The sequence below is a fragment of the Actinosynnema sp. NPDC004786 genome (assembly GCF_053601135.1).
Genome location: NZ_JBSGBG010000051.1, coordinates 1 through 57,671, shown reverse-complemented (window position 1 = coordinate 57,671; position 57,671 = coordinate 1). Strand labels below are relative to the sequence as shown.

The following is a 57,671-nucleotide window of genomic DNA, read 5'->3' as shown; positions in this document are numbered from 1 at the left end:
CGACCGCCGAGTTCTCGGACGTTCCGCTGGACCCCGACGGCGTGCCGCACGGGCAGCCCGTGCTCGACCGCCTCGTCGCGCTGCTCGACCTGGAGCGCATCGAGGAGGACATCTTCCGCGGTGTGTCGCCCGCCGAATCACCCGTCCGGGTGTTCGGCGGGCAGGTCGCGGGTCAGGCCCTGGTCGCGGCCGGCCGCACCGTCCCGCCCGAGCGCCGGGTGCACTCGCTGCACTCGTACTTCATCCGCGGCGGTGACCCGAGCGTCCCGATCGTGTACGAGGTGGACCGCGTGCGTGACGGGCGGTCCTTCACCACCCGTCGCGTGGTGGCCATCCAGCACGGCAAGGCGATCTTCACCCTGTCGGCGTCGTTCCAGCTCGACGAGCCGGGCTTGGACCACCAGGAGCCGATGCCGTCCGTGCCGCCGCCGACCTCGCTGCCCACCTACGCCGAGTCCGCGGCCGGGTACCTGGAGAAGGTCGGCATGGCCCGGCTGCCCCGGCCGATCGACATCCGGTACGTGACCGAGCCGCCGTGGCGGGCCCGCGAGGACGGGCCGGGCGAGGCGCGCAGCCAGGTGTGGATGAGGGCGGACGGCAAGCTGCCCGACGACGACCTGCTGCACGTGTGCGTGCTGGCCTACGCGTCGGACATGACGTTGCTGGACTCGGTCCTGGTCCGGCACGGCGTGTACTGGGGCACGGACAAGGTGCTCGGCGCGAGCCTGGACCACGCGATGTGGTTCCACCGCCGGTTCCGGGCCGACGAGTGGTTCCTCTACGACTGCGCGTCGCCGTCGGCGTCGGGGGCGCGCGGCCTCGCGACGGGCCGCTTCTACAGCCACGACGGGCAACTGGTGGCTACCGTGGTGCAGGAGGGCCTGCTCCGGGTCCTGTAATCGATCGGCTACGTTGTGCGACGACGGAGCGCGTCACGGGAGGTGGGTCGCGATGAGCGCAATGCCCTGGCCTGACCACTTGCTCACGCTGGAGGAGTGGGACGCGCTGCCGGAAGACGAGTTGCACCACGTCGAGCTGGTCGAAGGAGCCTTGCTCGTGTCGCCGAAACCGGCACTCAAGCACCAACTGGCCGCGAAGCGGTTGGGCACCTGGCTCGATGACCAGCTACCCCGCGAGGTGGTGGCGGTGCCCGAGGTGGATGTCGTCATCAACCCGGTCCCCCCGCTCACGATGCGTGCGCCGGACATGATCGTCATCCCGACCGAGCGCGCCTTGGAGTACCCGAAGCGCGTCGATCCCGACGACGTCCTGCTGGCGATCGAGATCGTGTCGCCGGGGACGAAGCGCATGGACCGCGTGCTCAAGCCGATCGAGTACGCCGAGGTCGGTATCCCGCACTACTGGCTCGTGGAAATCGACGACCCGGTGACGCTCACCGCCTTCACGCTGGTCGACGGCTACTACGAGCGCGTGGCCGGCGGTACCGGGAAGGTCGAGGTGCCGAGCCCCTTCCCGGTCGCCTTCGATCTTGAGGCGCTGCTCAGCCGCTAAGCGTTCAGCGCGTCCCACAGCGCTCGGACGTGGTGCTCGCGGGTGGCTTCCGCGCCGATCGCGACGCGGATCGCGAACCGGCCGTGCACGACGGTGTGGGTGACGAAGGCGCTGCCCTCGGCGTTGACGCGGTCCATCGCGGCGCGGGTGGCGGCGTCGCCGTCGCGGTGGGCGAGGGTGACCAGGGACAGCGAGCGCGGGACGACCAGCTCCCAGTCGTCGGACGCCTCGACCCACGATTCGAGCAGCGTGGCCAGCTCCACGTGGCCGCGCAGGTGCTCCCGCACCCCTTCCAGGCCGTACCAGCGCAGCACCGACCACAGCTTCAACGCCCGGAAGCGGCGGCCCAGGGGGATCTGCCAGTCGCGGTAGTCGGTGACCGCGCCCGACTCGGTCGCCGTGTTGCGCAGGTACTCCGGGAGGATGGTGAGGGCGTCCACCAGCACGTCCGGGTGGGCCGTCCAGAACAGGGACAGGTCGAACGCGGTCAGCATCCACTTGTGCGCGTTCGCGGTGAACGAGTCGGCCAGCTCCACGCCGTCGAACAGGCCGCGGAACTCCGGGCACAGGGCGGCGGGGCCGGCCCAGGCGGCGTCCACGTGCAGCCAGATGCCGTGCTCGGCGCACAGCGCGGCGATCTCGCGGACCGGGTCCACCGCGCCCGTGCCGGTCGTGCCGACGGTCGCGCACACCATGACCGGCCGCCGCCCGGCCTCGACGTCGGCCCGGATGTGCGAGGCCAGCTCGTCCACGCGCAGGGCGAGGCGGGAGTCCACCCCGATGGCGCGCACGGCGTGCTCCCCGAGCCCGGCCATGCGCGCGGCCCGTTCGAGGGACGAGTGGGTCTGCGAGGACACGTACACCGTCTCGGCGCCGTCCACCCCGGACTGCCGCCACTTGCCGCCCGACGCGCGATGCAGGGCGGCGAGCGTGGCGACCAGCGCCGCCGACGACGCGGTGTCCTGGATGACGCCGCCGCCCACGAACGACGACGGCAGGCCCATCGCCCCGACCAGCTCGTCCATCAGGTGCTGCTCGACCTCGGTCGCGGCGGGCGAGGTGGACCACAGCATGCCCTGCACGCCCAGGCCCGACGAGAGCAGGTCGCCCAGCACCGACGGCAGGGACGCGTTGGCCGGGAAGTAGGCGAAGAACCCCGGATGCTGCCAGTGCGTGGTGCCGGGCAGCACGACCCGGTCGAGGTCGGCGAGCAGGCCGTCGAACCCCTCGCCCCGCTCGGGCAGCCCGGCGAGCTGTGACCGGACCCAACCCGGCTCGACCGGCGACCTGACGGGGAGGCCCTCGACGCGCGAGCGGTAGTCGGCGATCCAGTCGATCACCTCGTGGCCGATCCGGCGGAACTCGTCTGGGTCCATGCGCGGCAATCTATACGCGCCGCCTGCGGTGGATGGGGCGCCGGTCGTCGGGCGGTGTGAGCGCGCGGGTCTCGACCCGCTCCAGCACCACCGAGCTGGTCAGGTTCCGCACCTCCGCGCGCGAGGCGATCTTGTCCATCAGGAACGCCTGGAGGTGGGTGCTGTCCGCCACGGCGATGTGCACGAGGAAGTCCGCCTGGCCGCTGACGTGGAACAACGACCGGGTCTCCGGCTGCGCCATCACGAACCGCCGGAACGCGGCCACCACCGGCCTGGTGTGCGGGCGGACGTTGACGGACACGACGGCCTCCAGCGGCAGGCCCGTGGTGCGGGGGTCGACCACCGCGTGGAACCCCGTGATCACGCCCAGTTCACGCAGCCGACGGACGCGGTGCAGGCACGTCGACGGCGCGATGCCGACCCGCTCGGCCAGGCTCCGGTTGGGCAGCGTCGCGTCGTTCTGCAACGCCTCCAGGATCAGCCAGTCGACCGAATCCAGTTCGGCTGTCTCGCTCACAACCGAACACGGTAGTCGTCCGGTGGCACGCACCCGAACTCGTGGCCGAGGATGCCGCCGTGCACATCGCCTGGACCTCCTTCCTGCTCGCCCTGGTCGTCATCACCGTCGTGCCCGGCCCGGACTTCGTGCTGGTCACCGGCAACGCGGTGCGCGGCGTGCGGTACGGCGCGGTGACCGCCGCGGGCGTGGTGACCGGGCTGCTGGTGCACGCCGCGCTGGCCACCGCCGGGTTGTCCGCGCTGGTCGCGGCGGCCCCGGCGGCGTTGCTGGCGGTCAAGGCGGTGGGCGCGCTGTACCTGGCGTACCTGGGCGTGACGACGTTGCGGGCGGCGCGGGCGGGCGGACCGGTCGCCGGCGCGGCCAAGTCGGGCCGGTCGCTGTTCCTGCGCGGCGTGCTGTGCGACCTGCTCAACCCCAAGGTGATGCTGCTGTTCCTCAGCCTCGTCCCGCAGGCCATGGACCCGGCCGCGCCGCCGCTGCCGCAGGCCGCGCTGCTGTCGGCGGTGGCGGTGGGCGTCTTCGCGTGCTTCTGGGCCGTGGTGGTGCCGTTGGCGGGGCGGCTCGCGGCGCTGCTCGCGCGGCCCCGGGTCCGGCCGGTGTTCGAGCGGCTGTGCGGCGCCGCGTTGATCGGCATGGCGGCTTCCGTGCTCGCCGCCTGATTCTCGTTATCGTGTGGCCGTCCGATCGTCTCCGGTGGGTAAGCCCGACTCGGCCGAGGGGAGCGGTATGCGCACACCAGGGGACGTCGCGGCGGTGACCGCCGCGCAGCGGGGCGAGCCCGGCGCGTTGGACGCGCTGGTGGCGGCCTACCTGCCGCTGGTCTACAACGTGGTCGGCCACGCGCTGTCCGGCCACCCGGACACCGACGACGTGGTGCAGGAGACCATGCTCCGCGCGCTCAACGGGCTGGCGGGGCTCCGCCGACCCGAGGCGTTCCGGTCGTGGTTGCTGGCCATCGCGATGAACCAGGTCCGCGACCACCACCGCGGCCGGCCGCCGCTGGCCGACGCGGAACCGGCCGACCTCGCCGACCCGGGCGCGGACTTCGCCGACCTCGCCATCACGCGGTTGCGGCTCACCGGTCAGCGCCGGGAGGTCGTCGCGGCCACGCGGTGGATCGGCGACGACGAGCGCGAGCTGCTGTCGCTGTGGTGGATGGAGCAGGTCGGCCGGATCACCCGCGCCGAGCTGGCGGAGGCGCTCGACCTCACCCCGCAGCACGCTGCCGTGCGGGTGCAGCGGATGAAGGCGCAGCTCGAAGGCGCGCGGGTGGTCGTGCGCGTGCTCGCCGGACCCCGTTGCGGTGACCTGGCCGCGGTGCTCGCGGGCTGGGACGGGCGGCCCGGTGCGTTGTGGCGCAAGCGGATCGTGCGGCACGCGCGGGAGTGCGCCCGGTGCGTGCGCGGGTTCGACGACCTCGCCGCCGTGGACGGCCTGCTGACCCGGATCCCGCTCGTGCCGCTGCCCGCCGGGTTCGACCTGGCCTCGGCCAAGCCCCTGGTCGCGGTGGCGGAGAAGGGGTTCGGCGTGCGGGAGGTCTGGGCGCACGCCGCGACGAAGCCGCTGGTCGCGGCGGCGGTCGTCGCGGCGGTGGCGGGCGCGGTCGTGCTGCTGCCCGTCGGCCGGGCCCCGGTGCCGGCGGCCGCCCCGGTGACGGTCACGACGACGCGGGCCCCGTCGACCGCGGTGCCCACGAGCACGACGGTTCCCACCACCACGACCACGACGGCCCCCGCGACCGTTCCGGTCACGACCCCGCCGGCCGCTCCGGTCGTCCAGCCGGTGGCGAAATCGCTGAAGAAGGGGGTCGCCACCTGGCACTTCGACGGCGTGACGCAGGCGCTGTCGGACGTCGGCGCGGGGTGGTTCTACAACTGGGCGACCACGCCGCAGGACGTGCGGCCGCCCGCCGGGGTCGAGTACGTGCCGATGATCTGGGGCGCGAAGACCGTGACGCCGGAGAACCTCGCGGCGGTGCGGGGCCAGGGCACGACGCTGCTGGGCTTCAACGAACCGGACCTCGCCGAGCAGTCGAACATGAGCGTGGAGCAGGCGCTGGACCTGTGGCCGCGGTTGCAGGCGACGGGGATGCGGTTGGGCAGCCCGGCGGTGGCGCACAGCGGTGACCAGGCGGGCGGCTGGCTCGACCGCTTCCTGGCCGGTGCGCGGGAGCGGGGGTTGCGGGTCGACTTCATCGCGCTGCACTGGTACGGCTCGGACTTCGGGCCGGCGGCGGTCGGGCACCTGAAGAGCTACCTGGACGCGGTGCACGCGCGGTACGGCCTGCCGATCTGGCTGACCGAGTTCTCGTTGATCGACTTCTCGGGCGGCGGCGTGCGGTACCCGAACGCGCAGGAGCTGGCGGACTTCGCCGGGGCGTCGTCGCGGATGTTGGAAGGTCTGGCGCACGTGGAGCGCTACGCGTGGTTCGCGCTCCCCGCCGACAAGCCGGGCACGGGGTTGTACCTGCCCGGGGGAACGCCGAACCGGGCGGGCGAGGCGTACCGCGCCACCACCGGTTAGGCGAGCGCCCGTCGCCGGTCGTGCGGCGACGGGCGCTCCGCGGTACCGGCCCGCCGTTGGTCGAGCAGCGGCGGGCCGGGTGCGCGACGTGGCGGGGTCGGTCAGGCGACGGTCCACTTCTGGTTCGCCGCGCCCGTGCACGTCCAGATCTGGAGCCTGGTGCCGTCCGCGCTGTTGTTGCCGGTGACGTCCACGCACTTGCCGGTCGCCGGGTTCACCAGGTCGCGGCCCGAGGTGTAGGTCCACTGCTGGTTCGCGCCGCCCGCGCAGCTCCACAGCTGCAACTGCGTGCCGTCGGCGGTGCCCCGGTCCTTGATGTCGAGGCACTTGCCCAGCGCGCGCACCGTGCCGTCACCCGGCCGCGACCACTGCTGCGCCGCGGTGCCGTTGCACGTGTAGAGCTGCACGGCGGCGCCGTCCGCGCTGCTCGCGCCCGCGACGTCGATGCACTTCCCGGCCAGGCCGGTGATCGCGCCGCCGCCACCGGGGTTGCCGGAACCGGGCGTGCCCTGCCAGGTGAACGTCGCCGAGGTGCGGGCGGGCAGGGTGTAGGTGAACGACTGGTTGCCCCAGTTGACCCGGATCGACTGCGCCGACGTGCCGCCGTTGTGCGCGATCAGGGCCTTGGAGCCGTCCGGGTTGCGGTAGGCCACGTTCTGCACCGTGCCGTTGGCCGTCGAGTCGATCCGGTACGCGCCCGGCTTGACGAACTTCGTCAGGTGACCGGTCGTGTAGTACTCGATGGTGTAGTCGACCTGGCCGGCCCGGGAGCCGCCCTCCTGCACGGTGATCAGGCCGGTGCACGTGCCGCAGCCGCCGTTGTGGGGCCCCATGTCCTGGTTGAGCGCGAGGCTCCACTTGACCAGGCTGGAGCTCCAGTTGCGGGCGTAGTTGACGATGTCGGCCATGTCCTCGTTGTGCTGGTTGGCGATCCACGTGCCGCCGGAGTGCTCGGTGCTGAACTGCTTCACGTTCGGGTACTGGTTGCGCACCTGCGTGCCGACGGCGGGGTCGCCGAAGTAGCCGTGCCACGCGATGCCGCCGAACAGCGGGTCGTTGCGCACGCCCGCGTCGTTGAGCACGCCGGAGCCGAAGTTGGCGTAGTCGCCGTAGTTCCAGTCGTGCACCAGCACCTTGGTGGTGATGCCCGCCGCGCGGAACGCCGGGTACAGGTTGTTCTTGGTGAACTCGACCAGGCCGGACGGGTTCCAGCTCATGCCGGGGTAGTTCATCGCGGTCGGGTTGGACGCCTGGCAGCAGTTGGGCTCGTTCTGCACCGACACGTAGTCGACCGGGATGCCCGCCGCCTGGTAGCTCTGCACGTACTTGACGAAGTACTGGGCGTACATGGGGGCGTACTCCCACTTGAGCCAGCCCATCTGGTCCATGCGGCCGTTGTCCTTCATCCAGCCCGGCGCGCTCCACGGCACGCCCTTGACCCGCAGCTGCGGGTTGAGCTGCTTGGCCTGCTGCGTCAGCAGCCGCACGTTGGTGTCGTAGCCGTTCGCGCCCCAGTCGTTGAGGTCGCAGCAGGTGTCGTCGAGCGAGACGTTGCCCGGCCGCGACAGGTCGGACGCGCCGATCGGGTTGCGCACGAACGACAGGCCGATCCCGTCGACCGGGTGGAACAGCCTGCGCATGACGGCGTCCCGCGTGGCGGCCGAGACGGGACCGCCGCGCAGCAGGTACGCCGTGGTGTCGGTGATCGACGCGCCGCCACCCTCGAACTGCTGGTAGGTGGTGCCCTCGTTCACCGTGATGGTGTGGGTCGCGCTGCCCCCGTTGGAGCCGAACGCGATCGGCGACTGCTGCTGGAGGCCGCGCGTGACCACGCGCCCGCCGCTGTCGGAGGTGGTGGTCAGGTAGACGTTGACCGCCTCGCCGGCCGCGGCCGCGGGTTGCGAGGCGGCGAGGGCGGCGGCGACGGTGATCAACGCGGTGCCGGCGCTGATGAAAGCCCGACGGTGGGAAGAGGGCACCCCGGACTCCTTTCACGACGTTGTGGATCAGGCAGGGTCCTCGGCGGCCTGTAACAAACTGGAACATCTGTGGAACTTGTCCGCACGGAAGAGGAAACAAGCCTGCCGAACACCGTGTCAAGGTCGCGCCGGGAGTCCGGTAATTACCGTGAAAAGCCGCGGTCGTCAGGGTCGCGGCGCGGGGCCGGTCGAGGCCCTGACCACCAGTTCCGTGGCCAGCTCCACGTGCAGCGCCTCCAGCTCGTGCCGGTCGAGCAACCGCGTCAGCAGGGTCACGGCCATCCGGCCCATCTCCTGCAACGGCTGCCGCACCGTGGTCAGCCCCGGCCGGGTGGCGCGGCTGAGGTCCAGGTCGTCGAACCCCGCCACCGACACGTCGCCCGGCACGTCCAGCCCCAGCTCGCCGGCCGCCCGCAACGCGCCCACCGCCATCTTGTCGTTGAACGCGACCAGCGCCGTCGGCCGGTCCGCGAGCCCCAGCAGCTCGCGCGCGGCCCGGTGGCCGGTCTCCTCGGTCGGCTCGTCCACGTGCCGCAGCAGCTCCGCCGACGGCAGCACGCCCACGTCGGACAACGCCGCCGCGTACCCGGCGAGCCGGCCGTCGCTCGCCTGCCAGTCGCGGGGGCCGCCGACGATCCCGATCCGCCGGTGCCCCAGCTCGACCAGGTGCGCCATCAGCCGGCGCGCGCCCGCGAAGTGCGCCGCCGACACCGACGCCACGTCGCGCGGCAGCTCGGTGCGCGGGTCGACCACCACGAACGGGAAGCGGCGGTCCCGCAGCCGGACCAGCTCCGCGGCGGGCTCCGGCGGCAGGATCAGGATCGCCCCGGCCACGTCCGACCGGGTCGCCAGGCCCGGCAGCACCGACGCGCGCTGCGCCGACACGCCCGCGCTCAGCACGACCTGTCGCCCGTGCAGCGCCAACGTCTCGGCGACGCTGGACACGATGAGCCCGAAGTAGTCGGTGAGCAGGTACGGGCAGCGCACGTAGACCGAACCGGCGGGCTTCGCCGCCCGCGCCCGCGGCGCCTCCGCGCCCAGCCCGGCCACGGTCCGCAGCACCAGCTCGCGGGTGTGCTCGGCGACGTTGGCCTGGCCGTTGAGCACCCGTGACACGGTGGCGATGGACAGCCCGGTCGCCCGTGCCACGTCCCGCACCGTCGCCCTGGCCATCCGCGCCCCCGTCCCGTCGTTGTTTCAGGATGTTACAGGGCGCACGGCCGGTCGTGGCATTCCATGATCAGGGGTGTCGGACAGGTGCGCGCGGGCGCGGATTTCGGCACGCTGTGCAGATGACCACCTCCGAGGCACCCGCGCGGATCGCCGTCACCGGGCTCGCCGTCATGGGCAGCAACCTGGCGCGCAACCTCGCCCGGCACGGCTACCGCGTCGCCGTGCACAACCGCAGCCACGCCCGCACCAAAGCGCTGATCGCCGACCACGGCCACGAAGGCGACTTCGTGCCGGCCGAGACGCTGGAAGAACTGGTCGCGAGCCTCCAGACGCCGCGCCAGATCATCATCATGGTCAAGGCGGGCGCGCCCACCGACGCCGTCATCGACGAGCTGGCGCCCCTGCTGGAGCCCGGCGACATGGTGATCGACGGCGGCAACGCCCACTACGCCGACACCCGCCGCCGCGAGGCCGCGCTGAAGGAGGCCGGGCTGCACTTCGTCGGCGCCGGCATCTCCGGCGGCGAGGAGGGCGCGCTCAACGGCCCGTCGATCATGCCGGGCGGCTCGGCGGAGTCCTACCGGCACCTCGGCCCGGTGCTGGAGGACATCGCGGCCAAGGTCGACGGCGTGCCGTGCTGCGTCCACGTGGGGCCGGACGGCGCCGGGCACTTCGTGAAGATGGTGCACAACGGCATCGAGTACGCCGACATGCAGCTCATCGCCGAGGCGTACGACCTGCTGCACCGGGTCGGCGGCCTGGCCCCCGCCGAGGTCGCCGAGGTGTTCCGCGGCTGGAACACCGGCGACCTGGAGTCCTACCTGGTGGAGATTACCGCCGAGGTGCTCGGCCACACCGACGCCGAGACCGGCGCCGCGCTGGTGGACGTGATCGCGGACGAGGCGGAGCAGAAGGGCACCGGCCGCTGGACCGTGCAGGAGGCGCTGGAGCTGGGCGTGCCGGTGACCGGCATCGCCGAGGCGGTGTTCGCGCGGTCGCTGTCCGGTCGGGCGGCGCAGCGGCAGGCCGTGCGGCAGGCGTTCGGGCCGGCCGAGATCGTCGGCGGCACGGCGGACTCGCTGGTGGAGGACGTGCGGCAGGCGCTGTACGCGTCCAAGGTCGTGGCGTACGCGCAGGGCTTCGACCAGATGCGCGCGGCGAGCGCCGAGTACGGCTGGGACCTCGACCTGGGCGCGATGGCCACGATCTGGCGCGGCGGCTGCATCATCCGGGCACGGTTCCTCGACCGCATCCGCGAGGCGTACGACAAGGACCCGGAGCTGGCCTCGCTGCTCGTGGACGACTACTTCCGCGACGCCGTCCGCTCGGCCGAGGCGGCGTGGCGGCGGGTCGTGGTGAAGGCGGTGACCTCCGGCGTGCCGGCGCCCGGTTTCGTGTCCGCGCTGGCGTACTACGACGGGCTGCGGTCCGAGCGGCTGCCCGCGTCGCTGATCCAGGGGCTGCGCGACTTCTTCGGCGCGCACACCTACCGCCGCACCGACCGCGAGGGCAGCTTCCACACCCTCTGGTCGGGTGACAGGTCCCAAGTGGACGCCTGAGACCACCGGCCCGATCATGGCCGCGTGCGTGATCGGTTCCGGCGTCACCCCGTCACGGCCGGCTACCTGTCGGCCGTGGCGGGGCTCGCGCTGCTGATGCGGTTCGTGTTCGCCGACGGGGTGTCGGCGCAGGTGCGGGAGTCGTTGAGCACCAACGCCGCGAACCTCGCCCACCACCCCGTCAACGCCCTGCTGGGCAGCGCTTTCGTGCTCGACCCGGAGGGCGACGGCCTGGTGCCGACCGCGCTGGCCGTGGTCGGCGTGGCGGTGTGCCTGGGCGTGCTGGAGCGCGAGGTCGGGCCGTGGCGCGCGGCGGCGGTGGCCGTCGCGGGCCACGTCGGCGCGACGCTCGTGACGGCCGCCGTCATCTCTTCGGGTGTTTATCGGACCGACCTGACCGACGTGGTGGACGTCGGCGTCGGTTACGTGGCGTTCACCGCGGCCGGCGCCATCACCGTGTTGGGACCAGTGGTGGTGCGCGTGCCGTGGCCGGCGCTGCTCGTGGCGTTCCCGCTGGCGGGCGCCGAGTGGTACGGCGCGGTGCCCGAGTTCCCGGTCGTCGGCCAGGTCGCGGCCGTCCTCATCGGACTCGGCGCGGGCGCGTTCGCGGTGCGCCGCGCCGACGCGGCCGTCGGCCGGTAGCTCCGTCACCAGCGGTGACGACGCACTCCTGATCAACACGACCGGGTGGATCGGCTGTCAGTTCGCCCGGTTCCTCGTCATCATGGAGTGGACGCGACCTGTGCGACGCGGGCTGTGCCGACACGTCCCCTGTGCCGACACGGAGGTGCCACCGTGGCTACCCCTCACCACCGCGCCGGGGCCGGGTTCCGATTCGCCGGACCCTACGCCTCCTGGCCGCACCCGCTGCCGCCCTTAGCCCGGTCGTAGGCGTCGCGCTCCCCGACGACACCCCGCGCGCCCGCGGGGCGTTGCCCCCTACCCTCCCGAGAGGACCGCGCCATGAACCGGCCGCGCCCCAACAAGTCCCACGCCGGCGAGCACACCACGGCCGGCCCACCGGGCGGCTTGGCCACCGTGCTGCGCCACGACCTGCCCGCGTCCGTCGTGGTGTTCCTGATCGCCGTGCCGCTCTCCCTGGGCATCGCCGCCGCGACCGGCGCGCCGCTCATGGCCGGGCTGATCTCCGCCGTCGTCGGCGGCGTCGTCGCGGGCGCGCTGTCCGGCGCGCCGTTGCAGGTCAGCGGTCCCGCCGCGGGCATGGTCGTGATCACCGCGAGCGTCATCGCCGAGTTCGGCTGGGCCGCCACCGCGGGCATCACCCTCGCCGCGGGCGCCGTGCAGGTCGTGTTCGGCCTGAGCCGGCTCGGCCGGATCGCGCTGTCCCTGTCGCCCGCCGTGGTGCACGGCATGCTCGCCGGCATCGGCGTGAGCATCGCGATCGGCCAGCTCGCCGTCGTCCTCGGCGGCACGGCCGCCACCTCGGTCTTCGACAACCTCGGCAAGCTGGTCACCACCGACGTGCGGTGGTCGGCGCTGCTGGTCGGCCTGCTCGCCGTGCTCGCGCTGGTGCTGTGGCCGCGCGTGCCGCGCGCCTCCGTGGTGCCCGCGCCGCTGGTGGCGGTGCTGGTGGCGACGCTGGCCACGATGGGCTTCGACGTGGCCAGGGTGGACCTGCCCGACGACCCGTTCTCGCAGGTGGTGCTGCCGCAGATGCCGTCGGGCAGCTTCGGCGCGGTGGTGTTCGCGGTGCTGACCGTGGCGGTGGTGGCCAGCGTCGAGTCGATGCTGTCCGCGGTCGCCGTCGACAAGCTGCACGACGGGCCGCGCGCCGACCTCGACCGCGAGCTGATCGCCCAGGGTACGGCCAACGCGGTCGCGGGCGCGCTGGGCGGCATGCCGGTCACCGGCGTGATCGTCCGCAGCTCCACCAACGTGGCCGCGGGCGCGCGCACCCGCGCGTCGACCGTGCTGCACGGCGTGTGGATCGCGGTGTTCGTGCTCGCGCTCGGCTCGGTGCTGGAGCTGATCCCGCTGGCCGCGCTGGCCGGCGTGCTGCTGGTGGTGGGCGCGCGGCTGGTGAGCGTGCGCCGGATGCGCGCGCTGTGGCGGCACGGGGAGTTCTCCGCGTACGCGGTCACCGCGCTGGGCGTGGTGGCGCTCGGCCTGCTGGAGGGGGTCCTGCTGGGCGTCGCGGCGGCGGCGCTGCGGTCGCTGTACCGGCTGAGCCGGTCCTCGGTGCGCATCGACCAGGAGCCGGACGGCTGGCGCGTGGTCATCCGCGGCTCGCTGGTGTTCCTCGGCGTCGGGCGGCTGGTGCGCGGGTTGCGCGCGATCCCGCTGGGCCAGCGCGTGGTGCTGGAGCTGCACATCGACTTCCTCGACCACGGCGCGTTCGAGGCGATCGACGACTGGCGCGTCGGGTACGAGCGGCTGGGCGGCCACGTCGAGGTGGACGAGGTGCACGACACCTGGTTCAGCAAGGCCACCCGCGGCATCCCCGCGCTGCGCAAGACACCGCTGTCGCCGCTGCCGCGGTGGTTCGCGCCGTGGTCGCACTGGCAGCGCCACCGCACCGTCACCCTGCCCCGGCCGCGCGCGGACGCCGACCCGATGATGCAGGGCATGCGCGAGTTCGAGCGCACCACCGCGCCGCTGGTGCGCCCGTTCCTGGCGGAGCTGGCCGCGCAGGGGCAGCGCCCGCGGCAGCTGTTCATCACCTGCGCCGACTCCCGCGTGGTGCCCAACCTCATCACCACGAGCGGGCCGGGCGACCTGTTCTGCGTGCGCAACATCGGCAACCTGGTGCCGGTGGACGGCGACGACTCCGTCGGCGCGGCGATCGAGTTCGCGGTGGAGGGGCTGGCGGTCGAGACCATCGCCGTGTGCGGCCACTCCGACTGCGGCGCGATGAAGGCGGTCGTGCACGGTTCCACCCGGCCCGGCTCGCAGCTGCACGCGTGGCTGAAGGCGGTGGAGCCGAGCCTGATCCGGTTCCACGCGGCGGAGTCCGACCTGCCGGTGGTGGAGCGGCTGGCGGTGGCCAACGTGGCGCAGCAGCTGGACAACCTGATGACGTACCCGAGCGTGCGGGAGGCCGTCGCGGCGGGCTCGCTGCGGCTGGTCGGCATGTACTTCGACATCTCGGCCGCGCGGGTCTACCTGGTCGACCCCGAGCGCGACGGCCTGGAGCCGGTGCGCGTCTGAGCACCCCGGGCCGGTGGCCGCGTGGCCCGGCCCGGAGGCGGTGGGTGTCCGAGCACCCGGGGCGGGTCTCGGCGATCGCGTGGTCCGGCCTTGGAGCGGGCGGGCGTCCGAGCGCTCGGGACCGGTCTCGGTGGCCGCGTGGTCCGGCCCGGAGCCGGGGGCGTCGAGCGCCCGGCCGGTCTCGGTGGCCGGGTCCGTCGGCCTGGAGTCGGTGGGCGTCTCGGTGGCCGTGGTCCGTCCCGGCGACCGCGTGGTCCGGTCGCCGGGAAATCGGCGCGGAAGGCCGACTTCCCAGCGACCGAGCCGCCGTCGGCGTGAGCGGCGGCCATTCACCGCGGCACCGGCCCCGGTCGGGGCGGGGTCGGTGGCGCTTCGGGTCCGGGCGGTGGGGTCGGGTGCGCCGGTGGGTGCTCGGTCGCGCGGGTCGTCGGCGGTCGCCTACCCGGCGCTGCGCAGGTGGCGGTGCTCGCCGGACGGCTCGTCGCCGGTCACGGTCAGCGCCAGCTGGGCGGCGAGGTACGCCCGGCACGGCGAGGGCAGGCGGCGGCTCCACCGGCGGGTGCGGCACGTCGGGCAGCGGCCGTGCTCGTCGGGGGTGTGCTCGTCCAACAGCGCCCTGACCGCCGCGACCACGCGGGGCAGCTCGCGGCGGGCGAGTTCGACCGCCGTCCCGTCGTCCCCGGTCGCCGCCAGGCGGACCAGCGCGGCCAGGTGCTCGTGGAGGGATCGGTCGAGCTGGCTGAAGACGGTGGTGGACACCTTCAGCGCTCCTTCCCTGGGGCGGGTGCTGCCTCGCAGCCTGGGACCGCGTCCGGCGCTCTGCAAGTTGCAACACACGAATGGATGACCTCCCTTTGCTCGGCAGGCCACCGGCCACAGACTGGGCTGCGGCCCTGTGGACGGGGGCCGTCGACGGAGGTGTCCGGATGCCACGGGGCAGCAGCCCGACGCTGCGCAAGCGTCGGCTGGTCGGCGAGCTGCGCAGGCTGCGCGAGGCGGCCGACCTCACCATCGAGGACGTCGCCGCCCGGCTGGAGTGCTCCGCCTCCAAGATCAGCCGCATCGAGACGGGCCGCGTCGGCGTCACCCCGCGCGACGTCCGCGACATGCTCGCCGCCTACGGCGCGGACCGGGACACGCTGGACGAGCTGGTGCAGCTGGCGCGGGACGCGCGGCGGCGGGCGTGGTGGGACGAGTTCGGCGACATCGCGCCCGGCCGGTACGTCGGGTTCGAGGCGGACGCCGAGTCGGTGCGCGGCTACCAGGGGCTGATGGTGCCCGGTCTGCTCCAGAGCGAGGCGTACACGAGGGCGCTGATCCGCGCCGTGCTGCCGGCCGCCGCGCCCGCGGAGGTGGACCGGCGGGTGCGGCTGCGGCAGGCGCGCCAGGCGTTGCTGCTGGCGGACGACCCGCTGCGGCTGCACGTCGTCGTCGACGAGGCGGCCATCCGGCGGCTGGTCGGCGGGCGGGATGTGATGGCCGAGCAGTTGCGGCGGCTCCACGAGGCCGGGAAGCGGCCGAACATCACCCTCCAGGTGGCCTCTTTCGCGGCGGGCGCGCACGCCGCGATGGACGGCCCGTTCGTGATCCTGGCCTTTCCCGGGGAATCGGATCCGGCCGTGGTGTACCTCGAAAGCCCCCGCGGCGACGTCTACGTGGAACAGCCCTCGGACGTCGCCCGGTATTCCGACCTGTTCGCACGGCTCAGCGCCGAATCGCTCGACCCGGCCGCCTCGTCCGCGCTGATCGGGCGGGTCGCGCGCGAGCTGGGCCTGAATTCGAGGTGACCTGCCATGCAACGCCAGTGGCGCACGAGCACGCGGACGTCCGCGAGCGGTCCGGAGTGCGTGGAGATCGCGCTCGACCGGGTCGCGGTCGGGGTGCGTGATTCGAAGAACCGAACCGGCGGCGAGTTGGGCTTCGGTTTCGCGCAGTGGTCCCGTTTCCTGGGCACGGCGAAGAACGGCGCATTCGACCGGCGCTGACCGCGCCCCTCGGTGCTCGGCGGCGGAGAACCGCCGTTGCCCGGCCGCCGAAAAGCCGACGGCGCGGGTTCACGCACCCGAGGGGTGGTTCGCGCCCCCGAGGGGCACACCCCTGACTTCCGGCCCGCCACCCGTACGACCATGGTCTGGCGGCGGGTCAGCCTCCGGTCCGATGCGCCCGCCGATCGCCTTGCGGTGGACTCCCCCTAGCCTGCACTCCGGTGCTCGTCGTGATCCACAGGGGGATGAACCATGGCTTTGCTGACCGACGCACTGGAAGGGCTCGCCGGTCTGCCGCAGCCCGCCGTGCTGGCGGTGACGGGCGCGTTGACGTTGGCGGAGTGCACGCTCGGGGTGGGCTTCATCGCGCCGGGGGAGAGCGCGTTGCTGCTGGCCGCCACGACCGTCACCAGCGTGCCCCGCTTCCTGGTCATGTGGCTGGTGGTGTCGGTGTGCGCGGTGGCGGGCGACAGCATCGGGTACTTCCTGGGCCGCCGCTACGGCGACCGGCTGCGCGACAGCAAGGTGGTGCGCCGGCTCGGCCAGGAGCACTGGGACAAGGCGGGCGCGCTGCTGCGCCGGCGGGGCGCGTGGGCGGTGTTCTTCGCCCGGTTCATGCCGGTGGTGCGGACCCTGGTGCCCGCGTCGGCGGGCGCGTCCAAGCTCGAGTACCGGCGGTTCCTGCCCGCGTCGATCGCGGGCGCGGTGTGCTGGTCGGCGTTGCACATCGGCATCGGCTCGGCCGCCGGCGCGTCGGCGAAGTACATCGAGTCCGTGTTCAACGGCGCGATGTGGGGTCTGATGGGCATCGCGGTCGTGGTCGGCGTCGTGGTGGCGCTGCGCCGCCGCCGCAAGGCCGCCCGGGCGGCGGCCGCCGAGCCGCGCGAGCTGGAGGAGGTCGCCTGACCCCGCGCGTAGCCGAAGGGCCGCGTCCGGGGGTTCGGATCCCGGGCGCGGCCCTTCGACTGGGGGGAGGGCAATGGAGGTGGGGCCGCCCCCTACCGGGCGGACCCGTCTCCGGTGGAGAAGGGGACGAGGGCGGGCCGGCGTTCCGCCGCCGCGGGCTGGATGCCCCTTGCACGCCGGCCTGCCCTCGTCGTCCAGGGAGAGCAGCGGATGTTCCGCTGTCTGGTCCAACCTCGCTCACCGGGGTTCGCCCTGTGTGGTTGATCGGACACGCTTAGCGTAAGAATGCGGCTACAGGACGACTGGAGCCCGACTGAAGTGACCCCCTAGGCTCCGTCCCGGGGCTCAACCCTTCGGCGAAGGATCGGTCGGTGGCAGACGGCGGCGGCGGGCGCTTGCGGTTCGAGGTGCTCGGCATGCTCCGGGCGGTGCGCGGCGGCGGGGAGGTGGACCTCGGCGCCGCCAAGCAGCGCGCCGTGCTGGCGGTGTTGCTGCTGGCCCGCAACGCGCCGGTCGGCCGGGACCAGATCATCGAGGCGGTGTGGGGCGACAACACCCCCACGAGCGCGGTCAACCTCGTGCAGACCTACGTGGCCGGGTTGCGCCGCGCGCTGGAGCCGAGCCGCGCCCGCCGCGCCCCGGCCGAGCTGCTGACCTCGGTCGGCGACGGCTACCTGCTGCGGGTCGAGCCGAACGCGGTCGACCTGGACGAGTTCGAGCGCGGTGTCGCGGCGGCGGCCCGCCTGCGCGCGGCCGGCGACCTGGTCGCGGCGGCCACCGCCCTGGACGACGCCCTCGGCCTGTGGCGCGGCGAGCCGCTGGGCGGTGTGGTCGGCCTGTTCGCCGAGGTCGAGCGGGGCCGGCTGGTCGAACGCCGGGTCGCGGCGCTGGAGGAGCGGGCGGAGCTGATGCTGCTCACCGGGCGCGGCGCGGAGCTGGTGCCGTCGCTGACCGCCCTGGTGGGCGAGCACCCGCTGCGCGAGCGCGGGCACGGCCTGCTGATGCGCGCCCTGTGCCAGGCGGGCAGGCAGGCCGAGGCGCTGGCCGTCTACCGCGAGGCCCGCCGGGTGCTGATCGAGGAGCTGGGCGTGGAGCCCGGTCCGGAGCTGCGCAAGCTCCAGCAGGCCGTGCTGGCGGGGGAGAACCCCGAGCCGGAGCCGCCGACCCGGCCGATCGAGCTGCGGCCGGCGGCGGCGGAACCCGCCCCGGCGATCACGCCCGCGCAGCTCCCGCGCGCCTCGGCGTCGCTGATCGGCCGCGACGAGGAGCTGAAGCGGCTGGACGGCCTGCTGGCCTCGCACCCCGAGGGCGGGCTGGTGCTGGTCGTGACGGGACCGGCGGGGGTCGGCAAGACCGCGCTCGCCCTGCACTGGGCGCAACGCGTGCGCGAGGACTTCCCGGACGGCCAGATGTACGTCGACCTGCACGGCTACGACCCGAACCAGGAACCCCTGGGCGCGGGCGAGGTGCTGAGCCGGTTCCTGCGCACGCTGGGCGTCCCGTCGCCGGACATCCCGGTGACGGTCGAGGAGCGGTCGGCGTTGTTCCGCACGCTCATCGCGGACCGGCGCATGGTCGTGATGCTGGACAACGCCCGCGGCTCGACCGAGCTGCTGCCGCTGCTGCCCGGCCCGCCGTCGTGCGTGCTGGTGACGTCGCGCCGGCGGCTGGTCGGGCTGGTCGCGCACGCCGAGGCGCGGCTGGTCGAGCTGGACATGCTGGACCTGGACGCGTCGATGGCCGTGGTGGGCCGGATCGCCGGGCGTGCCGGCGAGGAGACCGCGGCGCTGCGTCGGCTCGCGGTGCTGTGCGACGGGCTGCCGCTGGCGCTGCGGATCGCGGCGGCCCGGCTGGCGGTCGCGCCCGCGCTGCGGGTGGCGGAACTCGTGGCCGAGCTGGACGACGAGCACGGCCGGCTGGCCGCGTTGGGCCTGGAGGACGAGGACTCGACGGTGCGGGCGGCGCTGGACGCGTCCCGGCGGGCGTTGTCGCCGCTGCCCGCGCGGCTGCTGGCGCTGCTGGGCCTGCACCCCGGCCCGGACGTGACGGCGTTCGTGGCGGCGGCCATGGCGCGGGTGCGGGTGGGCGAGGCGCAGCGCGCCCTGGACGCGTTGACGGCGGCGAACCTGCTGTCGGTCAACGAGCCGGGTCGCTACGGCGCGCACGACCTAGTCCGGGTCTACATGCGGACGCTGGCCGCCGAGCTGCCGCCCGCCGAGCGGCACGAGGCGACGAGCCGGATGCTCGACTTCTACCTGCACTGCGCGGACCTGGCCGACGGGCGGCTGCCGGTGGGGCGCGGCAGCGTGCGGGTCGCGCCGGAGCACGTGCCGGCCGAGACGCCGAAGCTGTCCGGCTCGGCCGAGGCGATCGCGTGGCTGGACGCCGAGCAGGGCAACATCATCGCCGCCGCCGAGCTGGCCGCCGCCCCCGGGTCCGACCCGAAGTGGCTGGTGCACGCCTGGCAGTTGCCGTACACGCTGTCGCGGTTCTTCTGGCTGCGGGCGGACCGGACGACGTGGTTGCGCACCACCGAGGCCGCGCTGGAGGCGGCCACCACCCTCGGCGACCCCGAGGCGAGGTTCGTGATGCTGTTCAACCTGGGCATCGCGCTGGCGCAGTTCCAGCGGATGGACGAGTCCCTGGCCCGGCACCGCCAGGCGTTGGAGGTGGCGCGGGCGTCCGGGGACGTCAACGCGCAGGCCCGAGCGCTGACCACGGTCGCGGACATGCTCCAGGGGCTCGGCCGGGTCGACGAGTCGGAAGCCTCGTACCGGGAGGCGCTGGAGGTCAGCCGGGCGGCCGGGTCGCGGTGGGCCGAGGCGAACGCCCACCACAACCTCGGGCTGCTGCACCTCGCGTCGCGCCGCTACGACGAGGCGAAGAATCGGCTGCGCGCGGCGGTGACGATGTACCGCGAGGTCGGCGAGCAGTGCGGCGAGTCGGCCTGCCACACCGACCTGGCGATGGTGCTGCTGGAGTCGGGGGAGGGCGCGGAGGCGGTCGCGTCGGCGCGCACGGCGCTGTCGGTGGCGTCCGCCGCCGCGAGCCCGTACCACCAGGCGATGGCCCACGACCGGCTGGCGACCGTGTTCGACCGGCAGGAGCTGCCCGGCGCGGTGGCCCACTGGCAGCGGGCGCTGGCGTTGTTCACCGAGCTGGGCGCGCCGGAGGCGGACCAGGTCCGGGAACGACTGGCCCGCGCCCGCGCCACCACGGCCGTCCGACCGCCCCACACCCCGGCCGCCGGCACGTGATCGGTTGAGTGGTCTGGACCTATTGACACAGAGGTCTAGACCTATTTACGGTTCGGGAGCTGCGTCGTGGCCGCCGCCTCGTGCAGGAGGTGCCGTTAGTGCGCAAGAGAAGCAGGTTGTCGCCGCTCGTGGCGTTGCTCGCCGCGGTGGCCGGGGTCGTCGTCGCCGTGGCGGCCCCCTCGTCGTCCAACGCCGCCGCCGCGGGCCAGGAGTGCCGCCCCGACGGCCTCTACCAGACCCCCGGCGTCGCCGTCCCGTACTGCTCCGTCTACGACGCCGACGGCCGGGAGTCGCTGGGCGCGAACCACTCCCGCCGCGTCATCGGCTACTTCACCAGTTGGCGCACGGGCCGCAACGGCGCGCCCGCGTACCTGGCGTCCGACATCCCGTGGGGCAAGGTCACGCACCTGAACTACGCGTTCGCGCACATCGACGCGCAGAACAGGGTCTCGGTCGGCCCCGACGGCCCCGACAACGCCTCCACCGGCATGACCTGGCCGGGCGTGGAACTGGACCCCTCCCTGCCGTACAAGGGGCACTTCAACCTGCTCACCAAGTACAAGAAGCAGTACCCGAACGTGAAGACGCTGATCTCGGTCGGCGGCTGGGCGGAGACGGGCGGCTTCTTCAACCCCGACGGCACGCGCAACGCCTCGGGCGGGTTCTACAAGCTCGGCGCGCAGCCGCAGGCCACCGTGGACGCCTTCGCCGACTCGGCCGTGGAGTTCATCCGCAAGTACGGCTTCAACGGCGTGGACATCGACTACGAGTACGCCACCTCGAACAACCACGCGGGCAACCCGGACGACTTCTGGATCTCCAACGCCAACCGCGGCACGCTGTGGGCGGGCTACGAGAAGATCATGAAGGCGTTGCGGGAGAAGCTGGACCGCGCCTCGGCCCAGGACGGCAGGCACTACCTGCTGACGGCCGCCGTGCCCGCCTCGGGCTGGCTGCTGCGCGGCCAGGAGGCGTACCAGGTCACCCGCTACCTGGACTACCTGAACGTGATGAGCTACGACCTGCACGGGTCGTGGAACCACTTCGTCGGCCCCAACGCGGCGCTCTACGACGACGGCAAGGACGGCGAGCTGGCCGCCGGCGGCGTCTACACCGCGCCGCAGTACGAGGGCATGGGCTACCTGAACACCGACTGGGCCTACCACTACTACCGGGGCGCGATGCAGGCCGGCCGGATCAACATCGGCGTGCCGTTCTACAGCCGCGGCTGGCAGGGCGTCACCGGCGGCACGAACGGCCTGTGGGGCCGCGCGGCGCTGCCCGACCAGACGAAGTGCCCGCCCGGCACGGGGTCCAGCGTCGGCTCCACCACCCCGTGCGGCAACGGCGCGGTCGGCATCGACAACCTGTGGCACGACTCCACCGCGGGCGGCGCGGAGGTGCCGTCGGGGGTGAACCCCATGTGGCACGCCAAGAACCTGGAGAACGAGATCACGCCGGACTACCTGGCGCAGCACGGCCTGGACCCGGTGAACGACCCTACCGACCGGATCTCCGGCTCCTACACCAGGTTCTACGACAGCACGCTCGCCTCGCCGTGGCTGTGGAACGCCGACAAGAAGGTGTTCCTGTCCACTGAGGACGAGCAGTCCATCGCGGCCAAGGCGAAGTACGTGGCGGACAAGGGCATCGGCGGCATCATGATCTGGGAGCTGGCGGGCGACTACCGCTTCGACGGCGCCAAGGGCCAGTACACCGTCGGCGACACGCTCCTCACGAAGATCAACGAGGGCCTGCGCGGCGCGGCCCCCTACGGCAACCGCAAGGCCGCCGGCGCCACCCCGAGCCAGGTGCTCGACGTCAACGCCACCGTCTCCGGGTTCGCCCTCGGCGACAACAACTACCCGATCACGCCGAAGCTCAAGATCACCAACAACTCGACCACCACCCTGCCGGGCGGCACCAGGATCGAGTTCGACTACGGCACCAGCGCGCCGGGCAGCATGGCCGACCAGTCCGGGTTCGGGCTGCGGGTCACCGCCAAGGGCCACTCCGGCAGCAACGTCGGCGGCCTGAAGGGCGACTTCCAGCACGTCGAGCTGACGCTGCCCACCTGGCAGTCGCTCGCGCCCGGCGCGTCGGTGGAGGTCGCGCTGAGCTACCAGCTCCCGATCGCGTCGCCGTCGAACTTCAAGCTCACGTTCGGCGGCAAGTCCTACGCCATCGCCTCCGACCACCCGCGCGGCGGCACGGGCGGCCCGGACCCGACCACCACGACGACGACCACCACGACGACGACCACCACGACGACCGACCAGCCGAGCTGCACCGCGCCCGCGTGGGACCGCGCCAAGGTCTACAACGGCGGCAACGAGGTGTCGCACCGCGGCAAGCGCTGGCAGGCCAAGTGGTGGACGCAGGGCGAGGAGCCGGGCACGACCGGCGACTGGGGCGTCTGGCGCGACCTCGGCGCCTGCTGAGGGGCCCCTGACCGGCGCTGACGCGCACCTGAGGCATCCCTTACCCGCCGTCTGCCACCCCTTACGGCGGCGGGTAAGGGCACCAGCGCCGCAACCGACGTGAACACCCGATGCCCGGCGTCCCGCCTCAGGACGACTCTTCGTGTCACCAGGACAACGACGACACGAGGAGCACGTCATGGAGTGGACGCCCGAGGCCATCAAGGCGGAGATCGACTACCGGCAGGCGGCGCTGCGGGAGGACGCGGCGCAGTACCGCGTCACCCGGCGGTCGAGGCCCGTGAAGAAGGCGTGGTGGCGGCGGCTGGGAGCGCAGACCGGACCGGGTTCGCCGGCTGACGCGAATGACCACCGCGAGGCCGCCTGAGGTGTGACAGCATGCCTGGTGTGGCACGCCTGGGTTCCGGAATTCCCCTGGTGGCGCGCGGCCGGGAGCTGACCAGGCTGCGCGCCGCCCTCGACGAGGCCGCCCGCGGCCAGGCGACCGCGGTGCTCGTGGCCGGTGACGCGGGCGTCGGCAAGACCCGGCTGGTGGACGAGTTGGCCGCCGGCGCGGGCGACGCGCTCGTGCTCACCGGCCGCTGCCTGGACGTCGGCGAGACCGGCCTGCCGTACCTGCCCTTCACCGAGGCGTTGGGGCAGCTCCGGCAGGCCGGTCTGCTCGACGTGGCGGCCCGGCCCGCGCTGGGCCTGCTGCTGCCCGAGCTGGCGCTGCCGGTCGGGCACGACGGCGGCCCGTCGGTGTCCGGCCTGCCGTCGCACCTGGTCGGCCGCCGTCCCGAGCAGGACGTCGGCCAGCTCCGGCTGTTCGACGCAGTGCACGGCCTGCTCGGCGAGCTGGCCGAGGAGCGGCCCGTGCTGCTGGTCCTCGAAGACCTGCACTGGGCCGACGCCTCGACCCGCTACCTGCTGTCGTTCCTGCTGTCGCGGTTGCGGGCGCAGCGGCTGCTGGTGGTCGGCACGTACCGGTCCGACGACCTGCACCGCAGCCACCCGCTGCGACCGCTGCTGACCGAGCTGGTGCGGCTGCCCGCCGTGCGGCGGCTCGACCTGACCCCGCTGAGCGCCATCGACGCCCGGTCGTTCGTCGCCGCGCTGGCCGACGACCTGCCCGACGAGGTGGTGCTGGAGGTCGCCGAGCGCTCGGACGGCAACCCGTTCTTCGCCGAGGAGCTGATCGGCTTCGCCGCCTGCGGCGACCGCGAGGTCCCGTGGACGCTCGCCGAGGTGCTGCTCGCCCGCATCGAACGGCTGGCCCCGGACGCGCAGCGGGTGGTCCGGGTCGCGTCGGTCGGCGGCCGGTCGGTCCGCCACGACCTGTTGCGCGACGTGGCCGGCATGGACGACGTGGCGCTCGACGCGGCGCTGCGCGAGGCGGTCCAGCACCACGTGCTGCTGGTCGACCGGGACGAGGTCTACACGTTCCGGCACGCGTTGCTGCGCGAAACCGTCTACCACGACCTGCTGCCCGGTGAACGCGTGCGGCTGCACTCCGCGTACGCGGACCGGCTCGCCTCGTCCGGCGACCGGGGGGCGGCCGCCGCGCTGGCCCACCACAGCCTGGAGTGCCACGACCTGCCCCGCGCGTTGCGCGCGTCGGTGGAGGCCGGGCAGGAGGCGCAGGCGGCCGGCGCGCCCGCGGAGTCGCTGCGGCACCTGGAGCAGGCGCTCAAGCTGTGGCCCGCGGTGCCGGCGGAGCAGCGCCCGCCCGGGTTGACCGAGCTGGAGCTGCTGCGCAGCGCGTCCTGGGCGGCGGGCACGGCGGGCCAGCCCGAGCGGGCCATCGCGTTCGCCCGCACCGGCACCACCGTGGTGGACGAGTCCGACCCCGAGGGCGCGGCCGTGATGTGGCGGCGCTTCGCGCAGGCGTTGCAGGCGGTCGACGGCACCGACGACGAGAAGTACCACGCGGTCGAGGAGGCGTGGCGGCTGGTCCGGGACCGGCCCGCGAGCCCGGCCCGCGCGTGGGTGCTGGCGGTGTGGGCGGCGGCGCTGCGGCACGACCGCGAGTACGACCAGGCCCGGGAGCGGGCGGAGCTGGCGGTGGCGGACGGCCGTGCGGCGGGCGCCGAGTCGGCCGTGGCGGACGCGCTGACCACGCTGGGGCTGCTGGACGAGCCCGCCGGGGAGGTGTCGCGGGCGCGGGAGCACCTGACCGCGGCGGTGGCGTGCGCGATGGAGGCCGACGCGGTCAGCACCGAGCTGCGGGCCCGGTACTTCCTCGGCCTGCACCACTACGACCTGGGCGAGCTGGCCGAGGCCGCGCGGGTGTTCGAGGAGGGCGTGGCGCGGGCCCGGGCGACCGGGCTGACGTGGAGTTCGTTCGGCCTGGAGCTGCGCATCATGCACGTGCTGACCAAGTACTACCGGGGCGAGTGGGACGGCGCGGCGACCGCGGCCGAACCGCCCGGCCTGCGGGTGTCGAGCACGGTGTCGGCGCGGCTCGCGGCGGCCGGCACGCACGTCGCGGTCAGCCGGGGCGAGTTCGACCAGGCCGAGCGGCTGATCCGGGAGCTGCGCGCGGACTGGCACCGGGACCTGCAGATCGCGTTGATCACCGGCGGGACGGGCGCGGAGCTGGCGTTGTGGCGCGGTCAGCCCGAGTTGGCCGTGGAGCGGGTGGCGGACGCGATCAGCTGGTCGCGGCAGGAGGGCGAGTGGCTGCTGGCCGGCATCCGGCTCGCCGCGCTGGGCGTCGCCGGGTACGTCGAGCTGGCGGCACGGGCGCGGCGGCGGCGGGACGGTGCGGCGGAGGAGGAGGCCGTGCGGGCCGGCCGGGACCTGGTCGAGTACGCCCGTGACACGGCTGACCTGGGCAAACCGCGTTCCGGGTCGTTGGGTCCGGAGGGGCGGGCGTGGCTGCTGCGTGCGGCGGCCGAGGGGACGCGGCTGACCGGGCCGGGCGACCCGGAGCTGTGGCGGCGGGTCGTGGACGGGTTCGGGTTCGGGTCGGTGTTCGAGCAGGCCGTGTGCCGGTGGCGGTTGGCCGAGGCGTTGCTGGCGGCGGACCGGCGCGACGAGGCGGTGGCGGAGCTGCGGCTGGCGTGCGCGGTGGCCGACGAGCTGGGCGCGGCGCCGTTGCGCGAGGCGTTGGACGTGGTCGCGCGGCGGGCGCGGGTGGCGTTGCGCGACGTGGGGCCGAGGGACCGGGTCGACCCGTTCACGCCGCGCGAGCGGTCGGTGCTGGAGCTGGTCGCGCAGGGCCGCACCAACCGCCAGGTGGGCGAGGAGCTGTACATCTCGGAGAAGACGGTCAGCGTCCACCTGAGCCGGATCATGTCCAAGCTGGGCGCGAGCCGCCGAACCGAAGCCGTGGCCACCGCCTTCGACCGCGGCCTCCTCGACCTCCCCCCACCCCCCTAACCCCGCGTGTCCAACCTCCAGAACGCGCGTGTCCTACGTTCGCGTCGCGTGTGTCCTACGTTCACGTACCCCGAGTTCAACGCTCAGGACAGCCGACCCTGGCCGCCGAACGTCCTGAACGTTGAATTCGGGTGTTCCGAAGGTAGGACACTCGCGTTCTGAAGGTAGGACACGCGTGTTCTGGAGGTAGGACACGCGCGGGGGTCAGACTCGGGGACTAGGGGAGGTCATCCCGCCGGCTGATCCGTGGTTCCGCCGCCGTGGTGACGCACGGCGACGCGGCCCGCCCATAGCTTTCTCGGCGTCACGGAAGCCGAGGAATCGAGGGAGCATGTCCGCACTGGTGTCCGACGTCGGAACCCGCACCGCTGTCGCCGCCGCGAACCTGGTCAAGGTGTACGGCAAGGGCGACACCGCCGTCCGGGCGCTGGACGGGGTCAGCGTCGCCTTCGCGGCCGGGAAGTTCACCGCCATCATGGGCCCGTCCGGGTCCGGCAAGTCCACCTTGATGCACTGCCTGGCCGGCCTCGACACCGTGGACGGCGGCACCGTCGCCATCGGCGGCACGGAGATCACCTCGCTCGGCGACAAGGACCTGACCAAGCTCCGGCGCGACCGGGTCGGGTTCGTGTTCCAGGCGTTCAACCTGCTGCCCACGCTCACCGCCGAGGCGAACATCCTGCTCGGCCTCGAACTCGCCGGCCGCAAGCCCGACCGCGAGTGGTTCGACACCATCGTGGACGTGCTCGGCCTGCGCGACCGGCTCAAGCACAAGCCCACCGAGCTGTCCGGCGGCCAGCAGCAGCGCGTGGCCTGCGCCCGCGCCCTCGTCGCCCGGCCCGACGTGGTGTTCGCCGACGAGCCGACCGGCAACCTCGACTCGCGCTCCGGCGCCGAGGTGCTCGACTTCCTGCGCATGTCCGTGCGCAAGCTCGGCCAGACGGTGATCATGGTGACGCACGACCCCGTCGCCGCGTCCTACGCCGACCGCGTGGTCCTGCTCGCCGACGGCCACCTGGCCGGCGAGATCGACAACCCGACCGCCGACTCCGTGCTGGCCGCGCTCAAGCACCTGGGGGCGTGACCGGATGCTGCGCACGATCATCGCGGGCCTCCGGGCCCGCACCGCGCGGCTCGTGCTGTCCTCGGTCGCGATCGCCCTCGGCGTCGCGTTCGTGACCGGCACCCTGGTGCTCGGCGACGCCATGACCGCGAGCCTGCACGACGAGTTCGCCAAGGGCGCGCGCAACGTGGACGTCTCGGTCACCCTGTCCGGCGACGCGCCCGAGGACGTCCGCGGCATCTCGCCGGAGGCGCTGGCCGAGATCCGCCAGGCTCCGGGCGTGGCCGGCGCGGACACCCGCGACGTGCACCAGGTGCCGCTGCTCGCCGCCAACGGCAAGGCCAAGCCCGCGTGGGCCGCGTCGTTGCCGACCAACGAGGAGCTGCGCGAGTTCGACCTCGTGGACGGCCGCTTCCCCGCGTCCGCCGACGAGATCGCGGTGGACAAGCGCACCGCCGCCACCGCCAAGCTCGCGGTCGGGCAGCAGGTCGTGCTGCTGGGCAAGGGCGACCAGCGGCTCACCTACACCCTCGTCGGCACGTACCAGCAGGGCACGAACCAGCTGTCGCTGTCCGGCTACGACCACGTCGCCCTGACGCCCGAGGCGTTCCGGGCGCTGGAGCCCGAACGGCTGCCGTACCAGGTCGTCGCCACCGCCGCGCCCGGCTTCTCGCAGCAGCAGGTCGCGGACAACGTGCGCCAGGCCGTCGGCGGGACCGCGTTCCGGGTGCAGACCGGCGAGGAGCTGACGCAGGAGACCATCGAGCAGGTCGAGGCGCAGTCCGGCGAGTTCACCACGGTCCTGCTGGCGTTCGCGCTCATCGCGCTCGTGGTCGCGGCCATGGTCATCTACAACACGTTCACCATCCTGGTCGCCCAGCGCACCCGCGAGCTGGCGCTGATGCGCTGCGTCGGCGCGAGCCGCGGCCAGGTGTTCCGCGGCGTGCTGGCCGAGGCCCTGGTGATGGGCCTGGTCGCGTCGGTGATCGGCCTGGTCGGCGGCATCGGCGTGTCCGCCCTGCTGCAACGGGTCGTCTACTCGATCGGCAACGGCGGCGAGGGCACCGTGCTCCTGCCGGTGACGGCCACGACGGTGCTCGCCGCGTTCGCGGTCGGCACGCTGGTGACCGTGCTCGCCGCGGTGCTGCCCGCGCGCAAGGCCACCCGCGTCGCCCCGGTCGCCGCGCTGCGCAGCCAGCCCGACAGCGGCGAGGAGGTCCACCGCACGGGCGTGCTCCGGGTGCTGACCGCCGTGCTGTTCGGCGTGGTCGGCGTCGGCGCGGTGGTGCTCGGCATGGGCACGGGCGACGAGGACGCGGCGATGTTCACCAGCGGCGCGGGCACGATGGCGTTGCTGGCCGCGGTGCTGGTGCTCGGCCCGCTGCTGGTCGGCCCGGTCAACCGGGTGCTCGGCGCGGTGCCGCGGGCGCTGCTGGGCGTGCCCGCCAAGCTCGCCTCCGCCAACGCGGGCCGCAACCCCAAGCGCACGGCCGCCACGACCGCCGCGCTGATGATCGGCGTGACCATCGTGGCGCTGGTGACCGTGGTCGCCAACAGCGCCAAGGAGACCGCCAACGCCCAGATCGACGAGCGGATGCCCGCCGACTACACGGTGACGTCCGCGGTCTACGACCGGCCGCTGCCCCAGGAGCTGGTCGACCGGCTCGCCGCCCTGCCCGAGGTCGCGGAGGTCGCGCCGACCACCGTCGTCTACGGCGACCGCGGCTACTTCAACGGCGTGCCGCGCGACGCGCTCGGCAGCCTGTTCCGGCCCACGGTCACCAGCGGGTCGCTCGCCGACCTCGGCGACGGCACGATCGCGGTCAACGCCGAGTACGCCAAGCGCGAGGGCGTGTCGGTCGGCTCCACGGTGACGATCAAGGCCGAGGGCGCCGAGCCGCAGCAGCTCCGGGTGGTCGCGGTGGTCGAGGGTCAACGGCTCTCGGACGGCATCATGACCACGGAGACCTCGCAGCGGTTCCCGACGGCGGCCGAGGGCTACGAGAGCATCCTGGTCAAGCTCGCGGACGGTGTCGCGAACGGCCGCGCGGCGGTCGAGCAGGTCACCGACCCCTCGCCGCTGGCCGTGCTCGACAGCGCGGCCGAGACCAAGGAGCAGCTCAACCAGCAGCTCAACCAGGTGCTCGGGTTCATCTGGGCGCTGATCGGGCTGGCCGTGGTGATCGCGCTGTTCGGCATCGCCAACACGTTGACGCTGTCGGTGCTGGAACGCACCCGCGAGTCGGCGCTGCTGCGGGCGCTCGGCCTCACCCGGGGCCAGCTCCGGCTGATGCTGGTGGTCGAGTCGGTGCTGATGGCGCTGATGGGGGCGGCGATCGGGCTGCTGCTGGGCATCGGCTTCGGCTGGGTGATCACCGAGGCGCTGTCGAACGACACGATGTCGGTCGACCTCGTCGTCCCGTTCGGACAGATCGGCGTGATGCTCGCCGGCGCGGTGGTGGCCGCGATCGCGGCCGCCGCGCTGCCCGCCCGCCGCGCCGCCAGGACCTCGGTCGTCGCGGGGATGGCCGAGGCGTAGGGAACACCGGCGGCCCGCTCTTCTTCGGGGGAGGAGCGGGCCACCGGTGCGACGCGGGTCACAGAATTTCCGTCGAGGACGCGTCACATCCGGGCGTCGATCCCCTCTTACAGGGTGCCGGGTGGCTCGGGCGAGGGCCGAGCCACCCGGCTCTTCGCTTCCCGCCGCCGGGCTCACGGAACGTGCGCGACGGTCGCGATCGGCTCTCCGAAGCGCTTCAGATTGTTGCGGAACGGTGTCGACCGGTTCTTCCCGGGTTGACAGCGCGAACCGGGACTCACAGTGTGAGAGCGCTCTCATGAGAGCGCTCTCACGACGTCGGGTCCGAGCCCGGCGAGCGCGTCGAGGAGGACGGATGAGCAGGAACCCGGTCGGCCGGACGACGTCGATCACCGCGGTGGCGCTGAGCGCCGCGCTGGTGGCCGCGTGTGGTGGCGGGGGAGGTGACGCGGGTGACGGCACGATCAAGCTGTCGATCGGGGTCTTCTCCGACTTCGGCTACACCAACCTGATCAAGGAGTACCAGGCCGCGCACCCCGGCATCGAGATCGAGCAGCGCACGGTCAAGATGGAGCAGCACCACACGCAGCTCGCCACCCAGCTCGCGGGCGGTCGCGGGGCCGCCGACATCGTGGCGATCGAGGAAGGCGCCATCGCGCAGTTCCGCCAGTCCAAGGACAAGTTCGTCAACCTCGCGGACTACGGCGCCAAGGAGCTGGAGGGCCAGTGGGCGGCCTGGAAGTGGAACCAGGGCACCACCGACAACGGCGACTTCGTGCTCGGCCTCGGCACCGACATGGGCAGCCTCGCGCTGTGCTACCGGCGTGACCTGTTCGAGGCCGCGGGCCTGCCCTCGGACCGCGAGGCCGTCGGCGCGCTGTGGCCCACCTGGGAGGACTACGCCCGGGTCGCCGACACGTTCAGCCGGAAGACGCCCGGCGTGAAGTTCCTCGACGCCGCGCAGAACGTCTACAAGGCCATCCTCGACCAGACCGAGGAGGGCTACTTCGCCAAGGCCGACGACTCGTTCATCGGCGACCGGAACGACAAGGTCGAGAAGGCGTTCACGCTCGCCGCGAGCCTGGGCGAGAAGAAGCAGACCGCCGCCGTCGCGCCGTTCAGCCAGGACTGGAACGTCGCGCTCAAGCAGGCGTCCTTCGCCACCACCACCTGCCCGGCCTGGGCGCTCGCGCTGATCAAGGCCGGCGCCGGCGACGAGGCGGCCGGCAAGTGGGACGTGGCCGCCGCGCCCGGTGGCGGCGGCAACTGGGGCGGCTCGTTCCTGGCCGTGCCCAAGCAGGGCAAGCACCCGAAGGAGGCCTACGAGCTGGCCAAGTGGCTGACCGCGCCCGAGCAGCAGAAGCGGATCTTCAAGGAGACCGGCAACCTGCCCAGCGAGCCCGCCGCGTACCAGGACCCCGAGGTCACCGCGACGACGAACGAGTACTTCAACTCCGCGCCGGTCGGCCGGATCTTCGGCGACTCGGCGGAGAGCCTCAAGCCGACCTACCGCGGCACCAAGGACACCAAGGTCACCCCGGTGTTCAACAACGCCCTCTCCCGCGTGGAGACCGGCAAGCAGTCCGCCGCCGACGCGTTCGCCCAGGCCGTCGGGGAAGCGCGGGACGCCGTCAAGTGACGATCGCACCGGATCGGGCGACGGCGGGACGGGGCACGACGCCCGTCCCGCCGTCCGCGCGGCGCCTGTCGTGGCGCGACCGGCTGGGCCGGTTCGACACGAAGTACACGCCCTACGTGATCGTCGCGCCGTTCTTCGCGGTGTTCGGCGTCTTCGGGCTCTACCCGCTGCTCTACACCGCGTGGGTCTCGCTGCACGACTGGCAGCTGATCGACGGCGACCAGGGCTTCACCGGCCTGGACAACTACACCGCCCTGCTGGCGGACCCGAACTTCTGGAACGCGCTGGGCAACACGGTCAGCCTGTTCCTGCTCTCCACGGTCCCGCAGCTGTTCGCCGCGCTCGGCCTGGCCGCCCTGCTCGACCGCGGCCTGCGCGGCCGGGCGTTCTGGCGGGCCGGGGTGCTGCTGCCCAACGTGATCTCGGTGGCCGCGGTGGCGCTGGTGTTCGCCCAGCTCTTCGGCCGCGACTTCGGCATCGTCAACGCGGTGCTCGGCGTCGTGGGCCTCGAACCGGTGGACTGGCGCGCCGAGACGTGGGCCTCCCACCTCGCGATCAGCTCGATGGTGATGTGGCGCTGGACCGGCTACAACGCGCTGATCTACCTGGCCGCGATGCAGTCGGTGCCCAAGGACATGTACGAGTCGGCGATGCTCGACGGCGCGTCGCGGTGGCGGGTGTTCTGGTCGATCACGGTGCCGAGCATCCGGCCGACGATCCTGTTCACCGTCATCGTGTCCACCATCGGCGGCATGCAGCTGTTCGTGGAGCCGCAGCTGTTCGACCCGGGCGGCACGGCCACCGGCACCGGCGGCGACGACCGGCAGTTCCAGACCCTGGTGATGTACCTGTACGAGAAGGGCTTCCGGTTGTTCGACGCGGGTTACTCCTCGGCCATCGCGTGGGTGTTGTTCCTGGTGATCCTGGTGGTCGCGGTCGTGAACTTCGCGGTGGCGCGGCGCATCGCGTCGAAGGGGTGAGGCCGGTGCTCCGGACCAAGCGCGCGACGAAGGCGGGGCCGTTCGCGTACGCGGTGCTCGTCGTCGTCCTGGTCGCGTCGGTGTTCCCGCTGTACTACTCGTTCCTCATCGCGAGCAAGGACAACTCGGCGCTCGGCGACGCGGTGCCGTCGCTGGTGCCGGGCGGCCACCTGTTCGACAACCTGAGCAGGGTGTTCGACACCGTCGACTTCTGGTTGGCGATGCAGAACTCGCTCGTGGTCGCGGGCACGGTGGCGATCGGCAACGTCGTGCTGGGCACGCTGGCCGGGTTCGCGTTCGCCCGGCTGCGGTTCCGGGGCGGTGACGCGTTGTTCCTGGTCGTGGTCGGCACGTCCATGGTGCCCACGCAGCTCGGCGTCATCCCGCTCTACATGCTCATGTCGGACCTCGACTGGTACGGCACGCTCCAGGCGGTGATCGTGCCCGCGCTGATCGGCGCGTTCTCGGTCTTCTGGATGCGGCAGGCGTGCGAGGAGTCCGTGCCGCACGAGCTGGTGGAGGCCGCCCGGGTCGACGGGTGCTCGGTGCTGCGGACGTTCTGGCACGTGGCGTTCCCGGCGGTGCGCCCGCAGGCCGCGGTGATGGGCATGTTCACGTTCATGACCGCCTGGAACGACTTCTTCTGGCCGCTGATCGTGCTGGACCCGAACGACAGCCCCACGGTGCAGGTGGCATTGTCTACATTGGCCAGCGGTTACTACACGGACTACTCGCTCATGCTGTCCGGCGCGTCGCTCGCGGTGCTGCCGGTGGTGGCGATCTTCGTCCTGCTGGCGCGCCAGATCGTCGGCGGGATCATGCAGGGGGCGGTGAAGGGGTGATCTCGCGGATGACGACAACGGACCCGCACACCGGGGTCGGGGGCGACCTGTTGCGCTTCCCGCCGGACTTCCGGTGGGGAGCGGCGACGGCGTCCTTCCAGATCGAGGGGGCGACCGCGGTGGACGGGCGCGGTCCGTCCATTTGGGACACTTTCGCGGCGAGGCCGGGCGCGGTGCTCGGCGGCGACACCGGCGAGCCGGCGTGCGACCACTACCGCCGCTACGCCGACGACGTCGCCCTGATGTCGGAGCTGGGGCTGGGCGCGTACCGGTTCTCGCTGGCGTGGCCGCGCGTGCTGCCGCTCGGCTCGGGCCGGGTGGAGCCCAGGGGGCTCGCGTTCTACGACCGGCTGGTGGACGAGCTGCTGGCCCGGGGGATCGAGCCGGTGGTCACGCTCTACCACTGGGACCTGCCGCAGGCGCTGGAGGACGCGGGCGGGTGGCGCAACCGCGACACCGCGCACCGGTTCGCCGACTACGCGGCGATCGCGCACGCCCACCTGGGCGACCGGGTGCGGCAGTGGACCACGCTGAACGAGCCGTGGTGCTCGGCGTTCCTCGGGTACGCCAACGGGATCCACGCGCCCGGCGTGGTCGACCCGAAGGGCTCGCTGGAAGCCGCGCACCACCTCCTGCTCGGGCACGGCCTGGCCGTGCGGGCGATGCGCGAGCAGGCGCGGGACGACCACGAGTTCTCCATCGTGCTGAACTTCTGCGCGTTGACGGTCGAGGACGACTCGCAGCTGGAGGCGGCCCGCAAGGTGGACGGGTTGCAGAACCGGTTGTTCCTCGACCCGCTCGGCGGCCGCGGCTACCCGGCGGACGTCGTCGAGGACACCGCGTGGCTCGGCGACTGGACGGCCGCCGTGCACGACGGCGACCTGGACGTGATCGCCACGCCGATCGACTGGATGGGGGTGAACTACTACAGCCCCACCCGCGTCGCCCCGGCCGCCGACCCGCTGCTGGCGCACGACGGGCCGTTCCCCGGCCTGCGGGGCGTGGAGTTCCTGCCGGCGCGCGGCGACGTCACCGGGTTCGGCTGGGAGATCGACGCGAGCGGCCTCACCGCGCTGCTGGAACGCCTCGGCCGCGACGTCGGCCTGCCGCTCGTGATCACCGAGAACGGCTCGGCGTTCCCGGACGTGGTCCGCGACGGCGAGGTGGACGACGAGGCGCGCACCCGCTACCTGGTCGACCACCTGCGCGCGGTGCACCGGGCCGTCGAGGCGGGGGTGGACGTGCGCGGGTACTTCGCGTGGTCGCTGCTGGACAACTTCGAGTGGGCGGCGGGGTACAGCCAGCGGTTCGGCATCGTGCACGTGGACTACGCCACGCAGGCGCGCACGGTGAAGCGCAGCGGTCGGACGTTGGCCCGGGTGATCGGCGCCAACGCCGTCCCGGCCACCGGCTACGAGGTGGGGTAGGCGTGGTGGGTGGTCGCCCGGCGCGGCCGGGCGACCACCCGTCCCCTCAGGTGTGACATCCGACCGGGGAGCACGGCCTTTCCCCTCACGTTCAGTGGAACGGCTAACGCCTCCGTGGTGGATAAACCTGCTGGATCGGGTGGATCTCCGAGGTTCACCCTGCGGTCCGCCACACCCGGGACTGTGCTGGACGGGCAATCGTCGCCAGCGCAGGACACCGGAGGAACGCAACATGAGAGGTCGACTCGTCGGGCGGGTGGTCGCCGGCATCGCACTCGTCGCCACCGCGCTCGTGGTGGGTGGGGTGGGCAGTTCGCAGGCGCAGCCGAGCGGGCCCGAGCCCGCGTCGGCGCCCGCGATGGAGGTGGCCGCGCCGCTCGGTTACCGCCAGGCCGTGGGCCGCAACGCCGACGGCCGCATCGAGGTCTTCGCGCGTGGCGGCGACGGGGCCTTGTGGCACATCTGGCAAACCGCGCCCAACAACGGGTGGAGCGGCTGGCAGAGCCTGGGCGGGTACATCACGAGTCCCCCGGTGGTGATGAACAACGCCGACGGCAGGCTCGAAGTGTTCGTGGTCGGCGGCGACAACGCGTTGTGGCACATCTGGCAGACCGCGCCGAACAACGGCTGGAGCGGGTGGTCGAGCCTGGGCGGGGTGCTGACGTCCACGCCGGCCGTGGGGCGTAACGCGGACGGCCGTCTGGAGGTGTTCGTGCGCGGCACGGACAACGCGTTGTGGCACATCTGGCAGACGGCTCCCAACAACGGGTGGAGCGGGTGGTCGAGCCTGGGCGGTGTCCTGACCACCGCGCCGGCGGTGGGCAGCAACGCGGACGGCCGCCTGGAGGTGTTCGTGCGCGGCACGGACAACGCGTTGTGGCACATCTGGCAGACCGCGCCCAACAACGGCTGGAGCGGGTGGTCGAGCCTGGGCGGGGTGCTGACGTCCACGCCGGCCGTGGGGCGTAACGCGGACGGCCGCCTGGAGGTGTTCGTGCGCGGCACCGACTACGCGTTGTGGCACATCTGGCAGACCGCGCCGAACAACGGCTGGGACGGCTGGGAGAGCTTCGGCGGCGAGCTGACCAGCGAGATCGCCGTCGCCAACAACGCCGACGGCCGGATGGAGGTGTTCGTGCGCGGCACGGACAACGCGTTGTGGCACGTCTGGCAGACCGCGCCGAACAACGGCTGGAGCGGGTGGGAGTGGCTGGGCGGGTACCTCACCAGCGACCCGTCCACCGGCCGCAACGCCGACGGCCGCATCGAGGTGTTCGCCCGTGGTGGCGACGACGCGTTGTGGCACATCTGGCAGACCGCGCCCAACAACGGCTGGAGCGGGTGGGAGAGCCTCGGCGGCGGCCTGACCCGCGCCGCCGAAGCGCTCGGGGCGGGCCTGCTGCCCGCGGCGTGACGTCCCCGATCGCGACCCGGTGCGCCCTCGCGCCGGGTCGCGGTCGTGCGCGCGGAGGTGCGCTCAGGCGGATTCGCGGCGGACCAGCACCGTGGGCAGGACCTCCCGCCGGGCGCGGATCGTCTCGCCGCGCAGCAGCCGCAGCAGGTGGGTCACCATGTGCCGGACCTGCGCGCTCGTGTCCTGCCGCACGCTGGTCAACGACGGCGTGGTGTGCGGCGCGATCATCGGGTGGTCGTCGAACCCGACCACGGCCACGTCCTCCGGCACCCGCCTGCCCGCCTCGCGCAACGCGTCCAGCGCGCCCGCGGCCATGTGGTCGGAGGCGACGAACGCCGCGTCCAGGTCCGGCACGCGGGCCAGCAGGGCCTCCATCGCCCTCTTCCCGCCCTCGCGGGAGAAGCCGCCGTCCTCCGTCATCAACGCCGTGGTCTCGTCGTCCGCGCCGACCGCCGTGCGCCACCCGGCCAGCCGGTCCATCGCCGAGTGCTCGTCCAGCGGGCCGGTCACCGAGACGATCCGCTTGCGGCCCAACGACAGCAGGTGCTCGGTGGCGAGCAGCCCGCCGCCCTCGTTGTCGTGGTCCACGGTGTGCAGGCCGCGCAGCGAGCCCCACGGCCGCCCGGCGTACACCACGGGCAGCGGCAGCTTGCGGGCCACGGCCGGCAACTGGTCGCCCTTGTGCGGCACGAACAGCAGCGCGCCGTCCACGTGACCGCCCGCCAGGAACCGCTCGGCCCGCGCCTGGTCCTGCGGCGAGTGCACCAGCATGAGCACCATCTGCACGTCCGCGTCGGCCAGCGACCGCGCCGCGGCGCGGATCAACCAGGCGAAGTGCGGGTCGTCGAAGATCTTCGGCTCGGGCTCGGAGAACACCACCGCGACCGCGCCGGACCGCCGGGTGACGAGCGCCCGCGCGGCCTGGTTCGGCTGGTAGCCCAGCTCCATGACCGCCGCCGTGACCGCCTCGTGCGCCTCCGGGCTGACCCTGGGCGACGCGTTGAGCACCCGTGACGCCGTCGCACGGGAGACACCGGCCTTCGCCGCCACGTCCTCCAGCGTGGGCCGCGCACCCGAGTGCGATTGAACGGACACGAGCACCACTCCTCGACTCCTCGCCCGACCAGCCCAGCTTAGCCGGAGGCGACCTGCCGGGAAGCGCTCTCAGGACTACCCGGGGCGGTGATCCCGGCGTCACCCGCGGCGATCGACACGCGCAGCAGCCCGTCCTCCCGCCGCACCGACGTCGGCAGCCCGGCGCGGGCCGCGGTGCGCAGCAGGCCGGTCTCGGAGGGCAGGCACCAGCCGACCAGCTCCCGCCGACCGGCGGCGCGCGCCGCGGCGGCCAGCTCGCCGAGCAGCGCCGTGCCGACGCCGCGCCCCTGCCACTCGTCCTCCACCAGCAACGACACCTCCGCGCTGTCCGGAGTGGACATCGGGATCAGCTGGCCGAGCGCGACCACCCGGTCCGCGCACTGGGCCACCACGGTGGTGCCGCGCGGCGGGCTGAGCAGCCGGTGCAGCCACCGCCGCGGCACCGTCCGCAGGCCCGAGTGGTAGCGGTGGAAGAGGGTGCCCATCGAGCACCGCGAGTGCAGCTCGGCGACCGCGCCCTCGTCGCCCGCGCGGCCCGGCCGCAGCACCAGCGCCATGCCGTCGTCGGTCAGCAGCGCCGTCGGGCGGGGCGTCGCCGCGCCGTGGGCCGACAGCAGGTCGAGCAACGCCTGCCCGCGGGCCAGCTCGACCTGCGTGAAGGGCGCCCAACCGCGCTTGGCGGTGTAGGACTGCGCCGCCTCCGGCGTCGCGGGCGAGGTCGCCTGGAAGTCGACCTCGCGGTGGTGGGGTTGTTCGTCGGAAGGGGGAGGGGAGGTGGGGGTGGTCGAGGCGGTCGGGGAATCCGGTGGGTCCAGGGGATTCGGGAAGTTCGGGGCAGTTGTCCGGGTTGGTTCGACGGAGTCGGCGGCGAGGACGATGCGCAGGGCTTCGGCGACGCGGTTGTGGTCGTGGAGGGCGAGGGCGGCGGCGCGCAGGGCGGCGGCCGGGGCGTCCACCAGGTCGCGCACGTCGGCGGCGGTGATGCCGACGCAGCGGCCGCCCTCGGCGCGCACCGCGTCCACCAGGTCCGCGGGCAGCAGGCCGGGCGCGGCGCGCACCACCAGCTCGTCGATCACGCCGCCGGGCACCGGGATCACGGACAGGGCCAGCACGTTGCAGTCCTGGTCCGCGAGCCGGACGGTCACCCTGGCCAGGGTGCCGGGGCTGTCGTCCAGCTCGACCCGCAGCCGCCAGGTGTTCGGTGTGGTCTCCATGGACCCAGGCTGCGGGACCGACGTTGCCGCGCGGGGACGACGGCGTTTCGGCGACGTGAGGGATGCCGGGCGGCGGTCAGTCGCGGCAGTGCGGCGGCGGCAGCGGGTTGAGGGGGCTGCACGGCCAGTCGGTGTTGCGCGTGGCCGTCGTGGTGGTGGTCGTGGTGGTGGTGGGCTCGACCTGCGTCTCCGGCGGTGGCGGCGGCGCGGCCGGTGGCGGAGTCGTCGTGGTCGTCCGGACCGCGGTGGTGGACTTCGGCGGCGACGACAGGGCCTCGGTGGTGGCCTGGCTCGGCGTCGTGGTGGAGCTGCTGCCGGTCGACGGCCGGCCGGTGATCCAGGTCGAGGCCGGGGGGTCCGCCTGCTGGTCGTCCTTCACACCGTCGAGGTAGACCCCGAGGAGGACGCCGACCAAGGCCGACGCCGCCACGGCCAGGGCGCACGTGGCCCACAGCACCCGCACAGCAAGCCTCCTAACCGAACGTACTCGTGGCGCAACGCTGAGCGGCTGAACAGTACCGCCCATCGGACGGTGCTAACCGGCCCAGTGCACCTCGACCGGCTCGTCCATCCGGTCCACCTCGCTGAGCACGGCCTCCCGCACCGCTGCGGACAACGAGCGGAACGGCTCCAGGGTGACGGTCAGCCGGCCGCCCTTGCGCTCGCGGGACCACACGCCGGCCATGAGCCCGTCCACCAGGAGTACCGGTGACAGCCATCCCTGCGGTCTGTACACCTGATCGGGCGACCCACCATCGAGGAAGTGGGTCGCGTGCCGGGTCGCCGCGACGACGTACTGGTCGAACGCGGGCAGCAGCCGGACGGTCCGCGCCGGCTCCGCCGCGCGCAGCCCCTCGACGTCCTCCGCCCGCGCCCAGCAGGCCGTGCCCTCCACGTCCAGCGGCTCGACCCGGTCGCCCAGCGCCTTGAGCACCCGACCGCCGTCGGCCGGGCTCACACCCCACCAGCGGGCGAAGTCCTCCCGGGTCGCGGGGCCCTGCTGGGCCAGGAACCGCAGCGCGACCTCCTCGACCGCGCCCTCCGCCGGCGTCGGGTCGAAGCCCAGCCACGTGCGCGGGCTGGTGAACCGGACGAACTGCCCCTCGCCGGGGCCGAACACGAGCCTGCCCCGGAACGACGCGGGCTTGAGGTACGCGCCCCAGCTCTCGCGCAGCTTCCGCCCGAGGTCCGCGGACGTGCGCGCGGCGACCTCGTCGGCCAGCTCGGCGCGGGTGAGCAGGCGGTCGGTCAGCACCTCGCCGACCGCCTCGACCAGCGCGTCCAGCTCGTCGGCGGTGATGTGGAAGTTCCGCAACCAGACCGGCTTGAGGTAGTGCCTGTAGGTGGCGAACCCGGCCTGCCACAGCGGGTACTCGTCCGCGGGCAGCAGGTGCAGCGTGCCGCGCATCGACCAGGTCTTGACCAGCGTGCGGTCGGTCCACAGGGCGCGTTCGACGGCGTCGTCGGCGAGCCCGTCGACGCGGGCGCGCAACGTCGCCCCGGCCGACGACATGAGCTGGGCGTGCAGCCCGCACAGCCGCGACACCACGTCCGCGGCCTCACCCGCCGGTCGGCGGGCGTCCAGGGCGTGCGCGCGGGTGCGCCAGGCCGCGACCTGCCGCCAGGTCACGCTCATCGGCGCTCCTCGTCACTCCGCGCGGCGGCGGGTCCGCGCGCGGGGGTCGTCGTGCCGAGCGCGCGGGCCAGCACCAGCCCGGCCCCGGCCAGCCCGGCCACCAGCACCGCGCCGGTCATGTGCCAGGTGGGTGCGTCACCCGTACAGGTGAACACGTCCGTGAACTTGTCCGAGGAGCAGGTCACGAACGGCACGGAGGCCAACCCGGTGCTCGCCGCCGCGACCCCGCCGAGCAGCGCGGACCCGAACGTGCGCATCAGCGGGAACGCGGCGTTGGCCGCGCCGATCGCCGCGATGGCGAACAGCAGCGGCACCGGGTGCGGGAAGGGGCCGAAGGCGGCGCAGCCCACCATGAGCGCGCACACGATCGCCAACCCGGTCCGTTCACCCACGCGGCGACCCTAACAACGCGGGCGCGGCGGACGTCAGAACTTCGTAATCGGGTTTCCCGCGCCGAGCCGCGCCCGGTTCGCCAGAGTTGTCCGTGACGGATCGACTTCGGAAGGCGTGCGATGTCCAAGCGGGTGGTGGTGATCGGGGTGGCCGGCGTGCTGGTGGTCGCCCTGGTGGTGGGGCTGTACCTGTTCCAGCCGTGGCGGTTGTTCACCAACCGCACGGCCGACGAGGCGTTGTTGCTGCCGGCGACGACCGCGGCCACGACTTCGACCTCGGCGGCGGTCGAGGCGACGACCACGCCGCCGCCCGCCGGTCCGGTGGCGCTGGCCTCCGGGCCGTTCCGCTCGCTCTCGCACACCACGACCGGCACCGCGACGCTGGTCGAGCTGCCGGACGGCAAGCGCGCCGTGCAGTTCGAGTCGCTCGACACCAGCGACGGCCCGGACCTGCACGTGTACCTGTCCGGGCAGGCCGCCGGCTCGCCCGAGGAGGCGTTCGGCTCCGGTTTCACGAACCTGGGCGAACTGAAGGCGAATCGCGGCAACCAGGTCTACGAGGTGCCCGCCGGGGTCGACCTCGCGGCCGTCCGCAGCGTCGTGATCTGGTGCCAACGGTTTTCCGAGGGCTTCGGAGTGGCGCCCCTGGAACAAGGCTGACACCGCGGCGAAACAAATCTCAAATGGTCTGGGCCACGTATAGCCTTTTCGCCGTATTGACGTATCTGGTCTAGACCACCTACCATATGGGCACCACAACGTCCCTCGTGGGTGGGCGGGCGGATGCCCCATCGACGAGGAGCCGGCTCACTGGGGTGGGCCAACCGTTGGCGGCGGCGCGGCGCTTCCTCTCCCCGTTCCGCGCCGCCGCTCACGGCCTTTCGCCGGTGTGATGCACACTGTGAGTGATGCTCACCAGGACCATCGCCATCCACTACGTCAACGCCGCGTTGCGCGGCGCCGTGCGGCGCGGTCACGACGTCGGCGCGCTGCTCGCGACGGCGGGGATCGGCGAGGCCCTGCTCGCCGACGAACGCGCCCGCGTCACGCCCGCCCAGTACAGCAGGCTCGTGCAGGCGTTGTGGGACGCGCTGGACGACGAGTTCATGGGCCTCGGGCCGCGGCCGAGCAAGCGCGGGACGTTCCCGACCATGTGCCTGCTGGCCGTGCACTGCGCGTCGCTGGAGGACGCGTTGCGGCGCGGCCTGTCGTTCTACGAGCTGTTCGACGTGCGGCCGACGATGACGCTGTGCGAGCAGGACGGGGTGGCCGTGTTCACGCTCTCGACGGAGGGCGTGGACGACCCGGACCGGTTCCTGGTCGAGTCGCTGCTGGTGCTGTGGCACCGGTTCTCGTCGTGGCTGATCGGCCGCCGGATCCCGTTGCGCGGGGTGGACCTGGCCTACCCGGAACCGCCGCACGGCGCGGAATACCACCTCATCTTCGGCGCGCCGCTGCGGTTTTCCGCACCCGCGACCACGTTGCGGTTCGACGCGCGATTCCTGCGGATGCCGGTGGTGCAGGACGAGGCCGCGTTGCGGCGGTTCCTGCGCAATTCGCCGGCCGAACTGCTGTCCCGGCGCGATTACGGCGCGGACGCGTCGAGCCAGGTGCGGCGGATGCTCGGCGGCGGCGTCGTGGGCCTGGAGAACGTGGCCGCGCGGCTCGGCATGAGCGCGCCCACGTTGCGGCGCAAGCTCGCGGCGGAGGGCACGTCGTTCCGCGAGGTGCGGGAGCAGTTGTTGCGCGACCAGGCGGTGGCGAGCCTGGTGCGCGGCGGCGAGTCGGTGGAGGAGCTGGCGCTGCGGCTGGGTTTCTCCGAGGCGAGCGCGTTCCACCGGGCGTTCAAGCGGTGGACGGGCGCGAGCCCCGGCACGTACCGGGGCGGCGCCGGGGGCTGACCCCGGCGGGCGGCGCAACTGCGGCCGAACGGCCGTGTCCGGCGAATCGTCAACACGGTGGACTTGCATCGCGTCAGTTACTCACCGAGCCCTGCGGGAGTGCCCGTGTTCCCACGCCCTCGCTCCGCCGCACCGGCCGCGGCGCTGGTCCTCGCCCTGGCGACGGCCGCGCCCGCGGCCCACGCCGACCCACCGCCCGCCTCGGCCCGCCTCGACCTCGCCACCCCCGCCGCGGGGGCCGCCCCGACCGGCCACCTCACGGGGGCCGCCCCCACCGACGCCGGCCCGCCCGCTTCCGCGCGGGCCGCCTCCGCGTCGGCCGCCCCCTCACCGCCCCCTCCGCCGTCGTCCGTCGTCGACCTGCCCGGTGTCGCGGTCGCCCCTGCGCTCGACCCGGCCCGCCGCATCGAGACCGCCCGCACCACCCGTCCCGTCGCGCCGGGCGTGTCGCTGAGTTCGTTCGACTGGTACGAGCCGGGCGGCGCGGGCGGGTGGATCCGCGGCGACGCGCTCACCGTGGACCTCACCGCCGGCACCGGGGTCGACTACCTGTACCCCGGTCACGTGACCGCCGCCGAACCGCTGTCCGCGCAGGCCGACCGCACCCGCGCGGTCGCCGCCGTCAACGGCGACTTCTTCGACATCAACAACTCCAACGCGCCCGAGGGCGTCGGCGTCCGCGACGGCCGCACGGTCAAGTCGCCCGCCCCCGGCCACCGCCGCGCGGTCGGCCTCGACGCGGCGGGCATCGGCCGGGTCATGGAGGTGTTCTTCGACGGCCGGGTCGTCCGCGAGGGCGGTGCCGTGCTGCGGCTGCACCAGCTCAACAGCGCCACCGTCGAGGCGGGCGGGATCGGCCTGTTCGACCCCGTCTGGGGCGGCTACAGCCGGGCGCGGGCGGTGCGGGGCGCGGACCGCGTGACCGAGGTCGTGCTGCGGTCGGGCGTGGTGGTCGAGCGGCGCGACCGGGCGGGCGACGACCCGATCCCGGCCGACGGCCAGGTGCTCGTCGGCCGCGAGGCGGGCGCGGACGCGCTGGCCGCGGTGGCGGTGGGGGAGCGGATCACCGTGGAGCACACCACGAAGGCGGGCGACGGCAGCGCCCTGCGCGCCGCGATCGGCGGCAACCAGGTGCTGCTGGTCGACGGCGAGGTCGTCGCGCCCGACGACCCCCTGCACCCGCGCACGGCGGTCGGGTTCTCGGCCGACGGCCGGAAGATGTTCCTGCTCACCGTGGACGGCCGCCAGGGGGCGTACCTGCTCGGGCTGACCCTCAAGGACGTGGCCGCGATCCTGAAGGAGATGGGCGCGCACAACGCCCTCAACCTCGACGGCGGCGGCTCGTCCACCCTGGTGGCCCGCACGCCCGGCGCGGACTCGGTGGTCGTGGAGAACACCCCGTCCGACGGCGGCGAGCGGCCCGTGCCGAACGGGCTGGCGCTGTACGCGCCCGCCGGCAGCGGCACGTTGACCGGCTTCTGGGTGCGCACCGCGATGGACCCGCGGTCCGCGCCGGGGACGGACACCGTGCCGGGCGGCCACCCGGAGCGGGTGTTCCCCGGGCTGACCCGGCGGCTGGCCGCCGACGGGCACGACGAGACGTACGGCCCGGTGCGGGACGACGCGCCCCGGTGGCGCACGACCCGGGCCGACGTGGGCCGGGTGGACCGGGACGGCGTGTTCCACGCGGTGCGGCCGGGGACGACGAAGGCCGTGGCGCACCGCGGGGGCGTGAGCGGCGAGGTGGAGCTGACCGTGCTGGGGGCGTTGGCCGGGCTCTCGGCGACCACGAACCGGCTGAGCCTGCCCGACGTGGGCGGCACGTCCGCGTTCGGCATGGTCGGCCGGGACGGCGACGGGTTCACCGCGCCGGTCGAGCCCGCGGACCTGGCGCTGGACTACGACCGGTCGGTGGTCGACGTCGCCCCCGGCGCGGACGGCGGGTTGCGCGTCACCGCCCTGCGGCCGGGTGCGACGACGGTCGTGGCGCGGGTCGGGGCGCACGTGGTGCGGGTCCCGGTGACCGTGGGGCTGGAGGAGCGGCTGCTCGCCGGGTTCGACGACGGCGCGGCGTGGACGTTCGGCTCGGCGCGGGGCTCCGGTTCGGTGACGCCGGTCGCGGAGGGTCGCACCGGCGCGGGGCTGCGGATGTCGTACGACTTCTCGAAGTCCACCGGCACCCGCACCGCCTACGCCATCCCGCCGCGGCCCATCGAGGTGCCGGGGCAGCCGCTCGCGCTCGGGGCGTGGGTCTACGGGCACGGTCGAGGCGAGTGGACGGCGTTCACCGTCACCGACTCGTCGGGGCTGAGCCGTTCGCTCTACGGGCCGTACATCACCTGGACCGGGTGGCGTTACCTGGAGGTGGCGGTGCCGTCCGGGCTCGCGTTCCCGTTGCGGGTGAACAGGTTCTACACGATCGAGACCAAGGCGGACCGGCAGTACACCGGTGAGGTGGTCGTGGACGACATCGTGGCCCAGGTGCCGCCCGCGGTGGACCTGCCGGTGGTGGCGGAGCCGGCGGACCGGTTCGTGGTGCAGGACGGCACGGTGGCCGACCGGCCGTGGCGGTTCGCCGTGATGTCCGACGCCCAGTTCGTGGCCCGGGACCCGGACGGCGCGCTGGTGCGCGCGGTGCGGCGGACGTTGCGCGAGATCAAGGCGCAGCGGCCCGACTTCGTGGTGGTGAACGGCGACTTCGTGGACGAGGCGTCGCCCGCGGACCTCGCGCTGGCGCGGCGGGTGCTGACCGAGGAGCTGGGCGACGAGCTGCCGTGGCACTACGTGCCGGGCAACCACGAGATCATGGGCCCGGGCACGATCGACAACTTCCGGCGCGAGTTCGGGGCGACCCACCGGGTCTTCGACCACAAGGGCACGCGGTTCGTGCTGCTGGACTCGTCCACGGGGACGGTGCGCGGCGGCGGGTTCGACCAGGCGGTCATGCTGCGTGACGCGTTGCGCGACCACGGGGCCGTTCACTCGGTCGTCGTGGCGGAGCACCACCCGCCGCGCGACCCGACGCCGACCAGGGCCAGCCAGTTGGCCGACCGGCTGGAGGCGGACGTGGTCGAGGACTGGCTGGCGGAGTTCCGGCGCACGACCGGCAAGGGCGCGGCGTTCATCGGCGCGCACGTGGGCCTGTTCCACGCCTCGCGGGTGGACGGCGTGCCGTACCTGGTGAACGGCAACTCGGGCAAGGCGCCGGCGGGGGAGGCGGGGCGGGGCGGGTTCACCGGCTGGACCATGCTGGGCGTCGACCCGCGCCGCGGCGACGACTGGCTGGCCGCCGAGGTCCGACCGCACGTGGACGGCCTGACCCTGGCCACGCCGCCGACCGTGCCCGTGGGCGTGCCGGCGACCGTGACCGCCACCGTGGCGCAGGGTTCCCGTGACGTCCCCGTCGCCTACCCGGTGACCGCGGACTGGTCGGCGTCCCCGAACGTGCACATCGGCAACCGTTCGGGCCTGCGCCCCTGGCACGTCGCCTGGCTCGACCCCGCCACCGGCACGTTCACCGCCCTGCGCCCGGCCACCACCACCCTCTCCGTGACCGTCAACAACACCACCACCTCCACCACCATCACCACCCCCTGACCCCGCGAGAGTCCAACCCTCACGCCGCGCGTGTCCTACGTTCGCGTCGCGCGTGTCCTACGTTCGGAACACCCGAGTTCAACACTCAGAACACCTGCGAGCGTCCTGAGCGTTGAACTCGGGGTACCTGAACGTTGGACTCACGCGTTCTGAACGTTGGACTCGCGCGTTCTGAACGTTGGACTCACGCGTTCTGGACGTAGGACACGCGCGTTCGCAACGTAGGACACGCGCGAGGGTCAGTAGGGGTGGTTGGTGGTGGCGCGGTCGCGGAGGGAGGTCGGCGGGCGGAAGCGCTCGCCGTAGGTGTCGGCCAGGTAGTCGGCACGCTCCACGAACCCGGTCAGCCCGTAGGAGTTGATGAACTGGAGCGTGCCGCCGCTCCACGGCGCGAAGCCGAACCCGAACACGCTGCCCACGTTCGCGTCACCGACCGACGTCAGCACGCCCTCGTCCAGGCACCGCACCGTCTCCAACGACTGGATGAACAGCAACCGGTCCTCGACGTCCTGCTCCGTCACGCCCGCGTCGGCCCGCGCGTACCGCGCCAGCCCCGGCCACAGGAACTTCCGGCCGCCCTCCGGGTACTCGTAGAAGCCGGCCCCGCCGGACTTGCCCGTGCGCCCCTCGGCCACCAGCTCCTCCAGCACGCGGAACGCCGGGTGGTCGCCCAGCGCCCCGGCCGCCGACGGGTCGTCCGCCAGCGCCTGGTCCCGGATCTTCAGCTGCAACGTCAACGTGACCTCGTCCGACACCGCCAGCGGGCCGACCGCCATGCCCGCACGACGCGCCACGTTCTCGATCAACGCGGGCGACACGCCCTCCGCCACCATCGACACCGCCTCGGTGACGTACGTGCCGAACGTCCGCGACGTGTAGAACCCGCGGCTGTCGTTCACCACGATCGGCGTCTTGCCGATCTGCAGCACGTAGTCGAACGCCCGCGCCAGCGTCTCGTCCGACGTCTTCGCGCCGCGGATGATCTCCACCAGCCGCATCTTCGGCACCGGCGAGAAGAAGTGCAGCCCGATGAACCGCGACGGGTCGGCCACCGCCGACGCCAGCCCGGTGATCGGCAGCGTGGACGTGTTCGACGCGATCACCGCGTCCGGCAGCGCCGCCGCCTCCGCCGCGGGCAGCACCCGGTTCTTCAGCTCCCGGTTCTCGAACACCGCCTCGATCACGAGGTCGCAGCCCGCCAGGTCGGCGTCCGAGTCGGTCGGCGTGATGCCCGGCGTGTCACCGGCGCCGCGCCGCGCGGCCTCCAGCGTCACGTCCTTCAGCACGACCTCGATCCCGGCCTTGGCGCTGACCTCGGCGATGCCCGCGCCCATCATGCCCGCGCCGAGCACGCCGACCTTGGCCACCTTCGACCGCTCGACCCCGGACGGCCGGGAGCCGCCCGCGTTGATCTCGTTGAGCTGGAACCAGAACGTGCCGATCATGTTCTTGGCCACCTGGCCCGCGGCCAGCTCCAGGAAGTACCGCGCCTCGATCCGCAACGCCGTGTCGAAGTCGACCAGCGCGCCCTCGACCGCCGCGGCCAGGACCTTCTCCGGCGCGGGGTACACGCCGTGCGTCTTCTTCCGCAGCACGGCGGGCGCCGCCGCGAGCAGCCCGTACAGGTTCGGGTCGCCCACCCGCACGTCCGGCACGGTGTGCCCGGGCTCGTCCCACGGCTGCCGCGGCGCGGGGTTCTCCTTGATCCACGCCCGCGCCTTGGCGATCAGCTCCTCGCGGGAGGACGCCAGCTCGTGCACGATCCCGGCCTGCAACGCCCGCGCCGGCCGGAGCTGCTTGCCCTCCATCAGCAGCGGCAACGCGGGCTGCACGCCCAGCAGCCGCACCATCCGGGTCACGCCGCCACCGCCGGGCAGCAGGCCCAGCGTCGCCTCGGGCAGGCCCAGCTTAATCTTGTCGTCGTCCAGCGCCACCCGGTGGTGGCAGGCCAGCGCGATCTCCAGGCCGCCGCCCAGCGCGCTGCCGTTGATCGCCGCGACCACGGGCTTGCCCAGCAGCTCCAGCCGCCGCAGCTGGCCCTTGACCTCCTCCAGGAACCCGAGCGCCTCGCCCGCGTTCTCCGGCGTGATCGTGATCAGCAGGTTGAGGTCGCCACCCGCGAAGAACGTCTTCTTCGCCGACGTCAGCACCACGCCGGCGATGTCGTCGCGCTCGGCCTCCAGCCGGGCGACGGTCTCGCCCATGTCCCGGTGGTACTCGGCGTTCATCACGTTCGCCGAACCGGACATGTCCATCGTGAGGGTGACGATCCCCTCGTCGTCCCGCTCGTAGTGGATAGCCATCAGACCCTCTCGATGATCGTCGCGATGCCCATGCCGCCGCCCACGCACAGCGTGGCCAGCCCTCGCCGCAGGTCCCGGCGCTCCAGCTCGTCGAGCAGGGTGCCGAGGATCATGCAGCCGGTCGCGCCGAGCGGGTGGCCCATGGCGATCGCGCCGCCGTTGACGTTGACCTTGTCGTCGGGCAGGTCCAGCTCCCGCTGGAACTTCAGCACCACCGACGAGAACGCCTCGTTGATCTCGAACAGGTCGATGTCCTCGACGGTCAGCCCCGCCTTGTCCAACGCCTTGCGCGCGGCCGGCGCCGGACCGGTCAGCATGATCGTGGGCTCCGAGCCGACGACCGCCGTCGCGGTGATCCGGGCGCGCGGCGTCAGGCCCAGCTCGCGGCCGATGCGCCCGCTGCCGATCAGCATCGCCGCCGCGCCGTCCACGATCTGCGACGAGTTGCCCGGCGTGTGGACGTGGTCGATCCGCTCCACGGTCGGGTACCGGTCGATGGCGACCGCGTCGAAGCCCAGGTCACCGTGGAACGCGAAGCTCGGCTTGAGCTTGGCCAGGCCCTCCAGCGTGGTCTCGGGCCGGATCGCCTCGTCGTGGTCGAGCACGACCGAGCCGTTCTGGTCGACCACGGGCACGAGCGAGCGGTCGAAGTAGCCCTTGTCCCGCGCGAGCGTCGCCCGCTGCTGCGAGCGCACCGCGTACGCGTCCACGTCCTCGCGGCTGAACCCCTCCAGCGTGGCGATGAGGTCGGCGCTCACGCCCTGCGGCACGAAGTTGACCGCCATGTTGGTCTCCGGGTCGGCCATCCACGCGCCGCCGTCGGAGCCCATCGGCACCCGCGACATCGACTCGACGCCGCCCGCCACCACGAGGTCCTCGAACCCGGACGCGACCTTGGCGGCGGCCAGGTTGACCGACTCCAGGCCGGACGCGCAGAACCGGTTGAGCTGCACGCCCGCCGGCCGCAGGTCCCACCCGGCGGCCAGCACCGCGGTGCGGGCGATGTCCGCGCCCTGCTCGCCGACCGGCGACACGACGCCGAACACCACGTCGTCCACCGCCGACGTGTCCAGGTCGTTGCGCCGCGCCAGCGCCGCCAGCACCCCGGAGGCCAGGGTGATCGGCTTGACGCTGTGCAGCGATCCGCGCTTTCCCCTGCCACGCGGTGTGCGCACCGCGTCGAAGATCAAGGCTTCGCTCATGTACTCAACGGTAACCGCCGCCGCGGGGACCGCCCATGACCGCGCGAGGTGACTTATTAGCTCACCGGCGCGAGCCGGTGGTCCATGACCTCGCCCTCGCCGACGAACCCCAGCCGCGCGTAGAGCCGCCGGGCCGTCTCGTTCTCCCGGACCACCCGCAACTGCACCAGCGCCCACCCGTGCTCGCGCGCCCACGCCAGCACGTCGGCCACCAGCGCCTCGCCGACGCCCCGCCGCCGGAACTCCGGCTTGACCCACATGGAGTACAGGTACAACACGTCGGGGTGAACCTCGTGCGGCACGCCGGCGACCAGCCCGATCGGCTCCGGCGCCTCCGCCACCACCTTCACCCCGTGGTCCGGGCCCAGCAGCTCCCGCCACCGCGCCTCGTCGAACTCCCGCTCCAGCGCGAGCGTCGGGCCGAACGCCCCGGGGTCGCTGCCCAGCGCCGTGAGCCGGATGTCCCGCCACGTCGCCCAGTCGTCCGGCCCGAGCCGTCGCACCCTCATGCCCCCAGTCTGACCCACCGTCCTGACATTTGCGCTCACGATCACGGGTCACCGCGGCGCGCTGCGGTCATGGCGGCGCGGCCCCGCCGGTGGGAACGTCGGTGGCATGCCAACTCGCCGTTCCGCATGGATGACCGAGGACCTGGACCAGCTGCGGGAGCTGGCCCGGACGTTCTTCGAGAGGGAGGCCGTCCCGCACCGGGAGCGCTGGGCCGCGCAGAAGCAGGTGGACCGCGACTTCTGGACCAAGGCGGGCGGGGTCGGGCTGCTCTGCCTGTCCATCCCCGAGGAGTACGGCGGTGGCGGCGGCACGTTCGCGCACGAGGCGGTGCTGCTGGAGGAGCAGGCCCGGTGCGGCGACAGCGCGTGGGGCAACAGCGTGCACAGCGGGATCGTCGCCCACTACATCAACGCCTACGGCACCGAGGAGCAGAAGCGCCGCTGGCTGCCCAAGATGGCGACCGGCGAGTACGTCGGCGCGATCGCCATGTCCGAGCCCGGCGGCGGCTCCGACCTGCAGAACGTCAAGACGCGGGCGCTGCGGCGCGGCGACGAGTACGTGCTGTCCGGCTCCAAGACGTTCATCACCAACGGCGCGCAGGCCGACCTGGTGGTCGTGGTCGCCAAGACCGACCCCGGCCAGGGCGCGACGGGCATCTCGCTGCTGGTCGTGGAGACCGCGGCGGCGCAGGGGTTCCGGCGCGGCCGGGTGCTGGACAAGGTCGGCATGCACGGCCAGGACACCGCCGAGCTGTTCTTCGACGACGTCCGGGTGCCGGCGGAGAACCTGCTGGGCACCGGCGAGGGCCAGGGGTTCATCCAGCTGATGCAGCAGCTCCCGCAGGAGCGGCTGATCATCGCGGTGGCGTCGGTGGCGGGCATCGAGGCGGCGGTGGACCTCACGCTGGCCTACGTCAAGGACCGCACGGCGTTCGGCCGGGAGCTGATCAAGTTCCAGAACACCCGGTTCAAGCTCGCCGAGTGCGCCACGGAGGCCCGCGTGACCAGGGCGTTCGTGGACGAGTGCGTGCAGGCGCACCTGGCCGGGCGGCTGGACGTGCCCACCGCGGCGATGGCGAAGTGGTGGGCCACCGAGCGGCTGTGCCGGGTCGTGGACGAGTGCGTGCAGCTGTTCGGCGGCTACGGCTACATGACCGAGTACCCGATCGCGCGCGCGTGGGCGGACGCGCGCGTGCAGAAGATCTACGGCGGGACGAACGAGATCATGAAGGAAATCATCGCGAGGTCGCTCTAGTGCCCGGCCCGCTGGAGGGGTTGAAGGTCGTCGAGCTGGCGGGCCTCGCGCCCGCGCCGTTCGGCTGCATGGTGCTGGCGGACCTGGGCGCGTCGGTGGTCCGGGTGGACCGGATCGGCGGCGCGACGGAGGTGCCGCTGCTGGGGCGCGGGCGGCGGTCGATCGGCGTGGACCTGCGCCGCCCCGAAGGCGCGGAGCTGGTGCTCCGGCTGGTCGCGGAGTCCGACGTGCTGGTCGAGGGCTTCCGGCCGGGCGTGACCGAGCGGCTGGGCATCGGCCCGGCGCAGTGCCTGGCCCGCAACCCGCGCTTGGTCTACGGGCGGATGACGGGCTGGGGCCAGGACGGGCCGCTGGCCGACCGCGCCGGGCACGACATCAACTACATCGCGGTGGCGGGCGCGCTGGAGCCGATCGGCCGGGACGGCGCGCCGCCGACCGTGCCGCTCAACCTCGTCGGCGACTTCGGCGGGGGCGGGCTGCTGCTGGCCGTGGGCGTGCTGGCGGCCCTGTACGAGCGGGACCGGTCCGGGCGGGGGCAGGTCGTGGACGCGGCCATGGTCGACGGCGCGGCCCTGCTCACGACGTTCCTGCACGGGATGGCGTCGGTCGGCGCGTGGCCCGGGCGGCGCGGCACCAACCTGCTGGACGGCGGCGCGCCGTTCTACGACGTGTACGAGACCGCCGACGGGCGGTTCGTCAGCGTCGGCGCGCTGGAGGAGAAGTTCTACGCCGAGCTGCTGGACGTGCTGGGGCTGGCCGACGCCGGGCTGCCGCCGCGGCACGACCCGGCGAACTGGCCGGAGCTGCGGGCCCGCATCGCCGCCGCGGTGGCCACCCGGACGCGCGACGAGTGGGCCGCGCTCGCCGAGGGCACCGACGCGTGCCTCGCGCCCGTGCTCGCGCCCGGCGAGGCCCCCGCGCACGGGCACAACGCCGAGCGCGGCACGTTCGTGCAGGTGGGAGGGGTGGCGCAGCCCGCGCCGGCGCCGCGGTTCGACCGCACGCCCGCGGCCGCGCCGGGTCCGCCGCCCGCGGTGGGGGAGCACACGGTCGCCGTGCTGGCCGAGCTGGGGCTGGGCGAGGACGAGATCGCCGCGCTGCGGCGTTCCGGGGTGGTCGGCTGACGCGCCCCCGGCCGGTCCCGAAAAGGGCACGGGAAATCACCTGAAGGGGTACCGGAATTGAGTGGCAGCCGACATCGGCCTTTGTCACGCTCGGTGCGTGAGTCGGCGCATTCAGGTGATGGGCGGCGAAGGGAAGACGATGTCGCTGAACCTCGGTGTCCGTGCCTGGGGGGTGGGCGAGCGCCCGTACCTTCAGGATCGGCGGGACCACTGGTCCCCTTGATCGTCCGATCGGGTGACACCAGGGGCGGTTCAGGCGTGGTTGCGTGGTCGGGCCGGCGACCAGTCGGGCGACGTGGGCGCGTTCGATCGTCATCATCCGGGTGAATGAGGGACGATGACGCTTGACACGACCGGTGCGGCGACGGGCCGCCCGGCCGAGCGACACGGACGGAGAGCGATCAGTGAACGTCAAGAAGGTGGTGACGCTGGCGGCGGTCGCGCTGGTGCTGTTCCTCCTGATCACCCAGCCGAACGAGTCCGCCCAGGCGGTGCGGACCGCCCTGGGGTGGCTCCAGGCCGGCGCGGAGTCGATCATCACCTTCGTCCGCAGCCTCTTCGCCTAGCGACCCCTCCGGCGTCGCCGAACTCCGCTCAATGCGGTCACGAGCGGTGACCGCAGGATCCGAGCGTTGCACCATACGGGTGGAATGAGGGCTATAACGCCCTGGTAACAGGGTTTTAGACAAACCGGGGTCTAGCGGTTGTCGGTACCCGCTAATACGGTGCGTCGCATTGGCTGATCTTCGACCGACGAGGAGGCAGAATGGTCGAGGACTCCGGAGTCGACGAGCTGTTGCGGCAGTGGGCGGCTGAGCGCTCGGACGACGCCGAGCTGCGGGAGGTGAACCGGATCAAGGACGCGTGGCTCGCGGAAGCCCCGCCGTCCGCGCCGGGGATCCCCGTGCAGCGGGCGAATGGCGGTCCCCGCGGCCTGGTGAAGGTCGAGTCCGCGGATCCGGCGTACGTGGCGGCGATGCGGAAGCGGGCGCCCGAGGTGCCCGAGGTCCTGCTCGCGGCCGCCGCCAGCTACTGGCAGCTGGTGGGCGATCTCTCCGAGGCCGAGCTGTGGTGGGACGCGGGCATCAGCCCGTTGGACCAGCGCGCTCTGGACTACCGGGCGGCCGGGCTCACCCCCGCCGACCTCGGTCGTCGCCTCGGCCCGATGACGGTGCTCCAGCACCTGCGTCGGGGCAGCGCGGCGGCCTGGTGCGTGGCCAGGTTGCAGAGGCAACGCCGGGACGGCGTGGCCTAGGTCCGACGAGTCGGGGCGGGCTCCTGTGGTCGAGGAGCCCTTGCCTTGAGGGGGCGGGCTCCTGCACGAGGAGCCCCGGCCCCGGTGGCGCGGCCCCGGCGCCCCGGAACCGGACGAACCGGACTCCGGGCGGAACACCCGTTACCCTTGAGGCGTGCAGGGCCTCATCACCCCCAAGCGGCTGGCCATCGCCGCCGCGTGCCTGGCGTCGCTGGTCGTGTGCTGCGGCCTGGCCTACTGGCAGTGGGAGCGGTTCTCCGAGGCGGGCGGCACGTTCCAGAACCTCGGCTACGTCTTCCAGTGGCCGCTGTTCGGCCTCTTCCCCGCGTTCATGGTGTGGCGCATCCGCAGGCTGGACGCCCGCCGCAAGGCCGAGGCCGCCCGGGAGCCGGTGGTCGAGCCGCCGCGCCCGGTGGTTACCGTGGAGCCCGTCAGGACACCCGTGCCGGACGACGAGGACGACGAGCTCGCGGCCTACAACCGCATGCTCGCCCAGCTCCACGCGCGGGACCAGCGGTGAGGCGAAGGTAGGACGATGAGCGGCGCGTTGACCAGGTTCCGGTTCATGGCTTACGTGGTCGGTGTCGGCCTGCTGCTGCTCGTGGTCGCCATGATCGCCAAGTACGCGGGCGGCAACGCGGGCATGATGCAGGTCGTCGGCCCCGTCCACGGCTTCCTCTACGCCGTCTACCTGGTGCTGACCGTCGACCTGGCGCTCAAGGCCCGCTGGTCGATCAAGGGCACCGCCCTGGTGCTGCTCGCGGGCACGATCCCGTTCGTGTCGTTCTACGCCGAGCGCAAGGTCGTGGAGACCGTCCGGGCCGAGAAGAGCCTGTGACCGGGGTTGACCCCGCCCGCCGGCCACCCCTAGCGTCTGGCGGTACCAACTGAACACGGCCGTCGATGTCGCGCGGGAGAGTCCCCCGAGCGGGGCGCCGAAGGAGCAACTCCTCCCCGGAATCTCTCAGGCCCAGGTACCGCGCGACGAAGGCAACTCTGGAAAGCAGGCGCACCCGCTGCGCCTCGCCCACGGTGCAAGCCGCCCGCGCCGGGTGGCGAAGCTCTCAGGCTCATGGCAGAGGGGGAGGCTCACTCGACGAGGAGTCTCCGATGGGCCGTGTCATCCTTTCGCACGTGACGCTCTCGGGCGCGCCCGCGCCGACCCGACCGGTCGGCCCGCCGGCGTGCCCGCACCCAGGGAGGACCCGCCCGATGGAAAGCCGCCGCACGCCCCTGTACGCCGAGCACGAGGCGCTGGGCGCCCAGTTCACCGACTTCGCGGGCTGGCGGATGCCGCTGCGCTACGACAGCGAGCTGGCCGAGCACCGCGCGGTGCGCACCTCGGCGGGCCTGTTCGACCTGACCCACATGGGTGAGATCGTGCTCACCGGCCCCGAGGCGGGCGCGGCGCTGGACCACGCCCTGGTCGGCCACGCCTCCGCGATCGGGGTGGGCCGCGCCCGGTACACGATGATCTGCGAGGCCGACGGCGGCGTGATCGACGACCTGATCGTCTACCGCACCGGTGACCAGGAGTACCTCGTCGTCGCGAACGCCTCGAACGCCGCCGTCGTCCACGAGGCCCTGGTCGAGCGCGCGAAGGGCTTCGACACCACCGTCGAGGACAGGTCCGCCGACTACGCGCTGCTCGCCGTGCAGGGCCCGCGGTCCACCGCCATCCTCGAAGCGCTCACCCCCACCGACCTGACCTCGGTCAAGTACTACGCCTCGTACCCGACCGAGGTCGCGGGCAAGCCGGCCCTGCTCGCCCGCACCGGCTACACCGGCGAGGACGGCTTCGAGCTGTTCGTCGCCCCGGCCGACGCCGCGCACGTCTGGCAGGCGCTGCTGGAGGCGGGCGCGCCGCACGACCTCAAGCCCGCCGGCCTCGGCTGCCGCGACACCCTCCGCCTGGAGGCGGGGATGCCGCTGTACGGCAACGAGCTGGGCCGGGACCACACCCCGTTCCACGCCAACCTCGGCCGGGTGGTGAAGCTCGACAAGCCGGGCGACTTCGTCGGCCGCGACGCGCTGGCCGCCGTCGCCGAGCAGGGCGTGACCGAGACCCTGGTCGGCCTGAAGACCACCTCCCGCCGCGCCCCCCGGCACGGCTACCCGGTGCTGGACGCGGACGGCAACCGCATCGGCGAGGTGACCAGCGGCGCGCTGTCGCCGACCCTCGGCTACTCGGTGGCGATGGCCTACGTCACCACCGGCCACACCGAGCCGGGCACGGAACTCTCGGTCGACGTGCGGGGCAAGCACGAGCCGGTCGAGGTCGTCGCGCTGCCCTTCTACCAGCGAACCAGCTAAGGGAGAGACCCACACATGTCCGAGCACTTCAACACCTCCCTCGCGGAGTTCGACCCGGAGGTCGCGAACGCCGTCGCCGCCGAGCTGCACCGGCAGCAGAGCACGCTGGAGATGATCGCCTCGGAGAACTTCACGCCGGTGTCGGTGCTCCAGGCACAGGGGTCGGTGCTGACGAACAAGTACGCCGAGGGCTACCCCGGCCGGCGCTACTACGGCGGCTGCGAGAACGTCGACGTGATCGAGCGGCTGGCGATCGAGCGGGTCAAGGCCCTGTTCGGCGCCGGGTTCGCCAACGTCCAGCCGCACTCGGGCGCGCAGGCCAACGCGTGCGCGATGTTCGCCCTGCTCCAGCCGGGCGACACCATCCTGGGCCTCGACCTCGCGCACGGCGGCCACCTCACCCACGGCATGCGGATCAACTTCTCCGGCAAGCTCTACAACGTAGTGCCCTACCACGTGTCGGACGAGGACGGCCGGGTGGACATGGCCGAGGTCGAGCGCCTGGCCGCCGAGCACCGCCCCAAGCTGATCGTCGCCGGCTGGTCGGCCTACCCCCGGCAGTTGGACTTCGCCGAGTTCCGCCGCATCGCCGACTCGGTGGACGCCTACCTGATGGTCGACATGGCCCACTTCGCCGGCCTGGTCGCCGCGGGCCTGCACCCGAGCCCCGTGCCGCACGCCCACGTCGTGACCACGACCACCCACAAGACCCTCGGCGGCCCGCGCGGCGGTGTCATCCTCACCAACGACGCCGACCTCGCCAAGAAGATCAACTCGGCGGTGTTCCCGGGTCAGCAGGGCGGCCCGCTGGAGCACGTGATCGCGGGCAAGGCGGTGGCGTTCAAGCACGCCGCGTCGCCCGAGTTCGCCGACCGCCAGCGCCGCACGGTCGAGGGCGCGAAGATCCTCGCCGACCGGCTGTCCCAGCCGGACGCCGCCGCGGCGGGCGTGAAGGTGCTCACCGGCGGCACGGACGTGCACCTCGTCCTGGTCGACCTGGTCGCGTCCGACCTGGACGGCAAGCAGGCCGAGGACCGCCTGCACGAGGTGGGCATCACGGTCAACCGCAACGCCGTGCCGAACGACCCGCGTCCCCCGATGGTGACCTCGGGCCTGCGCATCGGCACGCCCGCCCTGGCCACCCGCGGCTTCGGCGCGGCGGACTTCGCCGAAGTGGCGGACATCATCGCCACGGCGCTCCAGCCCTCCCCGGACCTCGCCGACCTGCGCTCCCGCGTCGAGGTCCTGGCCGCCAAGCACCCGCTGTACCCCACCCTGTGAACCAAGCCACGAAATAGCTCGGCCAACCTGGAGGTTGTCCCGTGCGCGACCCCGCACGGGACAACCGAAAGAGGCACCATGACCGCCACCCTCGACGCGCTGGCCCTGCCGCGCGACGCCCAGGACCTGCTGTTCCGCGAGGCCCGGACGGCGAACGCGTTCACCGACGAGCCGGTGACCGACGAGCAGCTCCGCGCCGTCTACGACCTCGTCAAGTGGGGCCCGACGGCGATGAACAGCCAGCCGCTGCGCATCCTCTTCGTCCGCAGCCAGGACGCCAAGGCCCGCCTCGCCCCGCACATGTCGGAGGGCAACCGCGCCAAGACCCTGGCCGCTCCCGTCACCGCCGTCCTCGCGGCCGACACCGACTTCCACGAGCACCTGGCCAAGACCTTCCCGCACTTCGCCAACGCCAAGGCCGCCTTCGCCGACGACCAGCGCCGCACCGAAGCCGCGAAGACCAGCGCCCTCCTGCAGGTCGGCTACTTCATCGTGGGCGTCCGCGCCGCGGGCCTCGCCGCCGGCCCGATGAGCGGCTTCGACCAGGAAGGCGTCCGCCGGGAGTTCTTCGCGGACACCAACCAACTGCCCCTGGTGATCGTCAACATCGGCCACCCGGACCACTCGGGCACCCACCCCCGCAACCCGCGCCTCGACCACACCGACGCCATCCGCACCATCTGACGCCCCCGCCCGAACCGCCGGCCGCCACACCCCCACCGGCCAACCAATCGCCCTTCCCCCCAACGAAGGGTTCCGTGTCATCCCGCCGACCTGGCGCAGCCCTACCGCGCGTGTCAAGGGGGCACTCCCGGCCCTACCGCACCTTTGCGTTCACCGAGTCGTGCCCGTACAGCTTGAAGTACCAGTACGCGTAGGCGGCGAACCAGTTGTTGTTGCCGCCGTAGAGGATGACCGTGTCGTCGTT

At 73.1% G+C, this 57,671-nt stretch carries 46 protein-coding genes, 1 pseudogene and 2 riboswitches (1 of these 49 running past the window's edge); of the genes and pseudogenes, 33 read left to right on the top strand and 14 right to left on the bottom strand.

The annotated features are described in order from the left end of the window. Together tesB and ACWEFJ_RS33185 are read left to right on the top strand one after the other, a co-directional pair. Positions 1 to 899, top strand: the 3' portion of a protein-coding gene (tesB, locus tag ACWEFJ_RS33190) for an acyl-CoA thioesterase II (RefSeq protein WP_449716155.1). It extends 25 nt beyond the left edge of the window; 899 of the gene's 924 nt are visible here — the last part of the coding sequence; its start codon lies off the left edge, out of view; its stop codon occupies positions 897 to 899. A 79-nt stretch (positions 900 to 978) separates the two neighbouring features. Further along, complete coding sequence (locus ACWEFJ_RS33185) at positions 979 to 1,512, top strand: Uma2 family endonuclease (protein WP_449716154.1); 534 nt, start codon at positions 979 to 981, stop codon at positions 1,510 to 1,512. Here the strand turns inward: ACWEFJ_RS33185 and ACWEFJ_RS33180 are convergent. Both ACWEFJ_RS33180 and ACWEFJ_RS33175 read right to left on the bottom strand, forming a co-directional pair. Further along, positions 1,509 to 2,888 carry a pyridoxal phosphate-dependent decarboxylase family protein gene (locus ACWEFJ_RS33180; RefSeq protein ID WP_449716153.1) on the bottom strand — a complete coding sequence of 460 codons (1,380 nt, stop codon included), beginning with the start codon at positions 2,886 to 2,888 and terminating at the stop codon, positions 1,509 to 1,511. The two genes, ACWEFJ_RS33185 and ACWEFJ_RS33180, sit on opposite strands and share 4 nt — an antisense overlap. A gap of 10 nt (positions 2,889 to 2,898) precedes the next feature. Continuing rightward, positions 2,899 to 3,405, bottom strand: a complete 507-nt coding sequence (locus ACWEFJ_RS33175; RefSeq protein WP_449716152.1) for an Lrp/AsnC family transcriptional regulator — start codon at positions 3,403 to 3,405, stop codon at positions 2,899 to 2,901. A gap of 59 nt (positions 3,406 to 3,464) precedes the next feature. Here ACWEFJ_RS33175 and ACWEFJ_RS33170 point away from each other — a divergent pair, with 59 nt between their 5' ends. Together ACWEFJ_RS33170 and ACWEFJ_RS33165 are read left to right on the top strand one after the other, a co-directional pair. Further along, positions 3,465 to 4,067 carry a LysE family translocator gene (locus tag ACWEFJ_RS33170; protein ID WP_449716151.1) on the top strand — a complete coding sequence of 201 codons (603 nt, stop codon included), beginning with the start codon at positions 3,465 to 3,467 and terminating at the stop codon, positions 4,065 to 4,067. A 67-nt stretch (positions 4,068 to 4,134) separates the two neighbouring features. Beyond that, entirely contained in the window at positions 4,135 to 5,931 is a 1,797-nt protein-coding gene (locus ACWEFJ_RS33165; RefSeq protein WP_449716150.1) for a sigma-70 family RNA polymerase sigma factor, read from the top strand. 101 nt (positions 5,932 to 6,032) lie between these two features. Here the strand turns inward: ACWEFJ_RS33165 and ACWEFJ_RS33160 are convergent, their stop codons facing one another. Continuing rightward, positions 6,033 to 7,910, bottom strand: a complete 1,878-nt coding sequence (locus ACWEFJ_RS33160) for a ricin-type beta-trefoil lectin domain protein (RefSeq protein WP_378089495.1) — start codon at positions 7,908 to 7,910, stop codon at positions 6,033 to 6,035. 165 nt (positions 7,911 to 8,075) lie between these two features. Next, positions 8,076 to 9,083: a LacI family DNA-binding transcriptional regulator gene (locus ACWEFJ_RS33155; RefSeq protein ID WP_449716149.1), complete on the bottom strand. Its 1,008-nt coding sequence runs from the start codon at positions 9,081 to 9,083 to the stop codon at positions 8,076 to 8,078. Positions 9,084 to 9,202: 119 nt separating this feature from the next. Here ACWEFJ_RS33155 and gndA point away from each other — a divergent pair, with 119 nt between their 5' ends. The 3 genes from gndA to ACWEFJ_RS33140 all read left to right on the top strand — a co-directional run bounded on the left by gndA (position 9,203) and on the right by ACWEFJ_RS33140 (position 13,810). Then, positions 9,203 to 10,642: an NADP-dependent phosphogluconate dehydrogenase gene (gndA, locus tag ACWEFJ_RS33150; RefSeq protein WP_378089491.1), complete on the top strand. Its 1,440-nt coding sequence runs from the start codon at positions 9,203 to 9,205 to the stop codon at positions 10,640 to 10,642. A 24-nt stretch (positions 10,643 to 10,666) separates the two neighbouring features. Continuing rightward, positions 10,667 to 11,284, top strand: coding sequence for a rhomboid-like protein (locus ACWEFJ_RS33145; RefSeq protein ID WP_449716148.1), 618 nt, complete (start codon positions 10,667 to 10,669; stop codon positions 11,282 to 11,284). A gap of 321 nt (positions 11,285 to 11,605) precedes the next feature. Beyond that, on the top strand, positions 11,606 to 13,810 hold the full coding sequence (locus tag ACWEFJ_RS33140; protein WP_378089487.1) for a SulP family inorganic anion transporter: 2,205 nt from the start codon (positions 11,606 to 11,608) through the stop codon (positions 13,808 to 13,810). Positions 13,811 to 14,248: 438 nt separating this feature from the next. Here ACWEFJ_RS33140 and ACWEFJ_RS33135 read toward each other — a convergent pair whose 3' ends face one another. Beyond that, positions 14,249 to 14,569 carry a hypothetical protein gene (locus ACWEFJ_RS33135; protein WP_449716147.1) on the bottom strand — a complete coding sequence of 107 codons (321 nt, stop codon included), beginning with the start codon at positions 14,567 to 14,569 and terminating at the stop codon, positions 14,249 to 14,251. Positions 14,570 to 14,736: 167 nt separating this feature from the next. Between ACWEFJ_RS33135 and ACWEFJ_RS33130 the strand changes: the two genes are divergently transcribed. From ACWEFJ_RS33130 to ACWEFJ_RS33065, 14 genes are all read left to right on the top strand, one after another. Next, positions 14,737 to 15,597 carry a helix-turn-helix domain-containing protein gene (locus ACWEFJ_RS33130; protein WP_378089484.1) on the top strand — a complete coding sequence of 287 codons (861 nt, stop codon included), beginning with the start codon at positions 14,737 to 14,739 and terminating at the stop codon, positions 15,595 to 15,597. 6 nt (positions 15,598 to 15,603) lie between these two features. Then, positions 15,604 to 15,795 (top strand): DUF397 domain-containing protein, encoded by a 192-nt coding sequence (locus ACWEFJ_RS33125; protein ID WP_378089482.1) that lies wholly within the window; start codon positions 15,604 to 15,606, stop codon positions 15,793 to 15,795. Positions 15,796 to 16,047: 252 nt separating this feature from the next. Further along, on the top strand, positions 16,048 to 16,701 hold the full coding sequence (locus tag ACWEFJ_RS33120) for a DedA family protein (RefSeq protein ID WP_378089480.1): 654 nt from the start codon (positions 16,048 to 16,050) through the stop codon (positions 16,699 to 16,701). A gap of 371 nt (positions 16,702 to 17,072) precedes the next feature. Further along, complete coding sequence (locus ACWEFJ_RS33115) at positions 17,073 to 19,958, top strand: BTAD domain-containing putative transcriptional regulator (RefSeq protein ID WP_449716146.1); 2,886 nt, start codon at positions 17,073 to 17,075, stop codon at positions 19,956 to 19,958. Between the two features lie 98 nt (positions 19,959 to 20,056). Continuing rightward, positions 20,057 to 22,399, top strand: a complete 2,343-nt coding sequence (locus tag ACWEFJ_RS33110) for a chitinase C-terminal domain-containing protein (protein ID WP_449716145.1) — start codon at positions 20,057 to 20,059, stop codon at positions 22,397 to 22,399. 178 nt (positions 22,400 to 22,577) lie between these two features. Further along, complete coding sequence (locus ACWEFJ_RS33105) at positions 22,578 to 22,766, top strand: hypothetical protein (protein WP_378096608.1); 189 nt, start codon at positions 22,578 to 22,580, stop codon at positions 22,764 to 22,766. A gap of 11 nt (positions 22,767 to 22,777) precedes the next feature. Then, complete coding sequence (locus ACWEFJ_RS33100; RefSeq protein ID WP_378096611.1) at positions 22,778 to 25,762, top strand: helix-turn-helix transcriptional regulator; 2,985 nt, start codon at positions 22,778 to 22,780, stop codon at positions 25,760 to 25,762. A gap of 331 nt (positions 25,763 to 26,093) precedes the next feature. Continuing rightward, positions 26,094 to 26,846 carry an ABC transporter ATP-binding protein gene (locus ACWEFJ_RS33095; protein WP_449716144.1) on the top strand — a complete coding sequence of 251 codons (753 nt, stop codon included), beginning with the start codon at positions 26,094 to 26,096 and terminating at the stop codon, positions 26,844 to 26,846. Between the two features lie 4 nt (positions 26,847 to 26,850). After that, positions 26,851 to 29,364, top strand: a complete 2,514-nt coding sequence (locus ACWEFJ_RS33090) for an ABC transporter permease (RefSeq protein ID WP_449716143.1) — start codon at positions 26,851 to 26,853, stop codon at positions 29,362 to 29,364. A gap of 355 nt (positions 29,365 to 29,719) precedes the next feature. Continuing rightward, positions 29,720 to 31,003, top strand: coding sequence for an extracellular solute-binding protein (locus ACWEFJ_RS33085; RefSeq protein WP_449716142.1), 1,284 nt, complete (start codon positions 29,720 to 29,722; stop codon positions 31,001 to 31,003). A gap of 65 nt (positions 31,004 to 31,068) precedes the next feature. Beyond that, the gene (locus ACWEFJ_RS33080; protein ID WP_449716159.1) at positions 31,069 to 31,983 is read left to right on the top strand and encodes a carbohydrate ABC transporter permease; all 915 of its coding nucleotides are present in this window, start codon (positions 31,069 to 31,071) and stop codon (positions 31,981 to 31,983) included. Positions 31,984 to 31,988: 5 nt separating this feature from the next. Then, complete coding sequence (locus tag ACWEFJ_RS33075) at positions 31,989 to 32,825, top strand: carbohydrate ABC transporter permease (RefSeq protein WP_378084729.1); 837 nt, start codon at positions 31,989 to 31,991, stop codon at positions 32,823 to 32,825. Positions 32,826 to 32,833: 8 nt separating this feature from the next. Next, positions 32,834 to 34,252: a GH1 family beta-glucosidase gene (locus tag ACWEFJ_RS33070; RefSeq protein ID WP_449716141.1), complete on the top strand. Its 1,419-nt coding sequence runs from the start codon at positions 32,834 to 32,836 to the stop codon at positions 34,250 to 34,252. A gap of 232 nt (positions 34,253 to 34,484) precedes the next feature. Beyond that, positions 34,485 to 35,666: a carbohydrate-binding protein gene (locus ACWEFJ_RS33065; protein ID WP_449716140.1), complete on the top strand. Its 1,182-nt coding sequence runs from the start codon at positions 34,485 to 34,487 to the stop codon at positions 35,664 to 35,666. 63 nt (positions 35,667 to 35,729) lie between these two features. Here ACWEFJ_RS33065 and ACWEFJ_RS33060 read toward each other — a convergent pair whose 3' ends face one another. The 5 genes from ACWEFJ_RS33060 to ACWEFJ_RS33040 all read right to left on the bottom strand — a co-directional run bounded on the left by ACWEFJ_RS33060 (position 35,730) and on the right by ACWEFJ_RS33040 (position 40,003). Further along, positions 35,730 to 36,761 (bottom strand): LacI family DNA-binding transcriptional regulator, encoded by a 1,032-nt coding sequence (locus ACWEFJ_RS33060; protein WP_378084732.1) that lies wholly within the window; start codon positions 36,759 to 36,761, stop codon positions 35,730 to 35,732. Positions 36,762 to 36,799: 38 nt separating this feature from the next. Continuing rightward, positions 36,800 to 37,975 (bottom strand): GNAT family N-acetyltransferase, encoded by a 1,176-nt coding sequence (locus ACWEFJ_RS33055; RefSeq protein ID WP_378084733.1) that lies wholly within the window; start codon positions 37,973 to 37,975, stop codon positions 36,800 to 36,802. A 76-nt stretch (positions 37,976 to 38,051) separates the two neighbouring features. After that, the gene (locus ACWEFJ_RS33050) at positions 38,052 to 38,438 is read right to left on the bottom strand and encodes a hypothetical protein (RefSeq protein ID WP_378084734.1); all 387 of its coding nucleotides are present in this window, start codon (positions 38,436 to 38,438) and stop codon (positions 38,052 to 38,054) included. Between the two features lie 72 nt (positions 38,439 to 38,510). Further along, positions 38,511 to 39,611, bottom strand: coding sequence for a winged helix DNA-binding domain-containing protein (locus ACWEFJ_RS33045; protein ID WP_449716139.1), 1,101 nt, complete (start codon positions 39,609 to 39,611; stop codon positions 38,511 to 38,513). Further along, complete coding sequence (locus tag ACWEFJ_RS33040) at positions 39,608 to 40,003, bottom strand: hypothetical protein (RefSeq protein WP_449716138.1); 396 nt, start codon at positions 40,001 to 40,003, stop codon at positions 39,608 to 39,610. The genes ACWEFJ_RS33045 and ACWEFJ_RS33040 overlap by 4 nt, the downstream gene beginning before the upstream one ends. A 120-nt stretch (positions 40,004 to 40,123) precedes the next feature. On the opposite strand from ACWEFJ_RS33040, the gene ACWEFJ_RS33035 reads away from it, so the two are divergent. From ACWEFJ_RS33035 to ACWEFJ_RS33025, 3 genes are all read left to right on the top strand, one after another. After that, complete coding sequence (locus ACWEFJ_RS33035; RefSeq protein WP_449716137.1) at positions 40,124 to 40,663, top strand: DM13 domain-containing protein; 540 nt, start codon at positions 40,124 to 40,126, stop codon at positions 40,661 to 40,663. Between the two features lie 248 nt (positions 40,664 to 40,911). After that, positions 40,912 to 41,904: an AraC family transcriptional regulator gene (locus ACWEFJ_RS33030; RefSeq protein WP_378084738.1), complete on the top strand. Its 993-nt coding sequence runs from the start codon at positions 40,912 to 40,914 to the stop codon at positions 41,902 to 41,904. Positions 41,905 to 42,009: 105 nt separating this feature from the next. Then, positions 42,010 to 45,501, top strand: a complete 3,492-nt coding sequence (locus ACWEFJ_RS33025) for a phosphodiester glycosidase family protein (RefSeq protein ID WP_449716136.1) — start codon at positions 42,010 to 42,012, stop codon at positions 45,499 to 45,501. Positions 45,502 to 45,740: 239 nt separating this feature from the next. Here the strand turns inward: ACWEFJ_RS33025 and ACWEFJ_RS33020 are convergent, their stop codons facing one another. From ACWEFJ_RS33020 to ACWEFJ_RS33010, 3 genes are read right to left on the bottom strand one after another with little or no spacing between them, the layout of a single operon-like run. Continuing rightward, positions 45,741 to 47,804: a 3-hydroxyacyl-CoA dehydrogenase NAD-binding domain-containing protein gene (locus ACWEFJ_RS33020; protein WP_449716135.1), complete on the bottom strand. Its 2,064-nt coding sequence runs from the start codon at positions 47,802 to 47,804 to the stop codon at positions 45,741 to 45,743. Then, positions 47,804 to 49,006: an acetyl-CoA C-acetyltransferase gene (locus ACWEFJ_RS33015; RefSeq protein WP_378084741.1), complete on the bottom strand. Its 1,203-nt coding sequence runs from the start codon at positions 49,004 to 49,006 to the stop codon at positions 47,804 to 47,806. Before ACWEFJ_RS33015 ends, ACWEFJ_RS33020 begins: the two co-directional genes overlap by 1 nt. Before the next feature lie 56 nt (positions 49,007 to 49,062). Further along, the gene (locus ACWEFJ_RS33010) at positions 49,063 to 49,515 is read right to left on the bottom strand and encodes a GNAT family N-acetyltransferase (protein WP_378084742.1); all 453 of its coding nucleotides are present in this window, start codon (positions 49,513 to 49,515) and stop codon (positions 49,063 to 49,065) included. Between the two features lie 130 nt (positions 49,516 to 49,645). On the opposite strand from ACWEFJ_RS33010, the gene ACWEFJ_RS33005 reads away from it, so the two are divergent. The 9 genes from ACWEFJ_RS33005 (at position 49,646) to ACWEFJ_RS32965 (ending at position 57,427) form a co-directional block, all read left to right on the top strand. After that, on the top strand, positions 49,646 to 50,770 hold the full coding sequence (locus tag ACWEFJ_RS33005) for an acyl-CoA dehydrogenase family protein (protein ID WP_378084743.1): 1,125 nt from the start codon (positions 49,646 to 49,648) through the stop codon (positions 50,768 to 50,770). Further along, entirely contained in the window at positions 50,770 to 51,894 is a 1,125-nt protein-coding gene (locus tag ACWEFJ_RS33000; RefSeq protein ID WP_378084744.1) for a CaiB/BaiF CoA transferase family protein, read from the top strand. The genes ACWEFJ_RS33005 and ACWEFJ_RS33000 overlap by 1 nt, the downstream gene beginning before the upstream one ends. A 404-nt stretch (positions 51,895 to 52,298) precedes the next feature. Then, positions 52,299 to 52,460, top strand: a complete 162-nt coding sequence (locus ACWEFJ_RS32995) for a hypothetical protein (RefSeq protein WP_378084745.1) — start codon at positions 52,299 to 52,301, stop codon at positions 52,458 to 52,460. A 200-nt stretch (positions 52,461 to 52,660) separates the two neighbouring features. After that, the gene (locus ACWEFJ_RS32990; protein WP_378084746.1) at positions 52,661 to 53,149 is read left to right on the top strand and encodes a helix-turn-helix transcriptional regulator; all 489 of its coding nucleotides are present in this window, start codon (positions 52,661 to 52,663) and stop codon (positions 53,147 to 53,149) included. A gap of 154 nt (positions 53,150 to 53,303) precedes the next feature. Then, on the top strand, positions 53,304 to 53,669 hold the full coding sequence (locus ACWEFJ_RS32985) for a hypothetical protein (RefSeq protein ID WP_449716134.1): 366 nt from the start codon (positions 53,304 to 53,306) through the stop codon (positions 53,667 to 53,669). 15 nt (positions 53,670 to 53,684) lie between these two features. Then, entirely contained in the window at positions 53,685 to 53,987 is a 303-nt protein-coding gene (locus ACWEFJ_RS32980; RefSeq protein ID WP_378084748.1) for a DUF3817 domain-containing protein, read from the top strand. 63 nt (positions 53,988 to 54,050) lie between these two features. Beyond that, positions 54,051 to 54,139, top strand: a riboswitch (glycine riboswitch). Position 54,140: 1 nt separating this feature from the next. After that, positions 54,141 to 54,235: riboswitch (glycine riboswitch) on the top strand. A gap of 126 nt (positions 54,236 to 54,361) precedes the next feature. Then, complete coding sequence (gene gcvT / locus ACWEFJ_RS32975) at positions 54,362 to 55,462, top strand: glycine cleavage system aminomethyltransferase GcvT (RefSeq protein ID WP_449716133.1); 1,101 nt, start codon at positions 54,362 to 54,364, stop codon at positions 55,460 to 55,462. A gap of 15 nt (positions 55,463 to 55,477) precedes the next feature. Next, positions 55,478 to 56,743 carry a serine hydroxymethyltransferase gene (gene glyA, locus ACWEFJ_RS32970; RefSeq protein WP_378084750.1) on the top strand — a complete coding sequence of 422 codons (1,266 nt, stop codon included), beginning with the start codon at positions 55,478 to 55,480 and terminating at the stop codon, positions 56,741 to 56,743. A 78-nt stretch (positions 56,744 to 56,821) separates the two neighbouring features. Further along, complete coding sequence (locus ACWEFJ_RS32965; protein ID WP_449716132.1) at positions 56,822 to 57,427, top strand: malonic semialdehyde reductase; 606 nt, start codon at positions 56,822 to 56,824, stop codon at positions 57,425 to 57,427. 151 nt (positions 57,428 to 57,578) lie between these two features. Here ACWEFJ_RS32965 and ACWEFJ_RS32960 read toward each other — a convergent pair. Beyond that, positions 57,579 to 57,671, bottom strand: a pseudogene (locus tag ACWEFJ_RS32960) (sulfurtransferase); the annotation flags it as partial.

Excerpts from the sequence above, each read along its gene's own strand:
- ACWEFJ_RS33180 (WP_449716153.1), bottom strand. The coding sequence starts at position 2,888 with ATGGACCCAGACGAGTTCCGCCGGATCGGCCACGAGGTGATCGACTGG.
- ACWEFJ_RS33165 (WP_449716150.1), top strand. The coding sequence starts at position 4,135 with ATGCGCACACCAGGGGACGTCGCGGCGGTGACCGCCGCGCAGCGGGGC.
- ACWEFJ_RS33155 (WP_449716149.1), bottom strand. The coding sequence starts at position 9,083 with ATGGCCAGGGCGACGGTGCGGGACGTGGCACGGGCGACCGGGCTGTCC.
- gndA (WP_378089491.1), top strand. The coding sequence starts at position 9,203 with ATGACCACCTCCGAGGCACCCGCGCGGATCGCCGTCACCGGGCTCGCC.
- ACWEFJ_RS33140 (WP_378089487.1), top strand. The coding sequence starts at position 11,606 with ATGAACCGGCCGCGCCCCAACAAGTCCCACGCCGGCGAGCACACCACG.
- ACWEFJ_RS33130 (WP_378089484.1), top strand. The coding sequence starts at position 14,737 with ATGCCACGGGGCAGCAGCCCGACGCTGCGCAAGCGTCGGCTGGTCGGC.
- ACWEFJ_RS33125 (WP_378089482.1), top strand. The coding sequence starts at position 15,604 with ATGCAACGCCAGTGGCGCACGAGCACGCGGACGTCCGCGAGCGGTCCG.
- ACWEFJ_RS33120 (WP_378089480.1), top strand. The coding sequence starts at position 16,048 with ATGGCTTTGCTGACCGACGCACTGGAAGGGCTCGCCGGTCTGCCGCAG.
- ACWEFJ_RS33105 (WP_378096608.1), top strand. The coding sequence starts at position 22,578 with ATGGAGTGGACGCCCGAGGCCATCAAGGCGGAGATCGACTACCGGCAG.
- ACWEFJ_RS33100 (WP_378096611.1), top strand. The coding sequence starts at position 22,778 with ATGCCTGGTGTGGCACGCCTGGGTTCCGGAATTCCCCTGGTGGCGCGC.
- ACWEFJ_RS33095 (WP_449716144.1), top strand. The coding sequence starts at position 26,094 with ATGTCCGCACTGGTGTCCGACGTCGGAACCCGCACCGCTGTCGCCGCC.
- ACWEFJ_RS33090 (WP_449716143.1), top strand. The coding sequence starts at position 26,851 with ATGCTGCGCACGATCATCGCGGGCCTCCGGGCCCGCACCGCGCGGCTC.
- ACWEFJ_RS33085 (WP_449716142.1), top strand. The coding sequence starts at position 29,720 with ATGAGCAGGAACCCGGTCGGCCGGACGACGTCGATCACCGCGGTGGCG.
- ACWEFJ_RS33070 (WP_449716141.1), top strand. The coding sequence starts at position 32,834 with ATGACGACAACGGACCCGCACACCGGGGTCGGGGGCGACCTGTTGCGC.
- ACWEFJ_RS33065 (WP_449716140.1), top strand. The coding sequence starts at position 34,485 with ATGAGAGGTCGACTCGTCGGGCGGGTGGTCGCCGGCATCGCACTCGTC.
- ACWEFJ_RS33055 (WP_378084733.1), bottom strand. The coding sequence starts at position 37,975 with ATGGAGACCACACCGAACACCTGGCGGCTGCGGGTCGAGCTGGACGAC.
- ACWEFJ_RS33045 (WP_449716139.1), bottom strand. The coding sequence starts at position 39,611 with ATGAGCGTGACCTGGCGGCAGGTCGCGGCCTGGCGCACCCGCGCGCAC.
- ACWEFJ_RS33035 (WP_449716137.1), top strand. The coding sequence starts at position 40,124 with ATGTCCAAGCGGGTGGTGGTGATCGGGGTGGCCGGCGTGCTGGTGGTC.
- ACWEFJ_RS33030 (WP_378084738.1), top strand. The coding sequence starts at position 40,912 with ATGCTCACCAGGACCATCGCCATCCACTACGTCAACGCCGCGTTGCGC.
- ACWEFJ_RS33020 (WP_449716135.1), bottom strand. The coding sequence starts at position 47,804 with ATGGCTATCCACTACGAGCGGGACGACGAGGGGATCGTCACCCTCACG.
- ACWEFJ_RS33015 (WP_378084741.1), bottom strand. The coding sequence starts at position 49,006 with ATGAGCGAAGCCTTGATCTTCGACGCGGTGCGCACACCGCGTGGCAGG.
- ACWEFJ_RS33010 (WP_378084742.1), bottom strand. The coding sequence starts at position 49,515 with ATGAGGGTGCGACGGCTCGGGCCGGACGACTGGGCGACGTGGCGGGAC.
- ACWEFJ_RS33005 (WP_378084743.1), top strand. The coding sequence starts at position 49,646 with ATGACCGAGGACCTGGACCAGCTGCGGGAGCTGGCCCGGACGTTCTTC.
- ACWEFJ_RS32990 (WP_378084746.1), top strand. The coding sequence starts at position 52,661 with ATGGTCGAGGACTCCGGAGTCGACGAGCTGTTGCGGCAGTGGGCGGCT.
- ACWEFJ_RS32980 (WP_378084748.1), top strand. The coding sequence starts at position 53,685 with ATGAGCGGCGCGTTGACCAGGTTCCGGTTCATGGCTTACGTGGTCGGT.
- gcvT (WP_449716133.1), top strand. The coding sequence starts at position 54,362 with ATGGAAAGCCGCCGCACGCCCCTGTACGCCGAGCACGAGGCGCTGGGC.
- glyA (WP_378084750.1), top strand. The coding sequence starts at position 55,478 with ATGTCCGAGCACTTCAACACCTCCCTCGCGGAGTTCGACCCGGAGGTC.
- ACWEFJ_RS32965 (WP_449716132.1), top strand. The coding sequence starts at position 56,822 with ATGACCGCCACCCTCGACGCGCTGGCCCTGCCGCGCGACGCCCAGGAC.